A 57671-nucleotide genomic window follows, 5' to 3' on the forward strand; every position below is an offset into this window, starting at 1 on the left:
TATAAAACTCTAACTTTTAGGGGTCACTACACTATTCCGCTTTTTTATTTGTTATTTTATGATTTTCAACACTTTTTTAAATTCGTCCGTCCCCGCTTCACCAATCAGTTCATATAAAGCAGTTTCCACACACGTCGCAGTAACTCCAAGCCCCTTCATTTTCTCGAGGCCGATTTGTTTATTCGCTTCCGTCCGTGAAGTGACTGCATCTTCAACCACTTCGACTTCATAACCTTGCTTCACTAAATCTGCCGCTGTCAGATATACGCAAATATGCGTTTCAATTCCTGCAATTAATACTTGTTTGCGGCCCGAGCTTTCCAGCTGTTTCATAAATTCTTCATTGCCCGCCGCACTAAATGTCATTTTTGCGATGGGTTCCTGACCTTCTAGTAAACTGGATAAAGATTCAGTCGTCGGTCCCAGTCCTTCAGGGTACTGTTCCAACCAAAGTATTGGAACATTTAACACTTGTAATCCTTTGATCAGTTTCTCCAGATTATCATGCAACGTCTTACTATCTTTAACAATTTGCGCTAGCTTACCTTGTACGTCCACTAATACAAATAGCGTTTGCTCTTTTTTCAGCATCTCATTTCCCCCTTTTTAATAATTATTGCTATATAAACTGAAATAAATAACTTACACTCAAAGTAAAACGTAGGAACCGTTGATTTCCATTCCAGGCGGACGCTTTCCGCGGGGCGCGGGCGAGCCTCCTCGTCGCTGCGCTCCTGCGGGGTCTCGCCTATTCGCGCTATCCCCCGCAGGAGTCGCCGCCTTCCACTCCAATCAACTGAGTATCCATTTCTGCACAATCTCATGTAAAACTTTAATTAACATATACAGTATACCATATTTACAGATTTATTAGAAAAACAGCTCCTCTTCCAAATTAGAAGAGGAGCTATTAGTGTAATTAATTTTGTACCGTTGCTTTTTGTTTCGCTTTGGCTTTTGCTTCGATTCGTCGGGCGTGCAAGATTGGCTCTGTGTAGCCGCTTGGCTGTTCGGCACCTTTGAATACTAAATCGCAAGCTGCCTGGAAAGCAATAGAATCGTCATAGTTGGGAGCCATTGGCTGATAAAGTTCATCGCCAGCGTTTTGCTCGTCAACGACCTTCGCCATTCGTTCCAATGTTTCCTGGACTTGCTCTTTTGTCGTGATGCCGTGACGTAGCCAGTTTGCGATATGCTGGCTGGAAATACGCAATGTTGCGCGGTCTTCCATTAAACCTACGTCATTGATATCCGGAACCTTAGAACAGCCAACTCCTTGATCAATCCAGCGAACAACATAGCCAAGGATCCCCTGCGCATTGTTATCCAACTCTGATTGAATTTCTTCTGCAGGCCAGTCTGTGTTCGGCGCCAACGGGATCTCTAGGATTCCATCTCGGTAATCAATTGCGCTGTCGACATTGGCTTGAACTTCTTTTACATTGATCTCGTGATAGTGCAATGCATGCAATGTAGCAGCTGTTGGAGATGGCACCCACGCTGTGCTTGCACCTGCTTTTGGATGGGCGACCTTTTGCTCAAGCATTGCAGCCATCATATCCGGCATAGCCCACATTCCCTTACCGATTTGAGCATGTCCAGGAAGACCAGTCTTAATTCCGACAGCAACGTTGGATGCTTCATAGGAAGCTAACCACTTGGAAGCTTTCATATCATTTTTGCGGATAACAGGACCCGCTTCCATTGAAGTATGAATTTCATCACCTGTACGGTCAAGGAAACCTGTATTGATGAATGCAATCCGTTCTTTCACCGCATGGATTGCAGACTTCAAATTCAATGACATTCTGCGCTCTTCATCCATCAAACCGATTTTCAGCGTATTGCGCTCCAAGCTCAATAAATCTTCAATGCGGTCAAATAACTTATTGGCAAATGCCGCCTCTTCCGGGCTATGCATCTTCGGCTTAACGATATAAATTGAACCATGTCTGGAGTTTTTGAACTCTGCATCATCTTTCAGATTATGTGTTGCAATCAACGAAGTTACGACACCATCTAAAATTCCTTCAGGTACTTCGTTGCCGTTTTCATCTAAAATCGCATTATTTGTCATCAAATGACCTACGTTACGGACGAACATTAATGAACGGCCGTGTAGCGATAGCTCTTTGCCGTCTGGTGTTTTGTATGTGCGGTCAGGATTCATTCTTCGAGTGACCGTCTTGCTGCCTCGTTTGAACGATGCTTCCAGATCACCTTTCATCAAACCTAACCAGTTGCGGTAGACCCCCACTTTATCTTCAGCATCTACTGCTGCGATCGAGTCTTCACAGTCCATCAACGTAGAAAGTGCTGCTTCCAAAATCAAGTCTTTCACACCCGCCGCATCGTCTTTCCCAATTGGATGGTTTCGATCGATTGCAATTTCGATATGCAATCCGTTATTCGTCAACAAGACAGCGGAAGGTGCGTCTTCCGAACCGTTAAAGCCAGCCAGTTTAGAAGCATCTTTCAAGCCTGTTTTATTGCCATTCTGAAGTGTCACTTCAAGTTTTCCACTAACGATTGCATACGCTGTGGCGTCTGCATGTGTCCCTTCCGCAAGCGGTGCTGCTTGATCTAATAACTCTTTTGCAAAGTTGATAACTTTCTGTCCTCGGATCGGATTGTACTGTACGCCAGCTTCAGCTCCACCTTCATCACTGATGACATCCGTTCCGTACAATGCATCATATAGACTTCCCCATCTTGCGTTTGCCGCGTTCAACGCATAGCGGGCATTGTCGACAGGCACGACCAATTGGGAGCCTGCTTGAATAGCGATTTCATCATCGACATTGGAAGTTGTCACTTGGAAGTCCTCAACAATCGGTTCCAAATAGCCAATTTCCTTTAAAAATTCTTTATAGTTAGCAGAATCTGCTGTTTCTTTATTGTTTTGATGCCATTCATTGATCTTTTTTTGCAATTCGCTTCGTTTCTCTAACAGCGCTTTGTTTTCAGGAGCAAGTTCATGAATGAGCGAATCAAAGTTTGTCCAAAATTGTTCTTTTTGGATTTCTAAGCCTAATAGAACTTCCTCATTAACAAAGTTGTATAGTTCTTTTGCGACTTGCAGCTTGCCTACTTTTTCATAATTTGTCATAGAATAAAGCCACCCCTTAAGTTTTTTTGCGCTGCTCTGTTGTATAACATACAGCGATAAACACGATTCTTCCTCAATTGATCATAGGTGCCCCCACAGCCAATAATCAAGATTTCTTCGTATGAATGACGATTCATGTCCTAATTTGAAGTCGTGTTATTACTTATCATACCTAAACTCTATAAAACTTTCAACAGAATTGTGTAAATTTTCACACCTTCTTTTTTGAAAGAGAATTTGTTACTTTTGTACAGTTATATAACAGATGACAAAAAAAGAGTATTGCTTAATTATCTATTTACCAGCAAGTTGACACTCAACGAACCTTATGATAGTTTTAGAGACAATCATCATGAATTGAATAGTTTGAAAACAGGTGAAATGATCATTGCTTTCATTTCTTAAAAGGGAATCCTTTTCTTGGAGCGGTCCCGCCACTGTGAAGACGTGCTTACGTCCAGCCAGATACCTGCCTGTTTTCATAACGCTTAATCCTACGGTGAATAGGGAGGTGTTAGACACACGGCAAACGATGCACGCTTATTTAGGCATGCATTTTACACATGCGTGCATTTCTAACATTCTTTGTTAGGAATGCTTTTTTTATTGGATAAAATCATGAGGGGGAAATCAAATGGTAAAAAGCAGTATTGTCGGCTATCCTGTTATTGGCGAAAACCGGGAGTGGAAACGAGCGTTAGAAGCATTTTGGGCAGAAATAATTTCGGAAGAAGAACTTCTGCGGACAACAAAAGACATCCGTTTAGCCAACCTGAAGAAACAACAAGACGCAGGAGTAGACCGAATTGCAGTCGGCGATTTCACATTGTATGACCGGGTGCTCGATACATCCACAATGTTCGGAATCATCCCTTCACGCTATCATTGGAAAGGCGGTCAAGTGTCGATATCCACTTATTTTTCAATGGCACGCGGTAATGACGATGCTGTCGCTTCCGAAATGACGAAATGGTTCAACACGAACTATCACTACATTGTCCCCGAGTATGAAGGACAACGTTTTCAATTGACTGAGAACAAACCACTTACTGCATACCGCGAAGCAAAGAAAGAACTCGGTATCGAGGGGAAACCTGTTCTACTCGGCCCCTACACTTTATTGAAACTTTCTAAAGGGTATGAAGAAATAGACGTACCTTCTATCATTCTGCAATTGATTCCTCTTTATCAAAAGGTATTGCAAGAATTACAGGATGAAGGCGTTCAATGGGTGCAAATTGATGAACCAATTCTTTGCACTTCCATTTCTTCTGATGAAATGAAAACCGTAACTGAAATTTACTTGCAGTTAACAAAAAACATAAATAGCTTGAACGTTTTAGTGCAAACATACTTTGATTCAGTTGAGCACTATGAAGCAACACTTGCATTACCAGTAGCTGGAATTGGTCTTGATTTCGTGCATGGCGGTGTCAAAAACTTGGAAAACCTTAAGAAATACGGCTTCCCTGATGATAAAGTACTCGCTGCTGGTATTGTGGACGGTCGGAATATTTGGCGATCAGATTTGAACGTCAAGCTGTCATTACTAGGAAAGATTCAACAGCATGTAGAGTCCGGAAACGTTTGGATCCAGCCATCCAGCAGTCTGCTTCACGTACCCGTGACAATTCAGTCAGAGCAGAAATTAGATTCAACAATTAAGAATGCACTTTCATTTGCGGATGAAAAAATTAAAGAACTCAATGTACTGAAAGCTGCGTTGCAACAAGGTAAAGAAAGCGTCGCTTCAGATTTCAAACAAAATGAAGCCGCTCTTACTGCATTCAATCAACTCCCTGCCCGCAAACGCGAGGAGGTTCGACAAGCAAGTTCAGGCAGTACTTTGTCTGACAGCAAGCGGAATCTGCCGTTCGCAGAGCGGAAATTGAAGCAGCAAGAGAAGTTCCAATTACCTGTATTGCCTACAACCACAATCGGCAGTTTCCCCCAAACGCCTGAAGTACGTATAACACGTACAAAATGGAGAAAAGGCGAAATTACGGATCAGCAGTACAAAGACTTCGTAAAAGCGGAAATTAAGGAATGGATCCAAATCCAAGAAGAACTCGGACTTGATGTGCTCGTGCACGGGGAATTCGAACGGACGGATATGGTGGAATATTTCGGCGAAAAGCTGGATGGTTTTGTCTTTACGGAAAAAGCTTGGGTGCAATCCTATGGTTCCCGATGTGTGAAACCACCAATCATTTATGGAGATGTTGTATTTACGAAGCCGATGACGGTAGAAGAATCCGTATACGCTAAATCACTGACAGATCACGAAGTAAAAGGTATGCTGACCGGACCCGTGACGATTTTGAATTGGTCATTTGTTCGCGATGACTTGACCAGAGAAGAAGTGACCAATCAAATTGCTCTCGCACTGCGTAAAGAAATCGAGTCGCTTGAAGCAGCAGGTATCCATATGATCCAAGTAGATGAACCGGCACTTCGAGAGGGGCTCCCATTAAAGCAATCCGAATGGAATCATTATCTCGACTGGGCTGTGAATGCTTTCCGTGTTGCTACAGCTTCCGTTGAGGATACGACGCAAATTCATACACATATGTGCTACTGTGATTTCAATCATTTCATTGAAGCAATCAGTGCGCTGGATGCGGATGTTATTTCCATCGAAACGTCACGCAGTCATGGTGATTTGGTGGAATCTTTCAAAGAATATCATTATGACAAAGGAATTGGACTTGGCGTTTATGACATCCATAGCCCGCGCGTTCCGGCTGTTGAAGAAATGACGGAAATCATCAATAAAGGTTTGGAAGTGCTAGAACCTTCACAGTTCTGGATCAATCCCGACTGTGGTTTGAAAACAAGAAAACGCGAAGAAACAGTTGCCGCATTGAAACATATGGTCATCGCCACGGAACAAGCACGTGAGCGTTTAGGTGTTTCTGCAGTAAAATGATAAAAGAGCAGATCCGTTATTTCGGATCTGCCCTTTTCGTTTTATAATACCATTGCTGCAATTACACCAAAGATTAGTAGAGGGATATTAAAGTGAAGGAATGTCGGCACACATGTATCCCAAATGTGATGATGCTTACCGTCCGCATTCAGACCCGAAGTTGGACCAAGTGTACTGTCTGAAGCCGGTGAACCAGCATCTCCAAGCGCCCCTGCCGTACCAATCAAAGCCGCCGTTGCGAGTGGCGAAAAGCCGACTGCCATACAAATCGGAACGAATAATGCAGCTATAATCGGGATCGTACCGAATGAAGAACCAATCCCCATCGTAATCAATAAACCGACAAGCAGCATGATAAATGCGATCATCATTTTATTGTCACCTAATATACCTGTTGCCGAATCAACCAGACTTTCTACCGCACCTGTCTCTTTAAGAACCGTAGCATAACCTGAAGCAATCAACATGACGAACGCAATCATACCCATCATTCCGATTCCCTCGTTCACTACCCTTTCGCCGTCCTTAAATGGAATAACAGTCAAGACGAACATCAAGAAAATCCCGGCAAGTGCTCCAAGTATTAATGAATCGGTTATAAGCTGTATAACTAATGCTGCAATAATTGAAACGATCGTGAAGCCGTGGCGTATATTAAACTTCAATTCTGCATTTTCCACTTCTTCTTCTCTTAGAATATTCACTTTCTCCGCCTCAACGTCCGCATAATTACGAGGTTTTCGATAAGAAATGAATACTGCCACGAACAGCCCGAGGACCATTCCGATTCCCGGAATCAACATTGCCATATTGGCTTCTGACATCGTAATATCCATACCACTTGCAGCCATTTCATCAACGATTATTCCCTTAAAGATCAATCCAAATCCAGCTGGGATCATAATATAAGGTGCTTTTAGACCGAAAGTAAGCGCAGTTGCAATGCCGCGGCGGTCAATTTTCATCTTATCGAACAGATGCAGCATTGGCGGAATCAATATTGGAATAAACGCAATATGTATAGGTACTAAGTTTTGCGAGAAACAAGCTACACCCGCAATCGTCAACAATAAAATTATTCGCTTTCCTCTTAATACCCTAACTAAATTTTTTACTAAAAACCCTGCAATTCCAGACATTCCGATCATGACCGCAAACATACCTAACAAAATATAACTTAATGCCGTGTTTGCCTGACCACCCATTCCTGAAACTAGCATATTTGTTGCATCTGTTAAGGAAAGCCCTTCCATCAAACCGGCTACTCCAGCTGCTGCTAAAATAGCAAAAATAACATTGACCCGCAATAAACTCAGTACTGCCATTACAATGACAGATACGACCACAGTATTGAATAACATCTTCTCATCTCCCATGTCCCCATTATACAACAAACTGCAATTACTGTAAGCAAACGCTTACATCTGCCCGAAGATATTTATCCAGATATACTCCAGCGGGAACTTCCCGCTTGGAGTAAAATACTAGATAATTAAATTTCATATCCCTTTTTATTTCCTATTTAATTTGCGCTAACTTCAGTTGGCAAAGATTTATCTGCGAATGCCTTCCAATCCATTTCTAGTAACCAAGCTGCCGCTTTTTCAATATCTTTAGAGAAAATCCGGTCTTGCTTGATGCTCGGCACAATGTTTCTCGCTTCTTTATAGAAAGCTTTTGTGAAGTCCGCAAGTTTTTCAGCACCTCTATGTTCTGCAGCCTGCAATGCACAGATCAATTCAATAGCTAGCACTCTTCGCGCATTTTGAATAATTTGATAAGCATGTCGTGACCCGATTGTTCCCATGCTGACATGATCTTCTTGGTTGGCTGAAGATGGAATGGAATCCACACTCGCCGGGTGCGCCAACGTTTTATTTTCAGAAACAAGAGATGCAGCTGCATATTGCATGATCATTGCACCAGACTGCAATCCTGGTTCAGGGCTTAGGAATGGCGGCAAGTCGTTCAACTGCGGATTAACTAGACGCTCAATCCTACGCTCTGAAATATTCGCGAACTCCGCCATTGCCACTTTCAAGAAATCCATTGCAAAGGCAATTGGTTGCCCGTGGAAGTTTCCTCCTGAAATAACTTTGTCACCATCTTCAAAGATTAACGGATTATCTGTAGCTGCGTTCATTTCGATTTCCAGCTTTTCTTTGACGTAATCCAAAACTTGCCAAGAAGCTCCATGAACTTGTGGAATACAACGTAGCGAATAAGCATCTTGTACGCGTAATTCACCTTGTTTCGTTGTCAATTGGCTGCCTACGAACATACGGCGCATGCGTTCTGCTACTTCCGTTTGCTGGCGGTAACCACGTGCTTCATGTACATCGGCGTCGAATGCATCGACAATTCCACGCAAACCTTCCAACGTCATCGTAGAAATAGCTTCTGTCTGATACGCAAGCTGCTCTGCCTCAATATAATTGACAAGCCCCATTGCCGTCATCGCTTGTGTTCCATTAATTAACGCCAATCCTTCTTTCGCCTTCAACGTCACTGGCTCAATGCCCTCTTTTGACAACGCAATAGCTGATTCCATACGCTCTCCCTTATAGAACACTTCCCCTTCTCCCATCAACACAAGTGCCAAATGAGAAAGCGGCGCCAAGTCACCGCTTGCACCAAGTGAACCTTGTTGAGGAATAACCGGATGAATCTGTGCGTTAACTAGATCTAGTAAACGCTCTATGACTACCGGGCGAATTCCAGAGAAACCTTTTAGGAGTGCGTTTGCACGAAGAAGTGTCATTCCACGAGAAACCATCTCGGGGAACGGTTCGCCAATTCCACAAGCATGCGAATGAATCAAATTTAATTGAAGTTGTTCCGTATCTTCCGCTTCGATGAATACATCACTAAATTTACCGAATCCAGTAGTAATTCCGTACACCACTTTACTTTCCGCAACAATTTTCTCTACTGCTTCACGGCTCTTTTGAACCGCTTTCATACTTTCTTCAGAAGCTTTTACTTTCGCTCCATTCACCAATACTTCTTTCGCTTGTTCAATCGTTAACGTACGACCTGTCAATTCAATCATTTCCAATTCCTCCTCGTTGTCTTTAGTTCTAGTTGCGCTGATCCTGTGCAAAGAATTCATTCCTAAACAAGCAAAAGGAGACTATATTGACAGACGGGTGCCCTAAAAGGGGGGTCCCCGCATGTGTCAATATAGCCTCCTTATTGTCTAAATAACTATAGGCTTCATTCTTTTATTCAGATGTGATTGATACCTAAACCAATTGCCTCATGCTCGAAGCCACGAACCGGGGCACCGATTGTTCCATAGACAGCAACGGCAATCCATTCACCTTCCGCTGCATTTTCATACGGAGTCCCACGCACAATAGCAAATCGAAGTCCCGCTGTTCGCAGCATGCCGCCGAGCTCAACCTGCCCACGTGTCACGCCTTGCATAGCTTCGATTATCGCATGATAGAGCGCATGCATCTCTCGATAGATGTCTTGATTTACAATTCCTTGCCGTTTCGCAAGCGTTTCAATTGCCGCCACAATTTTTTGGAACTCCATTGAGCCCACTTTACCTTTTCCGAACTGCCAACCTAGTTGCTGCATGCCGTTTTCTATTCTACTATCTTCTGCTTCGCTATTTGAAAACGTATACATTACTGCCTGGCGTCCGATCTTCGTATCTACCTGATTCATGTTGTACCTTCTTTTTAGATGTACTTGATATTGAATATCAACTAATGACTAACTCTATTATTACAGAGGAAATCTCTTAGGTCAATACTTGAAAGAAAAATAAAGCGCTTACTGTGCAAATTTGGCGATCAATCGAATTGTTTAGTCAAGTTCGCCATTTCTATAGCCGACACTGCAGCATCCCAGCCTTTATTCCCTGCTTTCGTCCCTGCCCTTTCAATAGATTGCTCGATCGTGTCTGTCGTCAGCACACCAAAAATCACCGGGACTCCTGACTGCATACTCGCTTGTGCTACACCTTTGGCCGCTTCATTACAGACGTAGTCGAAGTGAGGTGTGGCTCCGCGGATGACAGTACCGAGTGTAATGACAGCATCATATTTTTGGGAATCTGCCATCTTCTTTGCGATCAACGGAATTTCAAATGCCCCGGGTACCCAAGCGATATCTACATCTGCTTCAGCTACGCCATGTCGTTTGAATGCGTCCTCAGCGCCCGATAACAACTTGCCTGTGATAAACTCATTAAATCGTCCTACGACAACGCCTATCTTTAATCCTGTACCTACTAAATGTCCTTCGAATAAATTCCCCATATCTATCTCTCCTTAAATTGTTAATAAGTGATCTAATTTTTCCGCTTTAGTTTTTAAGTATTTTTCGTTTTCTTCTTTCATCGGCAATTGAATCGGAACCCGTTCAACGATTTCCAATCCATAGCCTTTTAAGCCTGAAATTTTCTTCGGATTATTCGTCAACAAACGCATTTGTTTAACGCCAAGTTCATGTAAGATTTGAGCACCGATGCCGTAATCACGCAAATCTGCTGCAAAGCCCAGTTTTTCATTGGCTTCTACCGTGTCGAAACCTTGTTCTTGCAGTTCGTATGCTTTCAGCTTATTGATCAAGCCGATGCCTCTGCCTTCTTGACGCATATACAATAAAACTCCGCGACCTTGTTGTTCGATCTGCGAAAGCGCTGCATGCAATTGAGGTCCGCAATCGCATCGGCAGGAGCCAAATACATCGCCCGTCAAACACTCCGAATGAACACGTACTAACATGGGTTCTTCTGGCGTTACCTCACCTTTCACCAGCGCTACATGCTCTTTACCTGTTAACGTTTCGGTGTATCCAATCATACGAAACTCTCCGAAGTCAGTCGGCAGCTTGATCTCCGCTTCCCTAACAACCAGCCTCTCCTGCTGCAGGCGATAATGAATTAAATCTTGGATTGTAATTAATTTCAGATTCAATTCTTGCGCCATCAGACGCAATTCAGGCACTCGCGCCATCGTACCGTCATCATTCATGATTTCACAGATTACCCCTGCTGAAGAACTCCCTGCCAGTCGAGCTAAGTCAACCGCTGCTTCCGTATGACCAGTACGTTCCAAGACACCGCCGGATTTTGCGACTAACGGAAATACATGACCCGGACGTTTAAATTCACTAGCTACCGACCGCGAATCCATCATTTTGACAATCGTTTCGGCCCGTTCAAATGCACTGATTCCAGTGTGCGTGGAAAGATGATCCACACTGATCGTGAATGCCGTGCCATGCGAATCCGTATTGTGATCGGTCATCATCTGCAAATCAAGTTGTTGAGCTTTCTGCTCCGTAATCGGCACACAAATCAAACCGCGCCCTTTCGTCGCCATGAAATTAATAATCTCAGGCGTGATCTTATCAGCCAATGCGACGAAATCTCCTTCATTCTCCCGATCTTCATCATCGACGACGATCACTACTTTACCTTGTTTTAAATCTTCTAACGCTTCTTCAATTGTATGAAACATCTCTGTCCACTCCTTCACTTAAATCCGTGCTGTTGTAGAAAATCCTCTGTCAGTGGCTGTTCTTTCGCGTCTCGTCTCTTAAGCATGTTCTCTACGTACTTCGCCAGCATGTCGCATTCGAAATTAACAACATCCCCTAGGGACTTTTTCGCAATGACCGTCAGTTCTTGGGAATGCGGAATCAACGAAATCGTAATATCTGTTTCATTCACATCAAAAATTGTCAGTGACGTACCGTCTAATGCGATCGAGCCTTTTGGCAATAAATACGGACTATACTGTTCAGGCAAAGCCAGCCGAATATAAAGTGCATTATCGACAGTACGTTTTTCACGAATGATGGCGACACCATCGACATGTCCCGTGACGAAATGACCGCCAAATCGACCGTTAGCTGCAAGAGCACGTTCCAAATTCACTCGACTTCCCACCTTCAATTGTTGAAGTGAGGTAGAAGAGACGGTCTCAGGCATGACATCTGCAGAAAATTGTTCTTTCGAAAACTTTTTGACTGTCAGACAAACTCCATTGACTGCAATGCTGTCACCTAATTGGACATCGGCTAATACAGTAGAAGCTGCAATCGTCAATGTCATCGACTGCGCTCCCGGCTGTACACTTTTGACTGAACCGATTTCTTCAATAATCCCTGTAAACAACGGTCAATCCCTCTCTTTCGGTAGCGCTATAATTTTAATATCAGGGCCAATCATTTCCACACTTTCAAAAATCAACGGGAAGGCCTCTCCCATAATCTCCGGGTCTGTTCCACCAACAGGTGTCAGCGAGCCACTGCCGCCAAGTAACTTCGGCGCCATATAGCAAATAACACGCTGAACGGCACGCGCCCTGATGAATGAAGCATTGACCGCGGCACCACCTTCTACCAATAACGTCATGACACCGTCAGAGCCTAAGCGCAAGAGGATCTCTTCAATATCAAGCTGAATTTTCGGCATGCGTATGATTCGGACGTGCGGCTTTTGGAGCAACTGTTCACGCAAGTATTCTGCTTCATTCCCACAAAAAATCCATGTAGGTGCAGCATTGTTTTGAATGACTTGACTATCAATTGGTGTTCGTAACCAAGTATCTAAAATAACTCGAATAGGATGTTTTCCACCTCGGGGCAATCTGGTGGTGAGAAGGGGGTCATCATGAAGAATCGTTTGAACGCCGACTAAAATCGCATCTTGGGTATGACGAAGCAGATGGACATCGAGCCTTGCTTGCTCACTCGTCACCCATTTACTGTCTCCTGTAGATGTTGCAATCTTACCGTCTATCGTCATCGCTGTTTTCATTGTCACATGAGGTGTTTTCGTTCGAATAAAATGAAAAAATGGTGCATACAATTTCTGTGCTTGATCGGTACATACATCTTTCTCTACTTCCAAACCCGCAGCACGAAGTCGTTCCATGCCTTTGCCGGCAACCAACGGATTGGGATCGGAAATCGCCACGTAGACACGCTGGATACCAGCCCGAATAATCGCATCTGCGCAAGGCGAAGTTTTACCTGTATGAGAACAAGGCTCCAAAGTTACATACAAATCAGCGCCTTCCGCTTTTGTGCCGGCCATATCAAGCGCAACCCGCTCAGCATGTCGTTCCCCCGCCTGCAAATGAGCACCCATACCGACGATTCTGCCGTCTTTCACTATCACGGCGCCAACTGGCGGATTCGGAGAAGTTTGTCCAACAACGTTTCGAGCTAACTTCAACGCCATTCCCATATAATCTTGATTCACTGCACAACACTCCAACTTGCAAAATTCCTCTTGTGACAAAACAAAAAGCCCCGCAAAATATAAATGCGGGGCTTGTAACCATGACAAAATAAGCGTTATAAATGTAGATTTTAAAAACGCATTGTTCCTTCTCTCATCCAGACTTTAACTGTCGGCTTTGGAGTTTCACCAAATCCACCTTCTGCTTTTTAGCTAATCAATCACGCCTAGGCGTGATTGCGCCTGGATTTTGAAATGTACTCGCACATTTCAAAATCCATGACATCTGCCAGAGGCTTTATCTGGATTCAGCGGGCGTTTGAACACCCACTGAACAGAAAAGCCACCGTATTCATACCGCCACTTATGGAAGTGAGGGTTTCTGCTGAATTTAGATAAAAGCATCCGGGTCACGGACTAAGAGCTTGTAAGCTCATCACCGTCGGTAGGGACTTCCACCCTGCCCCGAAGGAAACTTATTCGATTACCTAAGAGTCTAGCACAACTAATAGTGAAATGACAATCACTGAATATTTATTCAGCTCTAAATACCCACTTATCCACCGTGAATTGATCGATCGCTTCGATATCCGTTTTATAACCAATACCAGCTTCATTTGGCACGGTAATATAACCATTTTCCGCTACTACCTCAGGCTTGATAATATCTTGATCCCAATAACGAGAAGAACCCGCCGTATCTCCAGGCAGTGTGAAATTCGGCAGCGTCGTTAAAGCGACATTGTGCGCTCGTCCGATGCCTGATTCCAGCATCCCACCGCACCACACATCAATCCCTTTAGCTGCGCAGTAGTCGTGGATCTTCTTAGCTTCCGTCAAACCGCCCACACGTCCGATTTTAATATTTATAATCCGACAGCTCCCAAGCTCCACAGCTTTCCTGGTATCTTCCAAGGAATGGATACTTTCATCCAAACAGATCGGTGTCGACATTTGTCTCTGAAGTTTTGCATGATCGATAATATCGTCAGACGCAAGCGGCTGCTCGATCATCATCAAATTAAACTGGTCCAATTCCTTTAAAACTTCTGCATCATCCAGCGTATAGGCAGAGTTCGCATCTGCCATCAATGGCACATCGGGAAATTCGTTGCGGATCGCTCGGATGACTTCCACGTCTTGCCCCGGTTTGATCTTCACCTTAATCCGCTTATAGCCTTCATCGATGAAACCTTTCACATTGGCAAGTAAGTCTTCCACACGTTCTTCAATGCCAATACTGATCCCGACTTCAATATAATCCCGTTCACCACCTAACGCTTCGGCAAGCGACATATCGTGACGTTTTGCATACAAATCCCAAACCGCACCTTCAATCGTCGACTTCGCCATGTTATTCTTTCGAATAGGTGCAAAAAATTCATTCACTTCATCCGGATGTTCGATTGTCTTACCAAGCACCGCCGGAATCAAGAAATCACGCAACATATGAATACATGTTTCCGTTGTCTCTTCGCTATACCATGGGTAAGTGAACGCCACGCTTTCTCCCCAACCTTCGTTGCCCAGTTCATCTTGCACTGTAGCCAACAGGAAGTCTCTTTGATGGATTGTTCCGAAACTCGTTGTGAAAGGATTCTTCATCGTCATACTCATCCTACGAATGGTTACACTTTCAATTTTCAATCGGCTCACTACTTTCATTTTGTAATGGAATCATGGAAAGCTTACAAAAACGATAGTATTGTACAGCTTCTTCCGTTCTGCGCACATCAATTAATGCAAACCCTGCGCTGCACAGTTGTTGAAATAGATTCCTTGTTTTCAAACGCCAATCAAGCGCCAACTGGGAGTCTTCAGTCTTCAGCAGCTGGGTATGTTTTGGAACGGGCACTTCTACCGCTTCTGCCGACAGCCAATCGTTTTCTTCAGGTAACTGCAGCTCAGGGTGATTTTCATTTGTCAGGCGAACCGTAAACGGACACATGTACTGAAGATTTATCGGTTGCCAACATTCATTCACTCGCGGACTAGTAATCCACCACGCCACTTGAAAACGGTCGGTCGGTAAGCCTTTATTCAGACCGTCCGCCATTTCACCGTAGCAATTGACGATATAGTCGTAACAGACTCCGTATAATTTTGATGTATTTAGGTAGGCATTGCGGCTTTCGAGTGGATCAAATGTCCAGACAATTAATTCATAACCCATCTCGCGCGCCAAACGTAGCTGTTCATCTTTCAACAACTTACCGATCCCCATTAATTGAAATTCTTGATCGACAGCTAACATATGGGAACATAAATACGACTGCCCTTCAGAGAATCCTGCAAAGCTGTAGGAAAAACCAATCATTCGCTCGCCGGCAAACGCGCCGACAATCAGGCCACCATTTTTCACCGCAGTAATCGTTTGATGAACAGGAATCGGCTCCATTCCCCAGATTTGCTTCTCAAGTTTTTGCACCGCATAAATTTCTTCAATTTCAGTCACTTTTCTAATTTGTACATTCGTCATCGGCGCACCTTCTATTTTTAGATTGAACTGCTAAATTCGTCTCCAACACGACGGTCTACACCACTCAATGTTAACATAAAAAAAGACCTCTCTTCACTTTAAGTGAAGGGAGGCTCTTTGCAATTAAAATGTCAATAAAATCATCATCATAAACAATAGGGTCATGTAATTCACAGAATACAAAAACATGACATGCGCCCATTTGTGGTTGTCCTTTGCATAAAAACCATAAATACTAGCCGCAATATAGCCAACATTCATCAACGTAGCGACGATGATAAAGCCCATTCCGAACATTGGCAACAAAAATGGAAAAGGCAGCAAACATAGTACATATATCAACATTTGACGTTTTGTGAAATCAAAACCGAACACAACCGGCAACATCGGCACGTTCGCCGCTTTATACTCATCATGCTTCTTCATAGCAATCGCAAACGTATGCGGCATTTGCCAAATAAACAAAATCGAAAATAAGACAATCGGCACAATATGATTCGCCGACATAATGGCAGCCCAGCCAATCAAAGGCGTTACCGCCCCCGAAACACTTCCAATTACCGTATTTAACGTGTATTTACGTTTAGACCACATCGTATAGGGTATGACATACGTAAACCACCCAATGAACGCGTAAAGAGCTGCTTCAAAAGTAGTAAATAAAAGCAATAATATGCCGATCCCAGATAACACCAAACCAATATTTAAAACTGTTTTCAAAGCAAAGTTTCCTGTAACAGTCGGCCGTTGCTGCGTTCTTTCCATGAAAGTGTCAATATCCGAATCAAACCAGTTATTCAACACGAGCGCACCTGCCATTAGAAAGGTGCTGCCGACCATCGTCAGCCAGAAAACGCCCCAATTCCCTGCAAGTGTCATTCCTGAGAAGTGAAGCGCCAACCAGAACCCTGCAAATACAGGCAAGACATTCGCGATGAGTACAGGACCTTTCACTAATGATTTAATATCTGAGAAGAAGGCAGATGCCGAGCGACTTTGTGTAGTCGTCGAAACAATATGGACTTCTTTCGTCATAAGATCCGTTCTCCTTTTCTACATACGTTCCTTTTTTATATAACTTTATTTATATTACTAACTATATCATTTTCTTAAAAGCAAAATCAAAAATTCACGATAATTCCTCATAAACTGTTACAAATCTTTGTCATTCAGCTTTCAGAAATGTTAAACCTAACTAATTTTCTTTAGTAATCTAAAAATTCTGATTCTTGCGTTTGGAAATGCAACATTTCCCTCTAGTATTCGACTCGAGGAAATCCTATACCCCTTGTAGGATAGAGCCTTGATTCGTCCATATTTAATTCCAGTTAAAAACTTTACTTTTTAATGAAGTTTATAAGTGTATTTTATTATAAAAAATACACTCAATCATCAGTTGTCTAAATTATTAAATTGATAATAATTTTACTATCCTGTAAACTATCTAAATGTCACCACGAAATAAAATGATAGTTTTTCCTTAATCTCTTCAACTTTCCTACGTTTTTTCTGGGTGATTGCAAATAAGAGATTCGAGTAAAAAAGATCATTTCGTGATGAAAAAAACCACAGACAGAAGGGATTTGATTTTTTGAGAAAGTTTACGTTTCTATTCTCAGTCTTCGCATTACTGCTTTTAACTGCTTGCGGTAATAGTGTAAGCAAAGATTCGATCAGTGTCATTAAACTTGCAGACGCAGGATGGGACAGCATTCGTGTCCACAATAGCATCACACAACTCATTTTGGAGGAAGGCTATGGATATGACACAGAAGTAACCAATGGGACTTCTACGGCCGTATTCCAAGCTTTACAGCAAGGCGATATCCAAATCTACACCGAAATTTGGACAGATAACATGGAAGATATCTACACTAGCGCTATTGACAAAGGAGATATAGTGAAACTTTCAACAAACTTTGACGACAATTCTCAAGGTCTATATGTACCGACTTACGTGATAAAGGGCGATCAAGAGCGCGGCATTGAACCTATGGCACCTGACCTGAAGACAGTGGAAGACCTGGCAAAATACCCTGAACTTTTCAAAGACCCCGAAAACCCAGAAATGGGCCGCATTATCGGCGCCCCTTCGAGCTGGGTCGTCAGCAAACATTTAGCCGAAAAAATGAAGACTTATGGCTTAGATAAGACGTTCACATACTTGGCTCCAGGATCTGATTCTTCAATTATCGCTGATTTGGTGAGCGCTTACAAAAAAGGCGAGCCGTGGGTAGGTTATTATTGGTCTCCAACTTGGGTAACTGCAACGTATGATTTAACACTTTTAGAAGATCATCCGTTTGACCAAGAAATTTGGGACAAAGAAAAAGGAACTGAATTCCCACCGAATGATGTTGTAGTCGGTATTCATAAAGATCTGCAAACCCAAGCACCTGAAGTTGTTGACTTTCTGAAAAACTATGAAACTAGTAACGACTTAACTGAAGAAATGCTAAATTATATGGGCGAGAATGAAGCAGATCCAGACGAAACCGCAAAATGGTTCATGAAAGAACATGAAGACATTTGGACTTCATGGGTACCTGACGATATTGCTGAGAAAGTAAAAGCAGCACTATAAAAAACTAAAAAGATTGCGGGGATGGACGCCATTCCGCTCCATCCCCTTCTTCACTACTTACTTAACTTAACTACAGAAAGAGAGGGACAAGCTAGTGTAATCTAGCTTAATGCCTATGACTGAATTCCCCAATGTACGAATACCGATAGGAGACTATGTTGAAAAGTTTATCGACTTTCTCGCAATGAACTTTGGTTGGCTTTTTGATTTTATCTTCATGATTGCTTCATCAACTATCCGCACGATCGAAACGACTCTGTTAGCCACACCATGGTGGGTAATCATGATTATCGTTTTCTTACTGGGATGGTACTTCAACAATATATACGGCGGTTTGCTGTTCGCCCTCTTCATTTTTTTAATCGGATCTTTTGATCTCTGGACAGAAACGATGACCACTGTTGCCATTATCGTGATTTCTGTTGTCCTATCCCTTGCGATCGGTATTCCGGTTGGCATATTGATGGCCTTCAGCCGAACATTTTCTATTATCATGCGGCCGATATTAGACGCCATGCAGACGATGCCTACCTTTGTATACTTGATCCCTGTAATTTTCTTCTTCCCTTTAGGAAACGTACCAGCAATTATTGCAACGATTATTTATGCATTGCCCCCTGTCATTCGACTAACAGAGCTTGGTATACGAAATGTCGATGATGAAGTAATAGAGTCGGCCGAGTCATTCGGATCCTCCCGTAATCAGATGCTCGTAAAAGTACAACTTCCTCAAGCATTGCCTACAATGATGGCAGGTATTAACCAAACGACTATGATGGCGTTGTCCATGGCGGTAGTCGGTTCAATGGTTGGCGCACACGGTCTCGGTGAACGGGTACTATACGCTATCAATCAAATCAATATTTCATTAGGATTTGAAGCAGGTATCAGTATCGTATTTTTAGCGATTATCATAGACCGCATCACAAATGGAGTGGCGGATCGCCTACAAAGTTCTAGGAGGAGATCAGCATGACAGTAAAACTCAAAGTAGAAAATGTCACCAAGATTTTTGGACCCCGCCCTAAAAAGGTTATTCCGTTAATTGAAAAAGGTGCTTCTAAACGAGAAATTCTCGACAAGACCGGACATACAGTCGGTGTCTATAATGCCAATATGGAAATTATGGAGGGCGAAACATTCGTCATCATGGGTTTATCGGGAAGCGGAAAATCCACGTTGATCCGTTGCTTTAATCTGCTGAACAAACCGACTTCAGGCGCAATTTACGTAGACGGGGAGAATATTGTCTCTTACAACAAGGAACAGTTGAAATTTTTCCGCCAAAAGAAAATTGCGATGGTTTTCCAGCACTTCGGTTTATTCAGCCACCGGACGGTTATGGAAAATATCGAATACGGTCTCGAAGTCCGCGGATTGTCCAAAAACGAACGACGTGAGATTGCTCAAAAGCATATTGATACAGTCGGACTAAAAGGTTATGAGAATCAATATCCCGATGAACTCTCAGGTGGAATGCGTCAGCGTGTCGGTATTGCACGGGCTTTGACGAACGATCCGGATATTCTATTGATGGATGAGCCGTTCAGTGCGTTAGATCCACTCATTCGAAGAGAGATGCAGCTGGAGCTCTTGGATATTCAGACACGCTTGCAAAAGACCATTATTTTCATTACACATGACGTCAATGAAGCCTTCCGTATCGGTGACCGTGTGGCTGTCATGAAAGATGGCAATGTCGAGCAAGTCGGAACACCGGAAGATTTATTGGAATCACCGGCGAATGATTATATTGTTGAGTTCACACGGGAAATCGATCGTTCCAAAGTTTTGCAAGCTGAAAATATTATGTCGAAGCCATTGAGCATCGTAAATAGTAAAGACGGGTTGCATGTCGCTATTAAAAATATGGAAGAGCATGGAATCTCCAGCGTTTTCATTACGAACCGCGAGCGGCAATTACTCGGATTGGTCACTATTGATCAAGCGATTGACGGCGTAAAAAACCGCAAGACCATTGATGAAGTTATGTCTACTGATGTGCGGACGGCTTACCCGGAAGAATATGTCCAAGATATTATTCCACGTGTGCTTGATTCTAAGTATCCACTTGTCGTTGTAGATGAGACAAATCGAATTAAAGGAATCATTCTGCGTGTACATGTACTCTCAAGTATTATTAGTAATTCATCTGAAGATCAGGACGTTGAAGCGATCACACCAGCGGAAACCGTTTGAACTGATGAATTTAAAAACTGAGAAGAAATGGCGATGGCCACTTCTTCCCAGTTTTTTCATGTCATTCATTCTTACCGGAGACCCCTGCGCTTTCGAAGGTCGCCATTTCATTGACCATGTAGACAGCAGATTGAATGATGCTAAAAGCTACCGCTGCACCTGTCCCTTCCCCAAGTCTCATGTCCAGTGAAACAATTGGTTCCTTCCCTAAGTATTCATAGGCTTTTTGATGGCCCGGCTCCATAGACTGATGGCCAAGTAACATATAGTTCACTGCACCTTTTCCAATACTCTCCGCAACGCATGCAGCCGCCGTAGAAATAAACCCATCCAACAAAATTGGTATCCGATTCGATGCGGCTGCCAGCATTGCACCCGCCATTGCAGCAATTTCCAAGCCGCCGACTTTGCGTAGTATGTCGTAGCCATCTTGTCGGTCCGGCTGATGAAATTCCAAAGCCTGTCGAACGACGTTGATTTTATGTACATGCTGTTCAGATGAAATTCCTGTTCCGAAGCCCACAAGCTCCGCAGGATCCATTCCCGTAATAGCCGCGACAATCGCACTGCTCGTAGTTGTATTACCGATACCAACTTCTCCTACTACTAGACAGTCTACTCCTTTATCAAACAGTACCAGTGCTTCCTCGTAGCCTATTTGTATCGCTCTCTCTACTTCTTCCTCTGTCATCGCCTCTGTACGTAAGAAATTTTGAGTACTTTGGCGAATTTTCCGGTTTTTCACTAGTCCCGTAAAATCATCACCGATCACACCGACATCCACCAATGAAAATTCGGCTTGCTGCTGTCTGCCAAATACATTGATCGCAGCTCCGCCTTGCGCCATATTGTCTACCATTTGACGTGTAACTTGCTGCGGGAATGCCGAAATCCCTTCCTCGACGATGCCGTGATCCGCAGCGAACACGATAATACCGAGCTTATAGATGACCGGTTTGCGATGCCCCTTCATTTCGGCCAGTTGCATGACAATTTCCTCTAATTTCCCTAAGCTTCCGACCGGCTTTGTCAGCATATCCAAGTAAGCCTTTGCTTCAACTCTTGCCTCTGTATCCAACATGGGGACATTGTAGTTATTCAATTTCATTCCTACTTTCTTGTTGTTCTTTAACTTCTCTTTACTAGTATATCATCCGTTGCGTGTATAGGCATATTTAGGAATGAAGGCTAGTTCCTTTAGGTTCAATTTACACCAATATGGGTATAGATAGGGTATAAAGAAAAGGAGACGATGTACATGATCAGCGAAAAATTAGCACAAGCTCTGAATGAACAAATGAATAATGAATTCGCCGCCGCGCAAACGTATTTATCCATGGCATCTTATTGTGAATACCGCAACTATAGCGGATTTGCTCACTATTATTTACAGCAAGTAGAAGAAGAGCGGTTCCATGCCATGAAAATTTATTCCTACTTAAATGACCGCGGTATTCATGCAGTCATTACGGAAATTCCCGCGCCTACTACTTCTTTCGAAAATCTTGTGCATACTTTTGAAGTTGCGTTAGAACAGGAGAAAAAAGTAACAAAATCATTTTATGCAATCATGGATTTGGCATGGGAAGAAAAAGAACACGCGACAATCTCATTCCTCAACTGGTTCTTGGATGAACAAGTCGAAGAAGAAGCGACATTCGATAAGCATATCGAGTATTTGAAACGAATTCGCGATGATAAGAATGCGCTGTTCATTTACGAAAAGGAACTGGCGACACGCTCGTTTGCAGACGAATAAAAATAGGCAAGCGCCGGTCGTCAGACCTTCGCTTGCCTATTTTCCTGCAGTGATACGCTCCAGACACCTTTGACAAACACAGCGTTTGTGCAATTCTTCCCTCGGAATTTGACCAAACACTTCATCAGGAAATTTTTTGTCTGTACACCAGCATTTTCCTCCGTCTTTCAAATTTCCATTACCGCATTGGTTATGCCCGTTGCAAATCGGACATACTGTCTTCCCCATTCCATTACCCTCTTCACATACGGTGTTTGTCCAACTCCGCAGTATTTTTCTTTTCCAGCTCTTCCACTCGCTCCTCCAATTCCTTATTGCGTTTCATGCTTTCCATCGAGTAAAGCCCTGCCAGTAAAGCGACCACAAATGTGGCATAATTAAACCACTCCATACAACCCGCCCCTTTTTCACTTTTCTTTCTTTAAATACATCTTGTAAACTTTCTTCAATGTCTCAGGCTTTAAATCCATATCATTTTCATACATATATTTCACAGCATAGCCGAGTGCGACAGTCATGGAACCAGCAACGCTAGCAGCCACGACCATTCCAGCGCCCGGTATGACTTTGACGATTTGACGAAATGCTGTTTTGCCGATATTCCCAACCACCGTTGCAATGATTAATTCCTTTGCGTGGTCTTTCGTAATCGGTTTTCCGTATAGAGTTGAAAGTTTCAACATCAAACCAACTTGTAAAGTGGTCAGCGGAACAAAGTCCGCTCCAGGAATAGGGACTGCACCGATTGCGGCTGCCGATGCTCCAGCCGCCAAAATCCACCTTTTTGCGATGGATGGCTTATCTGCCATATTGGCCGCCAGCAAGAGATCCTTATTCACTTCCTTCAGCTGCTGAAGAATTTCTTTCTGCAATAACTCCATATGTTCTCCAGTCTTGGAGGAAATCGGAATGACAGGATACGCAAACTCAGTATGCTCTAGTATGTAGTTCACTAAACTTGGAATATCATCTGCCGCATCAATTTTATTCAGCACTATAATGACTTTCTTATTAAAAGTGGCAATTTTATTCAGTGATTTCAATTCCGTATCCGACAGCACAGTGCCTGCTGCATTTAAGAAAAATAAAATTACGTCGGCTTCATTGTAAAATTTTAATGTTTCTTGAGAGTGTTCTTGGTAAATATCATCGAGTCCCGGCGTATCGACAAACAGGATATTGTCTCGGTAGTAATACTTTTTGACTTCTTTCGTCTCTCCCGGTTGCGCTCCCACTTCAGCTACACTTTTTTGCATAAGCCGATTTAAAGTAGAGGATTTTCCTGCGTTGACATCCCCAATCATCGCAATCAATATTTCTTTCTTTAACTGTTCATTAATATCATCCGATTCTTGTTGAAAAATCTGATCGAATGCGTCATTTGACATGAAATTAGAAGTATTCATTCCTTCACATCCATTCATTTATTTTCAATACTCAGTTTAGTCTGTTGTAAAAAAGAGCATCAGTCATTCTACCTCTTCTGACTGATGCCCTTTTAAGTTGTTTACCAAACAATCTTCCCTTAATAATAAGGCGAAATCAATATATACACAAGTACCCCGGTCAAGCTAACGTATAACCAAATCGGCATCGTCCATCGTGCAATTTTACGGTGACGCGCGTTTTCCATATTCCAAGCTCTGGCGACACTTGTCAAAGCAAGCGGAACAATTACAGCAGCTAAGACAATATGAGAAAACAAAATGAAATAATAGAAACCAGCCATGAAACCACTGCCGCCATACGGAGTCGATTCAGCTAAATAATGATAGGCCACATAAGTGACTAAGAACAATGCAGTCGTACTGAATGCAGCGTATATGAATCGTTTATGAACCGTAATATTTTTCTTCAAAATGGCGACCAAAGCGCACACTAAGAAAATAAAGGTAAAACTATTAAAGATGGCATTCAAAAGAGGCAAGATCGTAATGTCGAAAGCAGTAAAGTCTTCGGCTCCCGGCAGACCTGACAGCACACCGATTGCTCCAATCAAAATCACCGAAATGATAATGATGGCCGGTCGGTAATTGCGCTTTTTGAATGAACTGGAACTAGCTGTTTGATTGCTGTAATTCATCTATTGTCACTCCAATTCTATATTTATCAATTATGCCTCAGCATAATTGCGTCCGGATTTTTTCGAGCTTGCTCGAAAAGCTCCCTTAAAAACCCGTGACATCCCCCCGAAATTCAGCAGGCGTTTAAACACCCTCTGAACCGCAATAAAATCACATTCTTCATACCACATGCAGATTTAGAAGTATACTGCTGAAATCAGATAAGCTACCCTTCATATTAGCATAAGTAACCTATCGTAGACCTCAAATTTGTGTCGAATTTTGCAATTGATTCGATGTTTCTTGATGGAAGTCTTCAATGACTTGAATGAACTTATAGATCGTCGGAGTTAAATACGAATCGGCACGGCGGACGAAAACAGTTTTAATCTGACTATACTCCGATGGCAAGTGATAGCAATGAACGTGACCTTGTTCCACTAGATGAGCGACAGCCGATTTTGGAACGAATGTCACGCCGAGACCTGCTGCTACACTACCGAGAATAGTCTCCAGCGTACCAAATTCCATCATTTTCGTCGGTTTAAATTGTTCATCCTCCAGCCACTGTTCCAATCGGGCACGATAGCCGCATCCTTTACTGAAGCATAAAATCGGTTCATCTTTGATATCTTCTTTTGATTGAAACGGCTTGTCGGAAACAAGGACGAGTTCTTCCTCCAAAACGTCATGGACCGCTAAATCAGGGTGCGTCGTGCCTTCGGAGATGAAAGCACCGTCCAATTGGTGGTGAAGCACTTTATATTGCAATTGTTCAGTGACGCCCGTCAGTAAAGATAAATCTACTTGTTTGTATTTTTTATTGTATCTCGAAAGAATGACCGGAAGTTTGATAACCGTTTCTACAGAGCCGATTTCCAGTTTTCCGGACGGCTCTTTGTCGTTTTGTACAACTTTCCTCATCTCATTCGTCAATGATAGAATTTTCTCGCTGTAGATCAACAGTCTTTTCCCTTCGGGCGTTAAAATCATCCCTCTATTATGGCGATTGAATAACGGTGTCTTCAGTTCATTCTCCAACTTCTGAATGCGAGAAGTAATATTCGATTGAACGTAGCGCAGTTCTTTTGCCGCCTCCGTAATCGTGCCTTTTTCGGCTACCATTTGAAATATTTCCAAGTCTTTAAACTCCATCGTCATCCCCCTTTTCTTCTGTCTCTTTTATGATATCAATAATAATGATAGTAGTCATCATTATTATTCGTTTTACATGATGTCTATTTTCTAGTTTACTAGAGTAAGTACTTCGAGGGGAGTTTGGTCCAATGAAAAACAAAATTATATGGGGAGCGTTTCTATGTTTTATCGCCAGTGCATCATGGGGCGCGATGTTCCCTGTTGCCAATAGCGCATTTAAAGCAATTGATCCCTTTTATTTCACATTGATTCGCTACGTATCGGTAACAATTTTACTCGTCATTTTATTGTGGTGGAAAGAAGGAAAACAGGCTTTTCGCTTGGAGAAGAGGGGTTTATCGCTTTGGTTTTTCGGTACGATGGCATTTGTTGTCTACAACTTGTTCATCTTCTGGGGCGAAGATCTGATGGGTGAACCGGGAATCATGGTTGCTTCCATTTCAGAAGCCATGATGCCGATGATTTCCATTGTAATCGTTTGGTTCATCAGCAGGCAAAAGCCGCATGGTTTTACATTAACATGTGTATTTACTGCATTTATCGGTGTGATGCTCGTCATTACAAAAGGTGATTTACGAACATTTTTGACTGCGACGGATGATATAATTCCGTCCTTGCTCATCTTTTTAGCTGTGATCGGCTGGGTGGTCTATACGATGGGCGGCAATCAGTTCAGCGAGTGGTCGTCATTGCGTTATTCCACATTAAGCTGTCTGCTCGGTACTGCCACAGCTTGTGTCATCGTCTTTTTCGTCACGCTGACTGGTTATATTTCCGTTCCGACACTTGCAACTGTGCAAACAGTTAGTCCGCATATGCTGTTTATGATTGTTTTCCCCGGTATCATTGCATTGCTTGGCTGGAATGTCGGAGTTCGAATTTTGTCACCATTAAATGGTCTACTATTCATCAACTTTGTTCCAGTGACTACATTGGTCATTTCGTTTGTGCAAGGTTATCAGTTGACGGTGTTTGATTATATCGGTACGGTATTCATCATTCTTTCTCTTGTCGGCAATAACATTTTCTTGCGGTTGCAGCAAAAGCGCAAAGACGAAGTACGACAATACAAGAAACAATCTGCCGAGCCTAGTGTTTCGGCTTAAACATGAAAAGTAAACAGGCGATGCAAAACCAATTGGTTTTGCATCGCCTGTTTCGTTGTTTGTGTAATTCAAAATTTAAAACGGTGAACAATGCGATTTAGCGCGGCAGCTTGGTCTGTCAATCTGACCGCGTCACTCGCCAACTGCTGAATTCCTTCGACTTGCTCATCCATTCCAGCAACGGTTTCTGTAACACTATCTGTAAATTGTTCGGAAATGGTTGTGATCTGCTCGATAATTCTTTCAATCTGTTCGCCGTCTTGAATCATTTCTTCCGCATGACGGCTGTTGTTATTGACAGCAGATTTCGTATCGATCACCGCTTCATTCATTTGATGGATGGATTGGCCGGCAACTTTGACGATTTCCACGCCTTCTTGAATTGTGTCGGTATTCGATTCCACTTGCTGTACTGCAATTTTCACTTCATTGTTGGTTTGCTCCAGTGTTCGCACCACGTCATTCGCAAAATCATTCGTTTCTTCAGCTAGCTTACGGACTTCATTGGCAACAACGGAGAAACCACTTCCCGCTTCACCTGCCCGTGCTGCTTCGATGGAGGCATTCAGTGCCAATAAGTTGGTCTGTTCCGCGATTTTCGTAATCAGAGATACTTTTTGGATGACTTGATGGATATCTTCCGCCACTTGCATGATTTTCTGGGAAGATTTTTGCACGGCTTCATTTATTTGCTGCATCTTTTGCTCGGATTCTTCAATAGCTTGGCTACCCTCTTCTGCTGCTTGAGATGCATCTTCAGACTTTGCGAGCGTCTGCTGGATACGCGCTTCCATTTCACGGATGCCTTGCATCATCGTTTGGACCATGGCGTTTGCTGACTGTAATGAAGAAAGTTGTTGCTCCGTTCCGACCTGGAAGTTTTGCATGGTGTCCCCATATGCCGTGAAAACACTGGATAAGCGTTTCGCTTCAGATGCTTGATCTTGACTAATTTGGTCAACGATACCGGATGAACTATCCAGCTCTTTGACGATGTTTTTCGTGCCAATCACCATTTTATTAATTTCAAATCCAATTTGATTGAATTCCGATCTTGACCGTTCAGTGACTTCCGCCGTCAAATCCCCTGCCGAAATTTTTCTCGTGACTTGGCGCCAGGAACGGATGCCAATCATGACGGTTTTATAGAGTGCTATGATTGTAATAGCAGAAATAAGAAGCGATGCCACCGAAAAAATCAGCCCTTGGTTGAAAGGTAAATCAAGAAGATATACAATCAGTGCCATGATAAGGGCTGGCAGTAGAATAGCGCCCGTCATGCCGTAAAGAATATACTTTTGATGAACGATCCGACCGAGACGTAAACTATAGCGAGTGCCGTTTGATTTGATGATTGGGGCGGATGCGTCAATAAGACGTTCACCTGATTGTCGTTCATATATTTGCAGTAAAGGTTGGTCAGTATTCGCAGCTTTCAAGCCAACAGGATCAGAAAATAACGTTCCTTCCCATAATCGGTTTGTATGGATGTAGCTGCGCCCTGTCTCGTCGACGATGACAAAGTATTCATCTTCATTCAACTCATCATCCAGCAATCTATGAAGCTGTTTGTAATTTTTTTCAAATGAATGTTCATTTTCCACTAGAGGTTGAATGCGTTTTGTTACTTTTTCTACTTTGTTAAGCGCTTTTCTTGCAGATGATGATCTTAATAGCTTCTCCATTCACTTTCCCCCATCCGTGCGTATCTACTATATATTTACTATAGCATAAAGTGTGAGGAAAGTTATACGTATTTTGAATATTGTAGTTATTGAGCTGGCGAATTTGCAAAATGCAAATCTTCAATTACTATCTAATAATCCAGTCAGACAATAAAATTCCAATCTCCCAAATCTAGTTTAAGCCTCTTAATTTGATTTGCGCGATGGATTCTTTTACACTTGTTTACGCAAAAGATTTAGTCCTCAATAGGAGTGGTACTTAATGAAGAAATGGTGGTTACTTCCCGCGTTGGCGATAGTCTTGGCAGCGTGTGGAAACAACGAAGAATCGCAACCCAAAGAAGAAGAGGAGATTGCGAAGGATACGATAGAATCTGAAGAGGAGTCGGTAACATCTCCTGATAGCGAAATCGCGCCGGAAGATGAGCCGGAAAATCATTCAGCTTCGTCTGCTTCCGACTTATCAGGGTATGAAGAGTCTGCTGTATTAGGCGAGCATATGCCAATCGATAAGCTTACATCCCACGTGGAGACAGACAATCCCGGTAAACGAATTATCTTATTTGAAAATGAAAGTGGAGAAAAAGTCTATAAAAGTATTTTTATAAAACATGACCGCTTCTTGAAAATTATCGATTTGAAAGATGATCAGCTACTGTATAAAGACAAATTATAAGATTGAGAAAAAGCCCGCAGGCCATGGTCTGCGGGCTTCTCCTATTTAACGAAGATATCTTCTAGCTCCAGCGTATTCTGATTTGTATGGTTCAAGTGTCAACGGCACAATTTCGACAGTTCTTTTCGGATTCGGTGCGTGGATCATTTGACCATTGCCAATATACATACCGACATGATGCACGGTCCCTTTTCCTTTATTGTAAGCAAAAAACAATAAGTCACCCGGCTGCAAATCTTTTTTCAAGACTTTCATACCATTGACCGCTTGCACGGAAGCATCCCGCGGCAAGTTGATGCCGTGTTGGCGGTAGACAGAATAGGTAAAACCTGAGCAATCGAGGCCGAAACCTGAAGTACCTGCCCATAAGTAGGACAACCCGTCAAAGATTTTAGCAGTCTCTACGATTTGCTGAGCTGTCGGGTTCGGCAAACTTTCTTTTGCATTTACCAATTTCACAGTATTCTTATTAATATATTTCACCCCGTCCGTTGGGGTCTGCACAGCGATTCGATCGCCTGTCTCTCCGACAACTGGCAGGGTGGTGTTGAAACTGATCGTTCGGAATGGTTTTTTTCCATTTTCATCATGAGTCAGAATGGCTGTTTTTGTTTTCACCATAGCCGTTTTACATGTTGAATAATTTGGATAAACAGTTGCGAGATGGTTCTTCGGCAGCCAGCCAGGATAGCCCGCTGCATGTTTTGGTGAGCTTTGATCTACAACTGCGACTTGCGCCCAATCCCCTTTTTTCTGCAGTACTTTCACAGTTTGTCCATAAAGAACCTGTGTCTCCAACTTACCAACAAGCCATTGTTTTTGCGGCAGGGTCATGGAAGATACCCATTTACTAATGTCCGGTGTTTTACCGTTCGCATATGAATCTACCGGACGTTTCGTGCCAGGCTGTTTCCATAATGTTGAGACCGGGACAGTGACAACTTGCTGAGCTTTATTGTCACCGATATAACAAGCGGGCGTATTTTTAAAGCTTGGCTCCAAGATTCTGGCAAGGAACACCGCGAAGTGCCCGCGCGTTAAGGAATCATTCGGCTTAAATGTATTGTCTAAAAATCCAGTTGTAACGGATTGAGCAGATAACGTTTGAATCGCAGGCAGTGCCCAATAGGAAGCAGGTACATCACGGAATCGATAGCCGGATGTTCCTTTCAAGTCGAATGCTCTGACGAATACAGCCGCCATCTGTCCGCGTTTCAAGTTGCCATTCGGCAGGAATTCCTGATTTGCATTGCCCATAAAAATGCCCTCGTCCACCATTGTCGCAATCAGCTGATAGTGCGGATGGGATGACTTGACGTCTGAAAGTTCCACAGCTGGTCGATTTTCCATCGAAAGCTTCAATGCACGCTGAATCATAGCGGATGCTTCGAGTCGCGTAATCGGTTCATTGACACGGTACTTTTGGTTGGGCTTTTCTATAATAATCCCTTGTTCGACTAAGTATTTTATTTCGACGGAGGCAGAATGCTCATCTTTCACATCAGGAAAAATGGCTGCCAGTGATGACAGTGGCAGTACATACGCAGCGATCAAAACAGCCAACAGCAAGCTGTATAGTTTTTTCAAATCTAGGACACTTCCATTCTAGTTGTTTTTCATTAACTATACCTTAGCCTGATTTCATTGTATAGAAAAAATTCCAAAAAAGGGTTGTGTAGTAAGATGTAGAAAAACTAAATGTGCTGGGCAGTAAGTGGATTCATTTGAGGGGGATAAAGCTGTTCTATGAGCATTTGAAGCGACTTTATGATCGCGTTTAATGTGGTTATGATCACTTGGAGGAGGTGTATGAGCGGCGGCGGAATTTCATGAGCGTATTTAGGTAGTTTATGAGCACGAAGCAATAGTTGATGAAATAAAAACAAGGGCTATCAGGAAAACGTTCCAGATAGCCCTTCCATGTTGAATTGCAGCTCACCGACTACTTTAATTCAAGTGGTTTCTATACCAATATATTCTTTAAGATCCCAACAGCCTGATCGATTTCTGCTTTAGAAACCGTCAATGGCGGCAATAGTCGAATGACATTTGCTCCGGCTGGCACAAGTAGCAGTCCTTGCTTTTCAGCTTGTTGAATGACTGGCCCGATTACTTCATTGGAATGAATACCTATCAATAGACCGTTACCGCGCAGTGAATACTTCTCGGCTGGCAACACTGCTTGTAATTGTTTTTTAAAATAAGCTGATTTGTCTTGAACAGCTTGCAAAAACGCAGGATCAAAGACATGATCGACGACCGTTTGTGCGACCGCAATCGCTAATGGATTCCCTCCGAACGTCGTTCCATGCGAGCCAGGTCCGAACGTGTCGAACAAGTCTTTTCCTGCAAGGAGTGCGCCTATCGGGAAACCACCGCCAAGCCCTTTTGCAAGCGTGATGATATCCGGCTTCAGTGCTGTCTGCTCGTACGCATAACGAGTCCCCATACGGCCGATTCCTGTTTGGACTTCATCAATCACCAAAAAAATCCCATAGTGCTGACAAACTTCCATAATCGCTTGCGCAAATGCAGGCTCGACCGAATTGACTCCCCCTTCGCCTTGGACAACTTCAAGCATGATAGCTGCCACGTTTTCATTCGCTGCGTCCGTCAGTGCTTCTACGTCATTGAAAGGCAATGCTTCAAAACTTTCAAGCATTGGACCGAAACCTTGCTTGATTTTATCCTGTCCTGTCGCAGCCATTGCCCCGAACGTCCGTCCATGGAACGATTGTTTGAACGTCAGGATCTTATGCTTTCCTGTATGTTTCCTTGCAAGCTTAATGGCCGCCTCGTTCGCCTCAGCTCCGCTATTGCAAAATAGTGCATACGCGAGATCCGTATCTTTCGTCAACGATTCCGCTAACTTTTCCTGTTCCGGACTTTCGAATAGGTTCGAGATATGCCAGAGTTTTTCACTCTGTTCTTGTAACGCTTTGACAATCGCAGGATGAGCATGGCCTAAACTGACGACTGCGATGCCGCTCGTAAAGTCCAAATACTCTTTTCCTTGATCGTCTGTGACGACAGTGCCCTGTCCTTTGACAAGGTGCACCGCACGTCTCGCATAGTTATTAAACAAAGAAGTCACACGATTGCCCCCTCATTGGTAATGACCGTCCCTGTCAGCTGTTGACCGACAATCTGAACGGAAGGAATACCTGCTTCCAGACAGTCCATTGCTGCCTGAACCTTCGGGATCATTCCTCCATAGATATCTTCCGTCTCAATCCAGCGATGAATATGTTCCGGCATCACATTCGCCTGAGGTTGATTCTGAATTCGAATTCCCGGCGTATCCGTCACGAGCAGTAAGCTTTCCGCTTCAACCGCTAACGCAATCTGACTGGCTACAGTATCCGCATTGACATTCAACGGCTCCCCTGCAGCCGTCGCCCCGATACAGGAAATGACCGGAATTACATCTGCACTGAGTAATGAATCCAAAATATCCGTTTGTACGTGCTGAATTTCGCCTACATAGCCATACGTCTCGAAATCCAACAGATCACAAGTGAAAAGATTTGCATCAAAACCGCTCAGCCCAATCGCTTTAACGCCTTGCTCATTAAAACGATGAACAAGCGCCGGATTGACTTGACCGATTAAAATGGATTGGACGACACCAATCGCTTCTTCGGAAGTAACACGAAACCCATTAATTACGGAAGAAGTAATCTCACGAGCCGCCAGTTCCTCATTAATATTCGGTCCGCCGCCATGGACGATAAGTAATTGTATGCCAGCTTGCTGCAATTCTTTCACGCGATCAAAAAACGATTCACTCAATTCATCCAGCATACTGCCACCAAGTTTTATAACCTGTCGCTTATGTGCGATAGGTTGCATTGATTTGGACATAGTCATAAGTCAGATCGCACCCCCATGCGGTACCCTCACCAGTTCCCTGGTTCAGTTCCACGACAAATTTCACTTCATGCTGCTTCAAATAAATGAGCAGTTCATCTTCCGAAAAAGGAATCGGCTCGCCGTTCTCCACGACGAGTGTCGTACCGATATAGATTTTGATGTCGTCCGGATCAATCGTCGCGCCACTATACCCAACTGCAGCGATGATGCGGCCCCAGTTTGCGTCACAGCCGAATACCGCTGTCTTCACAAGCGGTGATCCTACAACTGACTTCGCGATTTTACGTGCCTCTTCATCAGAGACAGCGCCTGTCACTTTCGTTTCAATTAACTTCGTTGCACCCTCTCCGTCTTTCGCAATCATTTTCGCCAAGTCACGCGCTACCGCGTGCAATGCGTTTAAGAAAGATTGCCAATCAGGGTGTGAAGGAGTCAGTGCATTATTTCCTGCCATTCCATTTGCCATCACAAGAACCATATCATTTGTCGACGTATCCCCATCCACTGTGATGGAATTGAACGTCACGTCTGTAATGTCTTTTAGCGCCTGCTGCAGGTGTTCAGATTCAATATTCGCGTCCGTCGTAATGAAGCCGAGCATTGTCGCCATATTCGGTTCAATCATTCCTGAACCTTTCGCCACACCTGCAACGACCACTTCGCGATCATCGATAGCTGTTGCATATGCTGTATTTTTCGTCACCGTATCCGTCGTCAAAATAGCTTGTGAGAATTGAATCGAGCCTTCTAAACTATCTAATGGCTGCAGTTGCTCTATACCAGCCAACAACGGTTCCATTTTCATCTGTTCTCCGATCACACCTGTTGAAGCAATGCCGACTAAATTTTGATCGATCCCTAAATGTTCGGCTGTTTTTTGCTGCATCGTCAAAGCATCTTTCATGCCTTGCTTGCCTGTACAAGCATTCGCATTGCCCGAGTTGATGACAACCGCCTGCATTTTCTGCGTTTCATATACCACTTGCTTGGTTACGCTAAGCGGAGCTGCCTGGATCGCATTCGTAGTGAAGACACCCGCAACACTTGCCGGCACTTCGCTGACCAATAATGCCAGATCGTTTTTCTTATGTTTCAGTCCGCAATGAATGCCGACTGCTTTAAACCCTTTTGGTGAGATAATATTTTTACGCGAGATGCGCTTCATGCTTTCGATGGTTTCCATATACGTGCTCCCCTCAATTCCGGTATTTTCTGTGTGAGCTTCTTATCAAATAAATAATGGAATATTATCAATTCCAGTCGTTTCATCCAGACCATATAAAATGTTCATATTTTGGATCGCTTGGCCGGAAGCTCCTTTTACAAGATTATCGATGACAGCTACTATCGTCGCTCGATTTGTGCGCGGATCTACCTTGACATGTATATCACAATAATTGGAGCCGTATACTTGTTTCGTTCCGATCTTCTGGATATCTGTCAGGACTCGGACGAATGGACTCTCTTTATAGGTTTCTCTTAAACAGTCTAGTAGTTGTTTTTCAGTTACCTGTTTATTCACTTTTGCATAGCTTGTTGCCATAATTCCTCTCGTCATCGGCACGAGATGCGTTGTGAATGTGATCGGTTCAGGCTGATTCGCGAATAGATTCATCGCCTGCTCGATTTCAGGTATATGCTGATGCTGATGAAGTTTATAGATGGAGAAGTTTTCATTCGTTTCACTGAAATGCGTTACCGCACTCGGTTTATTACCAGCGCCGGAAACCCCGCTTTTTGCATCGATGACTAACTGGCTGCCATCGATCAATTCATTTTTTAATAGCGGCAACAATGAAAGTAACACCGCCGTTGGATAGCAACCCGGATTTGCAATAAACTCCGCCTCTTTGATTTGCTCTTTATTCCATTCGGGCAGCCCATACACACTTTTCTCCAAAAATTTCATTTCAGGGGCGTCTTTTTGATACCACTCTTCATATAAAGAAGGATCTTTTAATCTGAAGTCACCTGCTAAGTCGATTAGCTTCGGCCCTACCCCTACAAGAGGAGGAAGTAACGAAGTGGTCACTCCTGCCGGTGTACTGAAGAAAACTGTGTCAAGTTTCCGGATATGTTCCTGCTCTATCGCCTGCATCGGTTGGTCGTGAATCGTCACGAGATGCGGATATTTCTCAGAAAATACAGTCCCCACTTCGGAGGATGTGAATAAATCAATCTGCTCAATTTCCGGGTGGTTGTGCAGCAACCGAATCAATTCGAGGCCACCATACCCGGACGCTCCTATGATTCCTACCTTCAACGTCATCACCTCATTATTCATTACAGCTAAGTATACTTGTGCATAATTATAAAGTCAACTGTATTTTTATTTATTGACAGTCAATTCAAAAAAGGTGAATTTGCTACTGTAGAAAAGCTACATCTTCAATCGCACAATATGGTACTATTATGAAGAGTATTAGAAGCTACAGTGACGAATGAAAATTCAGGAGGTTATTATGGTAGATTTATTAAAATTGTCAGGAAAAAATATTGTCATTATGGGTGTCGCAAATGAACGCAGCATTGGTTGGGGAGTTGCGAAAGCATTATTTTCAGTCGGTGCGAATGTTATTTTCACTTATCGAAAAGATCGATCCCGTGAGAAATTGGAGAAGGCTTTAGAAAAGAATGATCTGCAGGCTACGCAAATCGTGCAATGTGATGTGAATAGTGATGAAAGCATGACACAAGCTTTCAAAACGATCGGAGAACAAGTAGGTGTCATTCACGGACTTGTGCATTCTGTCGCCTTTGCACACCAAGAAGATTTGCGTAATCCATTCGTTGAAACAACCCGTGATGGATATGCATTTGCGCAAGACTCCAGTTCATATTCATTGGTTGCAGCAGCACGTGAAGCACGCCAGTACATGACAGAAGGCGGCGCAATCATAACGATGAGTTATTTAGGAGCGGAACGTGTGCTTGAAGGATATAACGTAATGGGGGTTGCCAAAGCAGCCTTGGAAGCATCTGTACGCTATTTGGCGTCTGAACTTGGAGAACAGAATATTCGTGTCAATGCGATCTCTGCCGGTGCGGTCCGTACACTGTCTGCTAAAGGAGTTCCTTCCTTTAATACGATTCTCGGTCAAATCGAAGAACGCGCTCCACTGAAACGCAATGTCAAACCGGAAGAAGTTTCCGATATGACAATTGCGATGTTAAGCAACTTGTCTAGCGGTGTGACAGGCGAAGTGATTTATGTGGATGCCGGCTATCACATTATGGGGTAATAGATGCAGGATTCTCATTTTGAGAATCCTTTTTTTGCTTTCCATGAGTACAATTACGTGATTCAGAGAATTCTATTCTGTATACTTGACAGAACATTAGTACATATCATATAGTATTACGGCAGCAGATTGGAATTTAATATGCATACAGAAAATTAACAAAATACATGCGCTTCTCAGAGTTCTTCAGGAGGAATTATAAATGAATAGTTTTACCAGGTTTGACACGATAAAACTAGGGCTGACCATGTTCGCCCTTTTTTTTGGCGCAGGGAATATGATATTTCCTCCACTTCTTGGTCAACAAGCGGGAACGCAAATGTGGATCACGCTTGCTGGATTTCTGATCACTGGTGTAGGACTTCCCTATCTTGGCGTAATTGCTGTGACAATGAGTGGAAATCAGCTGAGTGACTTGGCAGGAAAAGCCTCTCCTATATTCGCAACATTCTTTCCATTTATCGTCTATTTGGCACTCGGACCGTTTTTCGGTGTACCGCGAACAGCAACTGTGTCTTTTGAAATTGCCGTGTCACCTTTTGTACCGTCTTCTCATCACGGGCTGGCATTGGCGCTATTTTCGATCGTCTTCTTCGCTGTGACGGTTTGGCTTTCAATGAAACCGAATAAAATGGTCGATCGTTTTGGCAGCCTTTTGACACCTGTGCTTCTTGCCATCGTAACGCTTATTGTTGTGATCGGTATTGTTAATCCATTGGATGCGGCAGGAGCGCCTCAAGGTGCTTTTGCAGAAGATTTCTTCATTAAAGGATTTATAGAAGGATACGGCACGATGGACGCGATGGCCGCGCTCGTTTTCTCTATTATCGTCATTAACGCGGTGAAAGCAAAAGGAATTACAGATAGGAAAGCCATTACCTCCATTACGATGAGAGCAGGTCTGATTGCGGTTGTCGGATTGAGTCTCGTATATGCTGGGCTCGCCTATCTAGGAACAACAAGCCGTGGCGTAGCAGCCGGTGCAACGAACGGTGGAGATATATTGGCAAAGCTCGCTTATGCATTAATGGGAAATAACGGACTATACCTGCTTGGAGCTGCGGTTACACTCGCTTGTTTGACGACGTCGGTAGGATTGGTATCCGCCAGTGCCACGTATCTTTCAAGAGTCGTTACAGCGATTCCTTATAAAGCATTTGTGGTCATTATTTGCGGGTTTTCCACGATCGTCGCGAATATTGGTCTGACGAAATTGCTTGCTGTGACGATTCCAGTGTTGATCGGTATCTATCCGTTAGCAATCGTACTGATTTCATTCCGCCTATTCCATAAGGTGTTCAGAGGTTACCATGAAGTATACATATTCGGTTTAGTCGCCGCTGGTGTAATCGGACTCTTTGATATGCTGATTGCTTTTGGCTTGGAGTTGAAACCTGTAGTCAAGGTACTCGGATACTTGCCCCTATATGAGCAAGGTGTCGGCTGGATCGTGCCAGTTTTAGTGTTCGGCTTGATTGGTTTTGTAATTGCTTTCGCGCAGGGCAAACCGAGAGTCACGCAGGATTAAGTGGTCTGTCTCTCCTCAGTTGCATAGAATATCGTTTCATGGGATAATGGACTAACTACAAATGAATGAGTGATCGCAATGAAAATTCTTAACCAAATCCAACAATTAAAAATGTTTCAAACCTCACCTACAACAGGTGAGGTTTTTTTGTTGCTTATAGGAAACACTAGTAGAGGGGGAAAAAAATAATGATCAATCTCAATCAAAGTCAAAATCATTCTGCTTCTGCTATTATGGCAATCTGGATTAGTTTGCTGAGCAATATCGTCTTAACCGTTTTAAAACTAATCGTCGGGTTTGTTTTTAGAAGCCCTGTGTTACTTGCCGACGGCTTCCATAACGCAGGAGACGTCGTCGCTTCAGCCGCTGCTCTAACTTCTATGCAGATTTCAAAACGCCCTGCTGATGAAGATCACCCATATGGTCACGGCAAGGCAGAAGTGATCGGGTCCGGTATTGTCGCGATCATTTTAGGACTAGCCGCCATTTATATCGCATTCGAAGCGGTAAAGGCGCTATTCGAAGAACCTGCAACGGCCAGCAAAATTGCTTTGTTGACGGCAGTGATCTCATTCATTTGGAAGTATGTACTGTACGTCTATACGATGCGTATCGGGAAAAAGGAAAATAGTAAAGGATTGATCGCAACGGCATACGATCATTTGGCAGATGTCTACGCTTCACTCGCCGCAGTCGTCGGGATTGGCCTGGCGTTAGTTGGAGATCTTTTTGACATTCCCTTCCTTTCTTATGGCGATCCATTTGCCGGTATCGTCGTGTCGGTTCTCGTTTTTCGGTTAGCAATGGAGATCGGTAAAGAGAGTATGGATATTCTTATGGAGAAAAGTGTCAGCGATGAACGTCTCGCTGCGTTTGAAACAGTTATTCTCTCTGTACCTGAAGTGAAGAGAATCGATCGTCTTCGCGCGAGAGAACATGGCCATTACGTGCTGGTCGATATTCGAATTGGTGTAGAGGGAAATTTGACGGTTCAAGAAGGTCATGTAATTTCGAGCAGGATCCGAAATATGATCATGGCGCAAAATGAAGATGTCGACGAAGTGTTAATTCATTTAAATCCGTGGTATCCCGAAAATGAATCCGGTATACTTACTAACGAGGAGTGAACGAAATGAACCCATTAACAATTGATGCATTGGAAATCTGTCTAAAGGAAACTGAAGAAACACTACGCAGCGCAGACTCCGCCTTTTTAAAGGAGCCGATATCCTATCTAAAATCTCACTTACCTGAATTTCTTTACGTAGAATCCCCTGACTTTGACGACTACAAAGTGGATTCACTCGTAATTGAAGTAGATGATATTTTTGGAACATATATGGTGCTTTTCGGTTTACAAGGGAAGAAAAAAGAAGGAGATGCGATTCGTTCTTATATCGAATCCATCCTTCAGCAACAACTCATTGGATTCAGTATCTCTTTTTCAGATAACGAAGGTCTGTGGGAAGTGAATATGCCGCTTGATCCAATTGAAGGTTTTGAAGAGTCCATGCCAATCGAGCAAGTGCTTCAACTTCTTCACCAAGCACTAGATGGTCTGCGCAACCAAATGAAAGCAGGTAAGTAAGTGAGGTCTCCAAAATTTATTTATACGTATATCCGCCATCGTGATGAGCAAGAACTATGTCAGATGGAAATGCGTGCTTTTTTCGGAAAAGACGTGCAGGACAATGTCATCCAGAGCGATATGGAAATCAATCCATCACGCAGTCCATTTATGCAAGCACGACTTGATATATGGATTCAGGCAGATAGTGCGGATTCATTGGCAAAACAAGCTTCTGAACTAGAAATTGGCCAATCATTCAAGACGGTTTGCCTCAATGATATGGAGCTGGCCGGTACCCCGAAGATCGGTCATGCCGAACGCCGTAAAGTCGAACGAAATGTCGGACTACAAATAAAGGGTGAGCCTGAGCTGGATGATCCCAAAGTATTGATTGGGATTATACAATTGGCGGATCAGTGGTATGCAGGAAAGCTGACCCGAAGTTCATCCGACTGGCATGCACATCAACAAAAGCCCCATATGTATTCGACTGCGCTCGGTACTCGATTGGCAAGAGCAGCTGTGAATATTGCTGTGCCACATCCTGAAGGTGTGCGGGTGATCGATCCATGCTGTGGAATCGGGACCGTGCTGGTGGAAGCTTTATCGATGGGGATTCCGATCGAGGGACGGGATATTAATCCGCTAGTCGTCTATGGTTCAAGAAAAAACATTGCGTATTTCGGCTTGGAAGGCACTGTGACAATCGGACCAATCTCAGAAGTGAAAGAAACGTATGACATTGCGATTATCGACATGCCTTATAATTTGTTTACGCATATTACAGCTGAGGGACAACTGGAGATTTTGAAGGAAGCCCGTCGTTTTGCCAAAAGCTGTTTGATCATTACGATTGAAAACATGGATGAGATGCTTACAGTAGCTGGGTTTCATGTGGCGGACCGGTGCCTTGCGCGGAAAGGGACATTTTCTCGAGAAGTGGTTTTGTGTACATAAAAAGAGGCTATGACAGAACGAAAACATAGTCCGTTCCCCTGCGCTCCAAAAGGCACGCTCTTGAATACTAAATGGGTGAGCCTGTAAATATGGCGTACAATAGAAAAAATGCATGAAGGCGAAATTTGTCCTTCATGCATTTTTGAAGTTATGTCCCAGCCACTTATCTCATATCAACAATTTTAAATTCTATAAGAACACTTAAATATTCCTTGTAATAGATTCATTTCACATTTCCTAATAGAATTTTAGGTAGGAGTATTCAATTTTTTTCATGGTAGCCAGCTCCGCTACCTCGCCTTTGTATATTAAATCAAACGTATACTGATCGTTGGTTGAATAAGTTTTGTCCCCATCTTTTTCACTTTACCTCTGTTCCTTTATAATTATATACAGCTTTCCAATGTTCACTTTCACCTTTAAATTGATATTCATTGGGTTTTTTTCTAAACAAGCTGTCAACATTATGATTGTGAATGCTGCGCAAATATCTTTTTCAACTTAATCCCCCCTGCTGTATACTTCGTTAAACCGGAAGAAATTCCTGCTTATTCCAATAATCCTCTCAACTTAATTTGCTATTTCAATGAAAGGTGTTTCCTTATCTTCCATTAATTGAATTGTGTACTTGTCATCACGAATGATCTCTTGTATCTCTGGAAGAGCTAAATATTCCCGTATCGCCTGTTCAATTTCTTCCGTAGTTTCTTTAGAAGTCAGTTGGTCCAAGTTTGATTTAATATATACATAGGCACGCCCGTTTTTCACTTTATACGATATACCTTCCAGTTGATACCTTGATTTCCCTGCCAATGCATCGTGTATATCCGATACAATATAGGCCCATCGGTTATCTTGCTGCCGATGTTCCAAATTGAAGGTTGTTACTTTTACATCCTTCACCTTTAACTTTTCTTTCTTTATTTCATTTTCAATATCTGCGATAATTTCCGTGCTCTCTAAAATATGATCCGGCATATCAATGGTGACGGTGTTCGAAATCCAGGATGTCTTCAAACCTGCCAATTCATGATCTGCTTCTTCGGCATAACCATACGCTGTAAACACTTCCTTCACAATCTCACGTACTTGATCATAAAGATCATTTGATTTTTGTGGACGTGGTGCATCCAATGCTTGAAGAATCTTCACTTCATAGCTGTCATAGCCATTTTCCGATAAAAAGCCCAGTATTTTCGGTTCAAGTTCTTTTGTAGCTTGCTTCAACGTAGAATCATTCAGTTCGAGTGCTATTTCAATGAGGTATGGAGATGGCAAGACCCCTACCGAACTCACCGCATACCCCTCCGCTTCCACTAATTTAAACAGTTGTTCTGTTAAATCGGACGTGTCCTCACCGCCTGAAATACTAGGCGTAATCGATATAGGCAAAACCTTCGCAGCAAGACCAGCCATAGTAGTTGAATAAAAAGGAGACAGGATGAAAAAAGCCATACATACCATGACTGCAACATAAAGGTACTGTTTTGTTTGGCATCTTTTGCTGCGAATTGTGCCATTCATAATTTTAGTTCGTAGTTGACTTTTGGATTCTTTCGTCATCTTTAGTTCTTGTTCCAGATCCTTAAATTCTTCATCCATGAAATCTTTCATAGGTAAACCCTCCTTTTATCAGTTCATTTTTCAATTCAGCCAAGGCTCGTTTCAACGTCATTTTGACCTTGCTTTCAGACCAGTTTAGAATGTCGGCTGTTTCTGCAGTAGAAAACTCTTTTAATTTCCTCAAAATAATTACATGCCGATAAGTCAGCTTTAATTGTTGAATCGTCCGGTAAAGTTGTTCCGTTTGATCATTCATCGCAACAATCTGTTCAGGCATAGGCTTGAAATCTTTTTCATGCATTGTTAAACCTAAATAATGTTGCAGCGGATGTTTTTTTCTGAAATAGTCTTGTGTGACATTAAAAGCAATAGCAAATAACCACGTTTTCGCTGTCGATTGCTGTTCAAATTTCGAATAATTCTTATGTGCTTTCAGGAACGTTTCCTGGGTCAAATCTTCTGCTTGTTGATAATCTCTCACCATTAAGAGTATGTAGCTTAAAATGGATTCTCCATATTCATCGAACCATTCAACCAAGTCGTCTTCTTTCAAAGATGTTCACCTCTTTCTATATACTTAGACGGAATCTGGAATGGAAGCGTCACGTTTTTATAATTTCATTTTTAATCAGTGAGTAAAAGTGATCGCTCAGCAACATATATCACGAATCAAGGAAAAAAGCATTAATCCGCTGTTGGATTAATGCTAATGAAGTGAATCTATTTAAGTTAGCTATAATCCATGCCACTAAACAAAAATAAAACTGCTTATTTGTATGGTAAAATTAATCTAAAGTTAACATGGAGGTGACTTTCATAAAAAGGTTGTTAGCAGCAATAGTTGCAGCTATTATTTTCGCTGTCATTTATTCATCTATTTCCTATGTTCCGCAGTCACAGCGTGAATATAATACGTATTACTTCGGATTCTTTGAAACAGCTTTTTTCGTCATATTATATGCTGGACCTGTTTTTCTTATGGTCGGGATCCCTTGTTCGATACTGATTGATAAATTATCTGAATTAGGAAATCTGCATTCAAAGAAAAACAAGTACATTAAAAGACTGATATTCTATTCAATTGCAGGTCTATTAGTTGGCACTGTCTTCCCTCTAATTTTGATGCCAGGAGATAATTCACTGTCTATCCTCTTTTGGTATAGTCTCATTGGATTTGCGGCATCCACTATCTATTACCATGTACTATTATTGATAACTAGTAATAACCTATTTAAAAGTAAATGATTTAAATTGAAAAGGTGAGTTATGAAAACGTTCGTCAAATTACTTATTGGATTCATGTCCGTGTTTACGCTAACTGGTTGTTTCGGTGAGGAGTATGATTTTACTCCACCCACTGTTCTTTTATCAGATCCTAACACCTTAGAAAGTGTCAAATTAATTGAGACGAATATTGATTGGAATTCTGATAAGGTATACAAAAAAGTAACGGAAGACTATGTAGCTTTTGCAAAAAGCCAAGAACCTTTGCATTTCAGTTCTAAGCAGAAAGTGGATATAGAATTTGATAGTCAGGATTTTGCTGTCGAAGAGCTAAGCGTAGCAGTGTGGGAAAATGATAAGCAGATAGAATTGGAATTACATGACGACCGAAGCTTTTATTTTCCAAAAGAAAAAGGCAAATATGTGCTCGAGGTACAGCTGATTTCTGATAAGGGTAACGCTCAATATGTAGGAAATATTATTATCGAATGAAAACGAAACGACAAATTTTCAGCAAAGCGGAAAGAGAGAAAGATCATGATAAAAAAAATTGATATAAAGAATGAAACAATTGCTGAAGAACTATTAAAACTTCAACTGCTTTCTTATAATGTAGAGGCAGAGTTAATTGACTTCTACGAGATACCTCCATTGAAAGATACCATCAAAACATTACAACAGTGCGATGAAATTTTTTATGGTCATTATGAACAGGACGGGGAGTTAAGTGGGGTAATTTCCATTAAGGTAGAAAAGAATGTCCTAGATATACACCGATTAATGGTGCACCCAAAGCACTTCAGAAAAGGCATTGCCAATATGTTATTGGCATTCGTTGAAGGCAGTGAGAAAGAAATTGATAAAATTATCGTATCAACAGGAACCAAAAACACGCCCGCAGTACGTTTCTATGAAATAAACGGATTCTCAAAAACAGGTGAAACTAGAATAACAGAACAACTTTCCTTAACTTCTTTTATTAAGATTCTTCACTGAGCATATACCTAGAGAACTGGTTGCATAGCCCAATAAAAGATTGATGAAATGAAGATGCCGCTAATTTTTTGAGAATTAGCGGTGTTTTTTAGTTTAGATGCTGAATGATCGGTCAATAATTAAGCACCCAATCAGGCGACTTATTCCTTTTTTATAAACAATCTTATCGTCAATATGAATGCCAGTATGATATAAACCACTATCCACATCGCATCCATCCAAAAATCCATTGCAATGCCATACAATGCATCATCTGTAAAATGGATAATGACTTGGGTTATGGGAGGAAACGGTAAAAGAATCCATTTAAATATAGACAGCTTCTCCGCAATTCCTTCCCCCGCCAATGACACGGCAATGACGAACATGGATGAGAGCCATGCAAACCGTTTTGAATCCTTCTTTATAATAGAGAAAAAGGATCCGAGCAATATACCGAATATTGCTGACACCAAATGTCCGTAAATGACAACACCCAATTGAAGCATTTGAATGTCTTCCTTAAATATAGAAAAGGTTAATGGATACACTATTGCACTCATACCCATCACAAACGCAAAGAGGAAGCAGACGAACCATTTACCATATAAGTACAAACGTTTGCTTTTCAGTTGAACAATCAACAAATCTTTTTCTCCATTTTCCTCTAATGAAAATACAGACATCGCCACCCACGTCATAATTAAATATAATGAAATACATGTAACTGCATAACTGCTCAAAATTGGAACACCGCTGTATGTATAAAAAATGATAATCCATGCTCCGAATAAGGTGATTGGTGGAATGAATGTCAACGAGCGGATATAACTTATCAGTTGATATTTAATGTAACCTGGCATTATCATGCTTTCTCCTTCACTTCCAGTATGGAGCAGTTCGTTTGGAGCAACTTCAGTAATAGTTCATCACTTTTTTCTTGATCCACAGTAATTAGTGCTGTATTGCCGTCAAATTGTATTCGGTTAGGCGGTATAAAACCTAAGTCCTTTTCATCAATAAACTGTACGCGGATCCACTTTTCCTTTTTAAAGTGTGGCTGATAGGAAGTCATTTTTCCGGAACTAATATGTAAAATATCTGTTGCCATTTGTGAAACTAATCCCTCGTCATGTGCTGTAAATAGGATTGGCATTTGCCCTCGAATCTCTTGCAATACAGAGATCAATGTTTGTTGTGATTTCAGATCCAATCCAGTTAGCGGCTCATCTAAAAGAAGGATTTCAGGGCGCATGAGCAATGCTTGAATAATCCCCACTTTCTGTTTCGTACCTTTTGAACAAGCCTCAAGGGGCATAGATAAAAAAGGACTTAAATCAAATAAATCAACATAGTTTGCAATCAGCTGTTCTTTCCCCTCTTCAGCTGCATGAAAGGAAGCTGTAAGAGACAAGTATTCTTTCACTTTAAAACGAATGCCTTCGGGAAAGTGTTCTGGTACATATCCAATTTTGTTCGTATTCCTAATCACTTTACCATCTGTTGGTTCGTAAATGCCTGCTAAAACTTTTAACAATGTACTCTTACCTGAACCATTGCTCCCCTGAACAAACAACACTGATTTCTTTTTACAAGTAAAGGATATATTCTCAAACAAACGATTCCCATCAAAATCCTTACTAACATTACGCGCTTCCAAAACAACCGACACTCATGCACACTTCCTTTCCGAATGTTACATACTAATGAGAATAAACCATTAAACTCACTGTACTTGATTAATAGAAATTCGCGTTGTTCATACGTTTACTATAAGATTAATTCCAATAGATCAAAACAGATACAAAAAAGCAATGCATAATGCAATGCTTTCTTGTATTTGTAACAGATTAGTAAAAATTGGATCACTGTTATTATTTCAATGATGTAGTGTAATCCGCAAGCAATCGTGCACCATATCCCGTTGCCGACTTCGTATAATAGCCTTTCGTCTTCTGCTTATCCATGACGCCCGCCATATCCACATGCAACCAGTTCTTCTTCGGTGCAAATTTACGCAAGAAGAGACCCGCTGTGATTGCACCCGCTTCAGACATCGAGCTGATATTATTACAATCCGCGTATGCGCTATCCAATGATTCTTCATAGACATCAACTAAAGGAAGCGGCCAGATGAAATCACCGTTTTGATCGCCAATTTTCTTCATTTTAAAGGCTAATTCCTCATCACCAAAGACACCGCCGACTTCCGTACCGAGTGCGCTGACTACGGCCCCTGTCAATGTCGCAATATCGACTGTATACTCTGCGCCTAATTCTTCTGCACGAATCAAGCCATCCGCCAGAATCAAGCGACCTTCCGCATCCGTATTGCCGACTTGTACGCTTATGCCGTTCTTATATTGAATGACTTCACCAGGCATTACCGCTTCCGGTCCAGGTGTGTTCTCCACCATCGGAATCAACGCAACGACATTTACTTTCGCATCAGAATACGCAAGAAGTGACATCGCACCGCATACTGCTGCCGATCCACCCATGTCCATTCGCATATCACTATCGTCTCGTCCACCTTTTAAGCTGATGCCGCCAGAATCGTATGTTACACCTTTTCCAACAAGCGCAACAAGTGGTTTTGAAGCATCGGTTTGTAGAGTCATTTCAACAAATGAAGGCTCATACTTACTACCACGGCAAACTGTAAGGACTCCATTCATTTGGCGCTCCTCGATTTCTTTCTTGCCGAGTACATCCACTTTTACCTTTGTACCTTTAAAATAGTCTTTCAGCACTTTCGGATACGTTTGCGGGTTGAGAACATCAGATAATTCATTCATCAGATCGCGGGAAAACTTCATCGCTTCTGCACGGACTACTCCTGCTTTCACTGCCGCTTGGTCCGCATCTTTTATTTCTAACACTGTAATAGGATTCGCTTTCTTTGATTGGTAGCGATCGAAGTGATACGCTCCGAGATGCCAGCCCTCCACAAATGCCGTTACCGCTTCGTCAGCAGACAACCATTTTTGTTCTAATTGCTCTGCGCTGATCGTTGCTGTTTGCACTTTTTGCGCAGATAAGTCTCGGGATACTTCACCCGCAATGTTGCGGATATCGTCGAGTGATTTCCATTGCTTGTCTTTTAAGGCAACGACTTGTTTTCCTTCGAGAACAAATGAAGAATGTCCTCCAGATTGATTGTTTACGAATTGTTTCACCAGTTGATTTTTCGTTAACTGTCCATCATTTGCGAATAAAATTTCTGCGTTAATTTGCATGTATTAGTAGCTCCCCTCATTATTTCGCTTCTCTAAATAGTTTATCATTTTTTATCGAAGAGCGCTAAGCTTAGCGTTGCAATGGGACCGAGCAGTAAAGACAGCAAGAACCAATTGAAGCCGCTTCGATTCTTTCCTTGCGCGAGTACCGCATTAATGAGTGCGAGCGTCCCCCACCCGACAAAATATCCTTCATTCATTTACTATCACTCCATTATTAGTTTGTTATACCATTGTATACGGTTTGAGTGATACGTTGGTTTCATGGACAGTTTGCCAAACAAAAAAGGAACATTCAAGATGCTCCTTTCAATCCAAACTGCTATTCTGTTAGCTATTAATAGCTGTCGGTGCAATGTCATCGTTGGAATTTTGGTAGTTTTGCTCCCCAACTTTTGCACGAATTTCCTCTTCTGACAGCGGTGGCGGAATTTCGTGATCTGCCAGTGCTCTCGTTTCCGGAGGTACTTCAACATTTTCCAATGCAGCATTACGCGCATCAATTTCACGTCCATATTGCTCGCGCTGTTCCACGGTAGATCTTTCGCCCTTCGGTAAATCAGCCATACATGTCACCTCAGTCTCCTGTTTTCCCTTATCTTTCCCCAAATTTGTTATACTAAACCTACTAAGTGAAGCGGAAGGAGTTCGACATTTTGACAACTATTTTAGTGGATGCGGACGGCTGCCCAGTCATTCAAGAAACCATTGCGCTTGCCAATGAATTCAAGTTGCCTTGCGTGTTGATTTGCGACACGGCCCATGAAATGCATCGAGAAGGCGCGGAGACAATTACCGTTTCAAAAGGCGCAGATGCCGTGGACTTTGTATTGGTGAACCGAATCAAAAAAGGCGATATTGTCATCACTCAGGATTATGGATTGGCTGCAATGGCGTTGGCGAAACAAGGTTTGCCAATCGATCAAAATGGCAGACTGTATACAAACGAAAACATCGACCAATTGCTTGCCGCGCGACACCAAGCGCAGAAAATCAGACGTGCTGGAGGAAGATTGCGGGGTCCGAGAAAACGGACGGCTGAGCAGACGGAAGGATTTGTGTCCAGCTTGCGGAAATTGTGCAGCTCGTTATAGAAGGAGTAAATTCTATGGATACAGGCAGGTGTTGAAGAAGTGTTAAAATTATTGATCATGCTTTTTTGTCTATTCATTGCACTGCGGCTTCTTTTTAAAAAAAGACAAATCATTTTAGGTTTATCCGTTAAACAAGTCTTCCTTTCAGTTGTTGCATACCTAGTTGCCGTATTAATTGGGACCGTTTGTATTTATTATATTGGGAACTGGATTGCAAAGAGCTTTGCAAGTCCCTTTCTTCAATATGCTGTATTCATATTGATCATTATTGTTACGTTTGCGTTCGTTCAACCCTTATTGCACAAAGCGGTTAACAGAATCACTGACGGCAAATTGTTCAATGATTAAAAAGCATCGGATAAAAAAGATCCCTTTTGATTTTTTCAAAAGGGATTCTTTTCTTGAAGAGAATACTTATTTTCATAAACCATCTCGCAGGTTTGTTCCTAAACTTTGATTCTCTGTTTTTTATCATTCGATTACGTATAGATCTTTTAGAAGTATTTCCTCAGTTCTATCTTTATAATGTATGGTTACTTTATCTTCATCTTTTATTTTTAGTTGTTTTCCATCATCAAGCAAAAGTGTATTGTTATCTACAAAAGTATATCGAACACTAATCCCTTCTTTCAAAAGTTTTGCCGAAGGAGAAAAATCGTCTCTCATTTCATAGACAAATATAGAATTTATATATCCTTCATCCGAATTTTCCATCGTTAAAAGATAGCGGTTTTCTTTAGATGGTTTGAAGGTAAGTGTAGTAGTCATATCTTGGCTATGAATGTTTGCCTCCACGTTGTCGGCATTTGCTAATCGCATGTCTACAAACGCAAAATAATAAATCGCAATCAATAGAAGAAAAACGGATACTAATGATGAGACAATAACCAAAACCTTTTTTCTGTTGTTGGTGCGTACTTTTTTGAAGTAATCAATATTTCTTTTTTCCTTTGTTCGCTCATTTTCATCTTTTCGGAAAAACTCTTCTTTCATCTCGTTTAGATAACTTCTGCATTCTTCACATTGCGCCATGTGTTTATTCATTTGATTGTTGGTCTTCTCACTAGTTAGCCCTTCGATATAAGCAGAGGCTAAATCCTTAAAAACATTATGTTCCATTGCTTTATTCACCCTTCCTTAATTCTAATTTTGCTCGGTAAAATGTTACTCTTGCCCAGTTTTCTGTTCTTTCAAATACGGTTCCTATCTCTTTAAAAGATAAGTCACCCAACAATCGAAGATATAGTATTTCTCTTTTTTCCTCACTAAGCCGCCGTGCTTTTTTAAAGAATTCCATTACATCTTCATGTCGTATATACTCTTCCTCCAGATCGTAAAATTTTGTTTCTTCAAGACTTAGTGATGTTACCAGCTGCTGTTTTTTATTATTGCGATTGGTTTCTTGTAACCAAACGTTTTTAGCAATCGAACAAAGCCATGTAGAGAATTTTGCTTTACCATTGCTATGATAGTTATTAATGGACTTTACTGCTTGATAAAATGTTTCTTGTGTTAATTCTTCTGCTGAATGAAAGTCATTCGTTAAAGTGAACAAATACTTGAAAATAAAATCTCCATATTCTAGATATATAGTATCTTTATCCACTGCCTACCTCCCTCGTCCAACTTGGAATGATTCGAATTCGAGTAACCTATCTCAATGAAAGGTATTTTGTTGATCTAATTTACCATTTCTTTATAGTAAATCAACATCTCAAATGGCTAATCACTTATATATCCAAAAATTTCAGGTTTCGTTACAACATTTTTAAATTTTCCATTCAAAACTTTGCATAAAAAAATAAACATCTTTTAAAAAGACGCAGATATGCATTTATTTAACTATACGAAAGGATCGATCACAAGACTTATTGAATAAAAGAACTAATTACTTAGGAGACCGAATAGGATAAGGTCTACTTTGCACATTCAAAAAAACACAAGTGGTTTCAATCCTCCACTTGTGTTTTTTGCGTGTTTATGAAAGTTTATAAGCTAATTCCTCGCTAACAATATAGGGCTTTGAACTAAGGTTGGATTTTTATGGAAGCATCCTTTAATTCTAATTCGACTTAATGCCAGCTCCACATAAAGGGATTATAATTACCTCATCTTAAGATTTCGAATACTTTAAGTACCCTGCATAATTAATAGCTGAAGTGATTTCTACATAGAATCCTTTCGCTGCAAGTTTTTTACGAGATTCAGCTATTGCTTCTTCGCCAAATGTAATAAATGTGCCTTCAGTTTCTCGGATTGCTTCTAATATTTGCTTCGACCTTGCTGGCACTGCAATGGCAATCCCCTCTGCTAAAGTTCCTTCAATACGAACGGGCTTTGCAATTAACTCTTGTTTTTCAAACGCTTTAGCCAGTGGTGCGCAATTTTCAGCTTGAATGGCTACAATCTTTGGCATACGTTCAATTTTTCCCGCCTCTAAAAGTTCCTTGAAACCATAATATACACCTAATACTAATGTTCAGTTGCCTACTGGAACAATCACTGTATCGGGTGCTTTTTTTAACTGCTTAAAAATCTCAAATGCATATGTTTTCGTTCCTTCGTAAAAATATGGATTATAGACATGCCTGGCATAAAAAACTTGTTCTTCTTCAACAGCTAATTGGGCCGCAACAGCCACATCTTCTCTTATCCTTTTAATAGCTTTAACCTTTGCTCCATGTGCCTTAATTTGCGCAAGTTTTTTGGGTGAAGTATCGGCACTCACATAAACATCACATTCAATTCCGGCTCTTGCACCATAAGCAGCAATTGCTGTTCCTGCATTCCCACTACTGTCTGCAATCATTTTTTTCACGCCTAGTTGTTTTGCCAGAGTTACTAATACTGCAGCGCCACGATCTTTAAATGAAAGTGTCGGCATCATAAATTCTTTTTTCACAAAAGTACTTGACTCTGCTTCATCTAATACAAGTAAAGGCGTTTGACCTTCACCTAGAGTAACAGATGACCATCCTGCCAAATCTTCTCCAGCGTTCACTGAAGACGCATATCGCCAAATCGATGGATGGCTTGTCCATGGATCTTTTATTGAACCTACTTCGGATTTTAACAGGTTCAGCAGTTCGCCACATTCACATTTCCAGCGAGTTTCTTAAATCGGATAAGTTTCATTACATACTGAACAAATATAATTAGTCATTTTCATCGTCTCCATTATTCGATATTCCCTATTGCTTCATATTCAATTTTGATACAAAGATGTAGAAGGAAATGAAGCAGCCCTCTCAATGGAATAAGCATGAATGTGTATCCATAAAAACTTGTCCCGCAGACCTAGAATTTTTTAAAGTCGTGGAACAAAGGCTTGAAGATAGACCTGAATTGAAAGTTGAGAGTAGGATTTATATGTGGTGCTCATTCTCCTAATTAAGAGAGCAGATCACGCTGAAGGAAGTGGGCAAAAAAATATGGGTGCTTTGGCGAGCCCGTAATGACACGGACTGACAAAACACCCTTCAATAGCTAGAAAAAACACATATTCCATTGTCCCGATGACCATGAAAGCAACCGGCCTCATTGAGTGGCTCGCCTAACCAATAAGCAGACATTTTTAGGGGGTAAAATGAGTATTATTGGTCGTGCCTTTGGCTAATGGACTTACCAATAATATACCCTATCCTTCCAACTCAAAACTTATTTTCAGTTACAAATTCATTTTCTAAGAAATTAGACGTTAAATGATCAATAAAAAAATTGGTATTTTAACTTGACGCGCCGGGTCGCAAGTGACACGATTTTCCACTATTGTTTTATTTTACGTTATCAACAAAATCATATACTTTTTCCAAAGAAAGCAAATGGTGATTGCAATCGTCAGTATCTCGACAGATATAATTCCCTTTTGTAGTATAGGTTCCAGCAATATTGCCTTTTGTTTTTGTCATAAACATACAAACAGGAGTCAGTCGGTTACATATTGCACAAATTTGCTTAGTTTTCGTTTCATCAAATGTACCGGTTAACCCAATCATGCCCTTCCGAGTAGGAACGACCATATATCTTTTTTTCGTTCCAAAATCGTCATAACTAAAAAAAGACATTCTATTATAGTTCAGACTTTCTTTCGGCAACTTCATTTTTTTCACTTTTGGGAAAAGCTTTTGCAACTTCTGCTCTGAAAGCTCCTTGAACGGAATGATGTAAGCTTCTATTTCTACTAGATATTGTTCGGCTGTTTCCTTATCTACAACATTTACTATTTGGTTAAGTAGGTTCCTTTGTGCGGCTGTTACCCCCGCAAACAAATCTACTGTTTTTTCGATTGACAGTGATTCTATCGCGCCAATGACTTGTTGATCATTCACTGTTGCGTGACCATTCACTAGTTGTAATACCTGTCGTTTTATAAAATTAAACTGATCGTTTCTTATAAATTGTTCGTTCTTCATTTCTGTCAGCTCCTCTGTTTTTATGATGATCAAACAAAGTGCAAAGCCTTTAAATCGGAAATGGAGAAACTACATTCAAGCGATTAGATAACCATTCGCCCCATGCAAAGAATCGCCTTTTGATCATCTGGCTTTGCATGAGTCTTTTTAGAAGCTGGCAATGCCATTTGAGTTGCCATCTTCACATCACCTCCCGAAATATCGCCCTCTTTCTAATAGGCGCTACGTCGTTTATCATACAACTTTCTGTCTTTCGAGACAATATTTTTTGTAAACGAATTGCATGTATATAAAACAAACAATAGACTAGTACTACACAAATAACCTATTGTTAACGGCTTTTTCCCCTCAATAATTAAAGTTCCCTATACTTGAGTTGGAACAGATTATTTTGTGTCATTGACGTGGTGCGAACAATATCACTGAAACACCAACCAAGCAGATACCTGCCCCTATAAAATCATATATATCAGGTGTTTTTTTATCAATTCCCCACCCCCATAATACGGATAGAAAGACAAAGACGCCTCCATATGCTGCATACACCCTACCAAAGGATGGGAATGTCTGGAATGTAACTACCACACCGTATAAAACTAATGCTATCCCTCCGAATAGCCCTAAAACAGCAGATTTATCCTCTCGCAACCATTGCCATATTAAATAACCTCCACCGATTTCAGCTAAGCCAGCTAAAAGGAAAATAATAACGACCTTAAACATCTTTAAAACCTCATCTCTTGAATTTCTGCAAACAATATAGCACGTTTATGCGACATGCATGCGATTGTTTATTAAACCATCACACGTGTCAATTTAATAAAGTGTATGTGGTACAATTCCAGTGCTTTGAACTTGACCTTTTCTTACCTTCCCACCCCATTTTCTGAAGCTCTTTTGCGATCAGCATGTTAAAAAAACCATGACCTACCAATACTATCGATGTATGTATTTCAGCGTATACTGCTAATAATTCTGATGCCTTTTCAGCTCGATCTTTTGCTTCTTTCAAGGACTCACAATCTCTTGAATAGCCCAAAAACCATAAACACCTTAAAATCAGGCTCCAAGTACTCGGACTTAGTTTGATACTCCCCACTGATGGATTGGGCAATTCTGTTTCACGAAACAAGGGGTCTGATACAGCTAATAAATTGGGTTTTAACAATCTTGCTGATTCTATAGACCTTTCTAAATCACTTGAAAAAACAATATTTGCCGATGCCATTCTATCAAGCGTATCTTCCGGATAAAAGTTTTCTTCAAAAACCCCTTGATTATCATACTTTCCAACCCAAATCTTAAACTCTTTACATTTCATTCGATTACTATCAGTACACGTAGATCTACCATGCCTAATTAATGAGATTTCCATAGTAACTCTCCTGCTATTCATTTTATGATAATATACCACTAAATGGCCATTTTACTGAATAGGCGGAGGTCCATAATCTGGAATTACGATCGTTTGTTAAAACCTATTTTGTAAGTACCATTTGATATTTCATAATTTGGTCCGATTCCAAAAGATAACAATTACAATTCACCTTTTACTTTTTCTCTTCCATTCTAGCGCCATTCGTTCCAAGTTCTGTACGAAGTTATTTTTACCGTCACTGTATCCTTCAATATCTTTTGGGAACTGTCGGGCAAGTCGCTCCTTTATATCCCCATATTCTTCCGCCGTTCCTTTATGTGAATTAAGATAATCGCGTACTGCAAGATGTCGCTCAATCTGAGTAAAATTATCGGCTTGTAATATATGTAGTTGATGTGTCCTGTTTTCTCCGCCTTTTCTAAAATACCTTCTTCCTTTCATACCCAATTCTCCAAGCGCCTCGTAACCTATTTCAAACATTTTTTCGTTATATTTATTGATATTCTCAATATCTTTGACTATTGGCATAATATCAATGATAGGCTTGGACTTTAAACCCGGAACCGCCGTGCTTCCAATGTGGTGAATCTCAATAATCTCTTCTTTTAATATCTCCTTAATCTTTTCCGCTTCCATTTTGAACAGTTTAACCCAGTTTTCATCATAGTTTGTTACAACAATATTCATAGCACGGTTCACCACGATATCTTACCTCCTTCAATTCCCTTGTTTGCACTCATTTTTATTCAGCTGCTTGGCTCGTTTTTGGAAAATACTGATTCAACTGTCGAACTTCATAAGAAGGATAGTAAATTATAATTTCGAACTACACCACGGACAGAATTCAATTCTTACACTTGAAGAGCCACCATCATGGATTACCAACCCGTATTCGATGTCTTTAGCATAAAAAATTATTATTTTATCAGGACATTCAAATGGATCGCTATGCACATCACATTTGAAATTTGCGTGGTATTCCATATCTTCACAACAGTGTTTTTTCATATATTTCTCCTCCTAAATTTAGCGTTCCATTTGTACGAGATGGACGCAATTATTCGCTGCTATAACGGATAGAGATTGTAATGCCATGCCCTATGAAGGAGAAGCTTTCAAGAGAAGTTATTATAGTATTAGCTGGTGCACCTCCCCAATAATGAACATTATTAAGCCGATCAGTGAAAGCATTATACCTACATAGAAAGGCCACGGATTGTCTTCTCTTTCCTTATCATATGTAAAAAGGGTTACTATGCAAAAGATAAGAGTAATGACAGGAATGAAGCCGTATTGAGGACCGAATGCAAATGCTATCCCACCAAAGATTAATCCAATAAGACCATAGGGATTTTGAGTTGGAATCCGGTCTAGATATTCCTTTTCATTCTCGGATAAACCATCCTTTTTGTCTCCCCATACATCTATATCTTTCATTTCATTGAGCAATTCTATTAACTTGTTAAACGATTTCATAAATCAAATCCACCTCATCATTTGATAGGTAATTCACTTTAAAAGTTTTGGCATTTTGAACTATGTGCGTCTAATTTGCGAGCCCTATACTGTCTTCTAGCCTTATTCGAAATCAGGTCAACTTCAGAAAGAGCACACTAAAATCCATTAGTGCACTCAACTATTGACTGTATGTGTGTATTTATCAAAGATTATAAGTAAACGCTATCTATCTGTATGCATGTGAATAATTATATCTTCTACTTGATTTTTTCTAGACATACGGCTCCCATTATTGCATCCGATAGTTAAAAATCTATCTAGCTAAATCTGTGAAAAACTCCCTCATATCTTCAGGTAATGCTTCAACTGCAAGAACTTTTAATCTTTCAGTTCCTGGCGAAGTCATAATTATATAAGTTTTTTTCTTATATTCAAATAAAGTAAACTGCCCTAGGCTATCTGCTGAATGCTTTTGAATATAATTGAAATCTTCCTCTGAAAAATAGTCTTCATAGCCATCCAATATAAGTTTTTGTGCCTGCTCAAAACTATCTGAAAAATGCAGTTTTTGATATAATTCAAGTGAATTTTTAGGTGTGAAAAAATAGATATAATATACTGATCCACTAACTATAAATAAGAACAAAACAAAGAAGACAATCCAATCTTTTTGCGTTTTTTTCCTTAAAGCTCTCAAGTTTCATCCCCTCTGCATTAATAATTCTTCCCTCTCATAATTGTAAATCCCCTCTTTTTAAACCCATGTTATCTTCTCTTTAAGTAAAATTATTCCTTTTATCAAGAATATTGTTAGTGAAATTAGGGAAGTTTTATACCTTGTTTTTTGAACGAAAAGAAATGTAAAACTTCTACTAAGATTTATTATTTTTTAACCGTTTATCTAGCATTAGCGATGATTCTTATTTCATTATCGTATCCTTTATTTGAATGTCTTTCTAGCATAACTTTCTACTATTTATCTTAAAATGCATCTACTCATTATCTTTTGTGTAAATCTTTTTTAGCGTTGTATTAATATTAACTAGAGCTATCAATATAAAGCCAAGCATTATGAAAGTTATAATTTCACCTGTAAAAAAAGACACGACACCAAATATCAAGGCATATAGCCCATACAAACTGTTATTCATATACAAAACCCCTCTTTTACGACAAACTTGTTCATTTGTTCAACGTTTATGCTGATTCCTATTTCAAAATTAATTCCAGTTCTAGAATAACCTCACCCTATATTAGCATATATTGTAAAATTATAAAAAGCTATTCACCCTTTATATTTATTGCTACCTGGCAGAACTTTAATTTTATTCCAAGCTTTAATTGCATCTTCTCGTTTTTTATTTTTGTTTTGAGGATCCGCAAAATAATCTCTGATGAATTGATTGTATTCGAATTGCGGGCCTATTTGTTTGTTATAGGATGGGTCTTTTTTTCTTTCTTCTTCCTCGTACCACGCTTCCACCACGTCCCGATATGTTTTTCCTGCATTGGCCTTAAAATAATTTTGAATATGCGTGGAGAAATGAAACTTCGGGATGACTGACTGGAAGAAGCCTCTAACTACCTGACTACAACGATGATTTTCTGCAATCACTGTATCTAAATTTAATTCTTCTAATTTTGTTTCTGTCGAGAAAGAACTTCTTTTCCTTGTTGGCTTTTCAATTTTTCCGGTATCGAGAAATATTGCTATTCTCTCTGTAAGTTCAGTTTTAGAACCTGAAGCACTTATCCCATTTTCTCTACAGAAAGATTGTAATTCCTCTTTTAGCCAATAAAAATCACGAAAATTATGTACATCTAAATCCCTTGTTAATTCAGGCCTCAATTATCCTACCTCCGATTTTAAATTCCGAATTAATGAATGCCAATATATTCTCTGTCTTAAAGATAGCCATTACCACCCATTCAGACTCCCCCTTTTTAACTACTATTACATTATAAACTTGTATTCTTCACCATGCCTTTTTCCTATTTATATATGAAAATCTTTAACCAAATTTAAATAGTGCTACAATATTAAAAATACATTCTATATTTCTGAGATAAGGAGACCTAATGAAACTAAAACACTTTTTATTGTGGACTGCTTTGATTTTCATCCTAGCTGCTTGTGATGGAAAGAAATCAGTCTCAAACGAACCCAATGCCCCAAAAGATGTAGAGGCAACTGAGAAAGA

58 protein-coding genes, 1 pseudogene and 1 riboswitch (1 of these 60 running past the window's edge) are annotated in these 57671 nt (G+C 41.3%); of the genes and pseudogenes, 17 read left to right on the forward strand and 42 right to left on the reverse strand.

All coding sequences use genetic code 11. The features are described from left to right. Nucleotides 1-51 precede the first annotated feature (51 nt). A complete protein-coding gene (locus tag H7J92_RS02355) occupies nt 52-591 on the reverse strand; it encodes a hydrolase (protein ID WP_078818142.1) in 540 nt (179 codons plus the stop codon). Between the two features lie 328 nt (nt 592-919). Further along, complete coding sequence (locus H7J92_RS02360; RefSeq protein ID WP_078818143.1) at nt 920-3109, reverse strand: malate synthase G; 2190 nt, start codon at nt 3107-3109, stop codon at nt 920-922. A gap of 357 nt (nt 3110-3466) precedes the next feature. Beyond that, nucleotides 3467-3600, forward strand: a riboswitch (cobalamin riboswitch). Between the two features lie 143 nt (nt 3601-3743). Here H7J92_RS02360 and metE point away from each other — a divergent pair. After that, nucleotides 3744-6038, forward strand: a complete 2295-nt coding sequence (gene metE / locus H7J92_RS02365; RefSeq protein WP_221835204.1) for a 5-methyltetrahydropteroyltriglutamate--homocysteine S-methyltransferase — start codon at nt 3744-3746, stop codon at nt 6036-6038. Between the two features lie 41 nt (nt 6039-6079). Here metE and H7J92_RS02370 read toward each other — a convergent pair whose 3' ends face one another. The 10 genes from H7J92_RS02370 to cyoE form a co-directional block, all read right to left on the reverse strand. Next, complete coding sequence (locus H7J92_RS02370) at nt 6080-7399, reverse strand: Na+/H+ antiporter family protein (RefSeq protein ID WP_245799515.1); 1320 nt, start codon at nt 7397-7399, stop codon at nt 6080-6082. A 161-nt stretch (nt 7400-7560) separates the two neighbouring features. After that, a complete protein-coding gene (gene hutH, locus H7J92_RS02375; protein WP_221835205.1) occupies nt 7561-9090 on the reverse strand; it encodes a histidine ammonia-lyase in 1530 nt (509 codons plus the stop codon). A 176-nt stretch (nt 9091-9266) separates the two neighbouring features. Beyond that, complete coding sequence (hutP, locus tag H7J92_RS02380) at nt 9267-9716, reverse strand: histidine utilization transcription antiterminator HutP (protein WP_078818147.1); 450 nt, start codon at nt 9714-9716, stop codon at nt 9267-9269. Nucleotides 9717-9844: 128 nt separating this feature from the next. Continuing rightward, nucleotides 9845-10312, reverse strand: coding sequence for a 6,7-dimethyl-8-ribityllumazine synthase (gene ribH, locus H7J92_RS02385; protein WP_078818148.1), 468 nt, complete (start codon nt 10310-10312; stop codon nt 9845-9847). A gap of 12 nt (nt 10313-10324) precedes the next feature. Then, nucleotides 10325-11518 carry a bifunctional 3,4-dihydroxy-2-butanone-4-phosphate synthase/GTP cyclohydrolase II gene (locus tag H7J92_RS02390; RefSeq protein WP_221835206.1) on the reverse strand — a complete coding sequence of 398 codons (1194 nt, stop codon included), beginning with the start codon at nt 11516-11518 and terminating at the stop codon, nt 10325-10327. 14 nt (nt 11519-11532) lie between these two features. Beyond that, nucleotides 11533-12177: a riboflavin synthase gene (gene ribE, locus H7J92_RS02395; RefSeq protein ID WP_221835208.1), complete on the reverse strand. Its 645-nt coding sequence runs from the start codon at nt 12175-12177 to the stop codon at nt 11533-11535. Between the two features lie 3 nt (nt 12178-12180). Then, nucleotides 12181-13269, reverse strand: coding sequence for a bifunctional diaminohydroxyphosphoribosylaminopyrimidine deaminase/5-amino-6-(5-phosphoribosylamino)uracil reductase RibD (gene ribD / locus H7J92_RS02400; protein ID WP_009497869.1), 1089 nt, complete (start codon nt 13267-13269; stop codon nt 12181-12183). Nucleotides 13270-13782: 513 nt separating this feature from the next. Further along, complete coding sequence (menC, locus tag H7J92_RS02405) at nt 13783-14895, reverse strand: o-succinylbenzoate synthase (protein ID WP_221835210.1); 1113 nt, start codon at nt 14893-14895, stop codon at nt 13783-13785. Continuing rightward, on the reverse strand, nt 14885-15727 hold the full coding sequence (locus tag H7J92_RS02410) for a GNAT family N-acetyltransferase (RefSeq protein ID WP_078818153.1): 843 nt from the start codon (nt 15725-15727) through the stop codon (nt 14885-14887). Before H7J92_RS02410 ends, menC begins: the two co-directional genes overlap by 11 nt. Nucleotides 15728-15850: 123 nt before the next feature. Then, nucleotides 15851-16762 (reverse strand): heme o synthase, encoded by a 912-nt coding sequence (gene cyoE / locus H7J92_RS02415; protein WP_221835211.1) that lies wholly within the window; start codon nt 16760-16762, stop codon nt 15851-15853. Nucleotides 16763-17318: 556 nt separating this feature from the next. On the opposite strand from cyoE, the gene H7J92_RS02420 reads away from it, so the two are divergent. The 3 genes from H7J92_RS02420 to H7J92_RS02430 all read left to right on the forward strand — a co-directional run bounded on the left by H7J92_RS02420 (nt 17319) and on the right by H7J92_RS02430 (nt 20510). Beyond that, nucleotides 17319-18311, forward strand: a complete 993-nt coding sequence (locus H7J92_RS02420; protein WP_078818154.1) for an ABC transporter substrate-binding protein — start codon at nt 17319-17321, stop codon at nt 18309-18311. Between the two features lie 115 nt (nt 18312-18426). Next, nucleotides 18427-19287: an ABC transporter permease gene (locus tag H7J92_RS02425; protein WP_040759673.1), complete on the forward strand. Its 861-nt coding sequence runs from the start codon at nt 18427-18429 to the stop codon at nt 19285-19287. Beyond that, nucleotides 19284-20510, forward strand: a complete 1227-nt coding sequence (locus H7J92_RS02430; RefSeq protein ID WP_221835213.1) for a quaternary amine ABC transporter ATP-binding protein — start codon at nt 19284-19286, stop codon at nt 20508-20510. Before H7J92_RS02425 ends, H7J92_RS02430 begins: the two co-directional genes overlap by 4 nt. A gap of 61 nt (nt 20511-20571) precedes the next feature. On the opposite strand, the gene cobT is transcribed toward H7J92_RS02430, so the two are convergent. Further along, nucleotides 20572-21618 (reverse strand): nicotinate-nucleotide--dimethylbenzimidazole phosphoribosyltransferase, encoded by a 1047-nt coding sequence (cobT, locus tag H7J92_RS02435; protein ID WP_221835215.1) that lies wholly within the window; start codon nt 21616-21618, stop codon nt 20572-20574. Nucleotides 21619-21768: 150 nt separating this feature from the next. Between cobT and H7J92_RS02440 the strand changes: the two genes are divergently transcribed. Beyond that, nucleotides 21769-22269, forward strand: a complete 501-nt coding sequence (locus tag H7J92_RS02440) for a ferritin (RefSeq protein WP_078818155.1) — start codon at nt 21769-21771, stop codon at nt 22267-22269. A 36-nt stretch (nt 22270-22305) separates the two neighbouring features. Here the strand turns inward: H7J92_RS02440 and H7J92_RS02445 are convergent, their stop codons facing one another. The 5 genes from H7J92_RS02445 to H7J92_RS02465 form a co-directional block, all read right to left on the reverse strand. Continuing rightward, nucleotides 22306-22497: a cysteine-rich CWC family protein gene (locus H7J92_RS02445; RefSeq protein ID WP_009497878.1), complete on the reverse strand. Its 192-nt coding sequence runs from the start codon at nt 22495-22497 to the stop codon at nt 22306-22308. A 13-nt stretch (nt 22498-22510) separates the two neighbouring features. Further along, a complete protein-coding gene (locus H7J92_RS02450; RefSeq protein WP_009497879.1) occupies nt 22511-22660 on the reverse strand; it encodes a hypothetical protein in 150 nt (49 codons plus the stop codon). A 16-nt stretch (nt 22661-22676) separates the two neighbouring features. Next, a complete protein-coding gene (locus H7J92_RS02455) occupies nt 22677-23675 on the reverse strand; it encodes a YcjF family protein (protein ID WP_040759352.1) in 999 nt (332 codons plus the stop codon). Nucleotides 23676-23794: 119 nt separating this feature from the next. Beyond that, a complete protein-coding gene (locus H7J92_RS02460) occupies nt 23795-24352 on the reverse strand; it encodes a DUF420 domain-containing protein (RefSeq protein ID WP_009497881.1) in 558 nt (185 codons plus the stop codon). Between the two features lie 244 nt (nt 24353-24596). Continuing rightward, complete coding sequence (locus H7J92_RS02465) at nt 24597-25487, reverse strand: LysR family transcriptional regulator (protein ID WP_009497882.1); 891 nt, start codon at nt 25485-25487, stop codon at nt 24597-24599. A 131-nt stretch (nt 25488-25618) separates the two neighbouring features. Here H7J92_RS02465 and H7J92_RS02470 point away from each other — a divergent pair, with 131 nt between their 5' ends. Next, nucleotides 25619-26596 (forward strand): DMT family transporter, encoded by a 978-nt coding sequence (locus tag H7J92_RS02470; protein WP_009497883.1) that lies wholly within the window; start codon nt 25619-25621, stop codon nt 26594-26596. A gap of 68 nt (nt 26597-26664) precedes the next feature. Here the strand turns inward: H7J92_RS02470 and H7J92_RS02475 are convergent, their stop codons facing one another. Next, nucleotides 26665-28281, reverse strand: a complete 1617-nt coding sequence (locus H7J92_RS02475; RefSeq protein ID WP_221835217.1) for a methyl-accepting chemotaxis protein — start codon at nt 28279-28281, stop codon at nt 26665-26667. Nucleotides 28282-28543: 262 nt separating this feature from the next. On the opposite strand from H7J92_RS02475, the gene H7J92_RS02480 reads away from it, so the two are divergent. Then, nucleotides 28544-28957, forward strand: coding sequence for a hypothetical protein (locus H7J92_RS02480; protein ID WP_221835219.1), 414 nt, complete (start codon nt 28544-28546; stop codon nt 28955-28957). Nucleotides 28958-29002: 45 nt separating this feature from the next. On the opposite strand, the gene H7J92_RS02485 is transcribed toward H7J92_RS02480, so the two are convergent. The 5 genes from H7J92_RS02485 to argC all read right to left on the reverse strand — a co-directional run bounded on the left by H7J92_RS02485 (nt 29003) and on the right by argC (nt 35093). Beyond that, nucleotides 29003-30544, reverse strand: coding sequence for an S-layer homology domain-containing protein (locus H7J92_RS02485; RefSeq protein WP_221835220.1), 1542 nt, complete (start codon nt 30542-30544; stop codon nt 29003-29005). A gap of 376 nt (nt 30545-30920) precedes the next feature. Continuing rightward, the gene (gene argD / locus H7J92_RS02490; RefSeq protein WP_221835221.1) at nt 30921-32051 is read right to left on the reverse strand and encodes an acetylornithine transaminase; all 1131 of its coding nucleotides are present in this window, start codon (nt 32049-32051) and stop codon (nt 30921-30923) included. Next, nucleotides 32048-32827: an acetylglutamate kinase gene (gene argB / locus H7J92_RS02495; protein ID WP_040759356.1), complete on the reverse strand. Its 780-nt coding sequence runs from the start codon at nt 32825-32827 to the stop codon at nt 32048-32050. The genes argD and argB overlap by 4 nt, the downstream gene beginning before the upstream one ends. Beyond that, the gene (argJ, locus tag H7J92_RS02500; RefSeq protein ID WP_009497889.1) at nt 32790-34013 is read right to left on the reverse strand and encodes a bifunctional glutamate N-acetyltransferase/amino-acid acetyltransferase ArgJ; all 1224 of its coding nucleotides are present in this window, start codon (nt 34011-34013) and stop codon (nt 32790-32792) included. The genes argB and argJ overlap by 38 nt, the downstream gene beginning before the upstream one ends. A gap of 45 nt (nt 34014-34058) precedes the next feature. After that, nucleotides 34059-35093 carry an N-acetyl-gamma-glutamyl-phosphate reductase gene (gene argC, locus H7J92_RS02505; protein WP_221835222.1) on the reverse strand — a complete coding sequence of 345 codons (1035 nt, stop codon included), beginning with the start codon at nt 35091-35093 and terminating at the stop codon, nt 34059-34061. Between the two features lie 199 nt (nt 35094-35292). Between argC and fabI the strand changes: the two genes are divergently transcribed. The 5 genes from fabI (at nt 35293) to H7J92_RS02530 (ending at nt 40127) form a co-directional block, all read left to right on the forward strand. Then, a complete protein-coding gene (gene fabI / locus H7J92_RS02510; protein WP_221835223.1) occupies nt 35293-36072 on the forward strand; it encodes an enoyl-ACP reductase FabI in 780 nt (259 codons plus the stop codon). 202 nt (nt 36073-36274) lie between these two features. Next, nucleotides 36275-37600, forward strand: a complete 1326-nt coding sequence (gene brnQ / locus H7J92_RS02515) for a branched-chain amino acid transport system II carrier protein (protein ID WP_009497892.1) — start codon at nt 36275-36277, stop codon at nt 37598-37600. A 188-nt stretch (nt 37601-37788) separates the two neighbouring features. Next, nucleotides 37789-38727 (forward strand): cation diffusion facilitator family transporter, encoded by a 939-nt coding sequence (locus tag H7J92_RS02520; protein ID WP_009497893.1) that lies wholly within the window; start codon nt 37789-37791, stop codon nt 38725-38727. A 5-nt stretch (nt 38728-38732) separates the two neighbouring features. After that, nucleotides 38733-39188 (forward strand): hypothetical protein, encoded by a 456-nt coding sequence (locus H7J92_RS02525; RefSeq protein ID WP_040759364.1) that lies wholly within the window; start codon nt 38733-38735, stop codon nt 39186-39188. Further along, nucleotides 39189-40127, forward strand: coding sequence for a TRM11 family SAM-dependent methyltransferase (locus tag H7J92_RS02530; protein WP_221835224.1), 939 nt, complete (start codon nt 39189-39191; stop codon nt 40125-40127). It abuts the gene before it with no gap. 570 nt (nt 40128-40697) lie between these two features. On the opposite strand, the gene H7J92_RS02535 is transcribed toward H7J92_RS02530, so the two are convergent. Continuing rightward, complete coding sequence (locus tag H7J92_RS02535; protein WP_221835225.1) at nt 40698-41741, reverse strand: DUF4030 domain-containing protein; 1044 nt, start codon at nt 41739-41741, stop codon at nt 40698-40700. After that, on the reverse strand, nt 41722-42243 hold the full coding sequence (locus H7J92_RS02540) for an RNA polymerase sigma factor (RefSeq protein WP_009497897.1): 522 nt from the start codon (nt 42241-42243) through the stop codon (nt 41722-41724). Before H7J92_RS02540 ends, H7J92_RS02535 begins: the two co-directional genes overlap by 20 nt. Nucleotides 42244-42956: 713 nt before the next feature. Here H7J92_RS02540 and H7J92_RS02545 point away from each other — a divergent pair. Together H7J92_RS02545 and H7J92_RS02550 are read left to right on the forward strand one after the other, a co-directional pair. Then, nucleotides 42957-43406, forward strand: coding sequence for a hypothetical protein (locus H7J92_RS02545; RefSeq protein ID WP_009497899.1), 450 nt, complete (start codon nt 42957-42959; stop codon nt 43404-43406). Nucleotides 43407-43451: 45 nt separating this feature from the next. Further along, a complete protein-coding gene (locus tag H7J92_RS02550) occupies nt 43452-43910 on the forward strand; it encodes a GNAT family N-acetyltransferase (protein WP_009497900.1) in 459 nt (152 codons plus the stop codon). Nucleotides 43911-44050: 140 nt separating this feature from the next. Here H7J92_RS02550 and H7J92_RS02555 read toward each other — a convergent pair whose 3' ends face one another. The 5 genes from H7J92_RS02555 to H7J92_RS02575 form a co-directional block, all read right to left on the reverse strand. After that, nucleotides 44051-44752: an ABC transporter permease gene (locus H7J92_RS02555; protein WP_221835226.1), complete on the reverse strand. Its 702-nt coding sequence runs from the start codon at nt 44750-44752 to the stop codon at nt 44051-44053. A 2-nt stretch (nt 44753-44754) separates the two neighbouring features. Further along, on the reverse strand, nt 44755-45561 hold the full coding sequence (locus tag H7J92_RS02560; protein ID WP_009497902.1) for an ATP-binding cassette domain-containing protein: 807 nt from the start codon (nt 45559-45561) through the stop codon (nt 44755-44757). Nucleotides 45562-45763: 202 nt separating this feature from the next. Then, entirely contained in the window at nt 45764-47128 is a 1365-nt protein-coding gene (locus H7J92_RS02565; protein ID WP_009497903.1) for a leucyl aminopeptidase family protein, read from the reverse strand. 44 nt (nt 47129-47172) lie between these two features. Continuing rightward, nucleotides 47173-47328 carry a hypothetical protein gene (locus tag H7J92_RS02570; RefSeq protein ID WP_009497904.1) on the reverse strand — a complete coding sequence of 52 codons (156 nt, stop codon included), beginning with the start codon at nt 47326-47328 and terminating at the stop codon, nt 47173-47175. A 130-nt stretch (nt 47329-47458) separates the two neighbouring features. Further along, on the reverse strand, nt 47459-47695 hold the full coding sequence (locus tag H7J92_RS02575; RefSeq protein WP_040759370.1) for a hypothetical protein: 237 nt from the start codon (nt 47693-47695) through the stop codon (nt 47459-47461). Between the two features lie 89 nt (nt 47696-47784). Here H7J92_RS02575 and H7J92_RS02580 point away from each other — a divergent pair, with 89 nt between their 5' ends. Beyond that, entirely contained in the window at nt 47785-48222 is a 438-nt protein-coding gene (locus tag H7J92_RS02580) for a YaiI/YqxD family protein (protein ID WP_040759371.1), read from the forward strand. Nucleotides 48223-48261: 39 nt separating this feature from the next. Then, nucleotides 48262-48570 (forward strand): FtsX-like permease family protein, encoded by a 309-nt coding sequence (locus H7J92_RS02585; RefSeq protein ID WP_040759373.1) that lies wholly within the window; start codon nt 48262-48264, stop codon nt 48568-48570. 123 nt (nt 48571-48693) lie between these two features. Here H7J92_RS02585 and H7J92_RS02590 read toward each other — a convergent pair whose 3' ends face one another. The 11 genes and pseudogenes from H7J92_RS02590 to H7J92_RS02635 form a co-directional block, all read right to left on the reverse strand. Further along, nucleotides 48694-49341: a zf-HC2 domain-containing protein gene (locus H7J92_RS02590; RefSeq protein ID WP_246602429.1), complete on the reverse strand. Its 648-nt coding sequence runs from the start codon at nt 49339-49341 to the stop codon at nt 48694-48696. 4 nt (nt 49342-49345) lie between these two features. Then, the gene (locus H7J92_RS02595; protein ID WP_221835229.1) at nt 49346-49828 is read right to left on the reverse strand and encodes an RNA polymerase sigma factor; all 483 of its coding nucleotides are present in this window, start codon (nt 49826-49828) and stop codon (nt 49346-49348) included. A gap of 507 nt (nt 49829-50335) precedes the next feature. Next, nucleotides 50336-51385 (reverse strand): annotated as a pseudogene (locus H7J92_RS02600) (threonine synthase). Between the two features lie 610 nt (nt 51386-51995). Continuing rightward, nucleotides 51996-52634 carry a FusB/FusC family EF-G-binding protein gene (locus H7J92_RS02605; protein WP_221835231.1) on the reverse strand — a complete coding sequence of 213 codons (639 nt, stop codon included), beginning with the start codon at nt 52632-52634 and terminating at the stop codon, nt 51996-51998. A gap of 396 nt (nt 52635-53030) precedes the next feature. Further along, nucleotides 53031-53357, reverse strand: coding sequence for a YnfA family protein (locus tag H7J92_RS02610; RefSeq protein WP_009497914.1), 327 nt, complete (start codon nt 53355-53357; stop codon nt 53031-53033). A gap of 88 nt (nt 53358-53445) precedes the next feature. Beyond that, nucleotides 53446-54009 carry a histidine phosphatase family protein gene (locus H7J92_RS02615; protein WP_221835233.1) on the reverse strand — a complete coding sequence of 188 codons (564 nt, stop codon included), beginning with the start codon at nt 54007-54009 and terminating at the stop codon, nt 53446-53448. 168 nt (nt 54010-54177) lie between these two features. Then, nucleotides 54178-54699: a GrpB family protein gene (locus H7J92_RS02620; RefSeq protein ID WP_078818241.1), complete on the reverse strand. Its 522-nt coding sequence runs from the start codon at nt 54697-54699 to the stop codon at nt 54178-54180. Nucleotides 54700-54825: 126 nt separating this feature from the next. Next, complete coding sequence (locus tag H7J92_RS18010; RefSeq protein ID WP_078818168.1) at nt 54826-55020, reverse strand: DUF6980 family protein; 195 nt, start codon at nt 55018-55020, stop codon at nt 54826-54828. A gap of 120 nt (nt 55021-55140) precedes the next feature. Then, a complete protein-coding gene (locus tag H7J92_RS02625; RefSeq protein ID WP_009497916.1) occupies nt 55141-55488 on the reverse strand; it encodes a hypothetical protein in 348 nt (115 codons plus the stop codon). 295 nt (nt 55489-55783) lie between these two features. Beyond that, a complete protein-coding gene (locus tag H7J92_RS02630; protein ID WP_245799518.1) occupies nt 55784-56167 on the reverse strand; it encodes a hypothetical protein in 384 nt (127 codons plus the stop codon). Between the two features lie 588 nt (nt 56168-56755). Further along, complete coding sequence (locus H7J92_RS02635) at nt 56756-57319, reverse strand: DUF6434 domain-containing protein (protein WP_078818169.1); 564 nt, start codon at nt 57317-57319, stop codon at nt 56756-56758. A gap of 230 nt (nt 57320-57549) precedes the next feature. Here H7J92_RS02635 and H7J92_RS02640 point away from each other — a divergent pair, with 230 nt between their 5' ends. Next, nucleotides 57550-57671: the 5' end (the start) of a vWA domain-containing protein gene (locus H7J92_RS02640; RefSeq protein ID WP_078818170.1), read on the forward strand. The gene runs 1279 nt beyond the window's last position; 122 of the gene's 1401 nt are visible here — the first part of the coding sequence; the start codon lies at nt 57550-57552; its stop codon lies beyond the right edge, outside the window.

Origin of the sequence: Sporosarcina aquimarina, assembly GCF_019748715.1 — a bacterium.
GTDB classification, from domain to species: domain Bacteria; phylum Bacillota; class Bacilli; order Bacillales_A; family Planococcaceae; genus Sporosarcina; species Sporosarcina newyorkensis.

Excerpts from the sequence above, each read along its gene's own strand:
- H7J92_RS02570 (WP_009497904.1), bottom strand. The coding sequence starts at position 47,328 with ATGAATGAAGGATATTTTGTCGGGTGGGGGACGCTCGCACTCATTAAT.
- H7J92_RS02465 (WP_009497882.1), bottom strand. The coding sequence starts at position 25,487 with ATGGAGTTTAAAGACTTGGAAATATTTCAAATGGTAGCCGAAAAAGGC.
- H7J92_RS02565 (WP_009497903.1), bottom strand. The coding sequence starts at position 47,128 with ATGCAAATTAACGCAGAAATTTTATTCGCAAATGATGGACAGTTAACG.
- argB (WP_040759356.1), bottom strand. The coding sequence starts at position 32,827 with ATGACTATGTCCAAATCAATGCAACCTATCGCACATAAGCGACAGGTT.
- hutP (WP_078818147.1), bottom strand. The coding sequence starts at position 9,716 with ATGAATCAGGTAGATACGAAGATCGGACGCCAGGCAGTAATGTATACG.
- metE (WP_221835204.1), top strand. The coding sequence starts at position 3,744 with ATGGTAAAAAGCAGTATTGTCGGCTATCCTGTTATTGGCGAAAACCGG.
- H7J92_RS02430 (WP_221835213.1), top strand. The coding sequence starts at position 19,284 with ATGACAGTAAAACTCAAAGTAGAAAATGTCACCAAGATTTTTGGACCC.
- H7J92_RS02550 (WP_009497900.1), top strand. The coding sequence starts at position 43,452 with ATGATAAAAAAAATTGATATAAAGAATGAAACAATTGCTGAAGAACTA.
- argJ (WP_009497889.1), bottom strand. The coding sequence starts at position 34,013 with ATGGAAACCATCGAAAGCATGAAGCGCATCTCGCGTAAAAATATTATC.
- H7J92_RS02605 (WP_221835231.1), bottom strand. The coding sequence starts at position 52,634 with ATGAAGAACGAACAATTTATAAGAAACGATCAGTTTAATTTTATAAAA.
- H7J92_RS02410 (WP_078818153.1), bottom strand. The coding sequence starts at position 15,727 with ATGACGAATGTACAAATTAGAAAAGTGACTGAAATTGAAGAAATTTAT.
- H7J92_RS02470 (WP_009497883.1), top strand. The coding sequence starts at position 25,619 with ATGAAAAACAAAATTATATGGGGAGCGTTTCTATGTTTTATCGCCAGT.
- cobT (WP_221835215.1), bottom strand. The coding sequence starts at position 21,618 with ATGAAATTGAATAACTACAATGTCCCCATGTTGGATACAGAGGCAAGA.
- H7J92_RS02590 (WP_246602429.1), bottom strand. The coding sequence starts at position 49,341 with ATGGAACATAATGTTTTTAAGGATTTAGCCTCTGCTTATATCGAAGGG.
- H7J92_RS02390 (WP_221835206.1), bottom strand. The coding sequence starts at position 11,518 with ATGTTTCATACAATTGAAGAAGCGTTAGAAGATTTAAAACAAGGTAAA.
- cyoE (WP_221835211.1), bottom strand. The coding sequence starts at position 16,762 with ATGACGAAAGAAGTCCATATTGTTTCGACGACTACACAAAGTCGCTCG.
- H7J92_RS02480 (WP_221835219.1), top strand. The coding sequence starts at position 28,544 with ATGAAGAAATGGTGGTTACTTCCCGCGTTGGCGATAGTCTTGGCAGCG.
- H7J92_RS02425 (WP_040759673.1), top strand. The coding sequence starts at position 18,427 with ATGACTGAATTCCCCAATGTACGAATACCGATAGGAGACTATGTTGAA.
- H7J92_RS02450 (WP_009497879.1), bottom strand. The coding sequence starts at position 22,660 with ATGGAGTGGTTTAATTATGCCACATTTGTGGTCGCTTTACTGGCAGGG.
- H7J92_RS02460 (WP_009497881.1), bottom strand. The coding sequence starts at position 24,352 with ATGAATTACAGCAATCAAACAGCTAGTTCCAGTTCATTCAAAAAGCGC.
- H7J92_RS02575 (WP_040759370.1), bottom strand. The coding sequence starts at position 47,695 with ATGGCTGATTTACCGAAGGGCGAAAGATCTACCGTGGAACAGCGCGAG.
- H7J92_RS02525 (WP_040759364.1), top strand. The coding sequence starts at position 38,733 with ATGAACCCATTAACAATTGATGCATTGGAAATCTGTCTAAAGGAAACT.
- H7J92_RS02610 (WP_009497914.1), bottom strand. The coding sequence starts at position 53,357 with ATGTTTAAGGTCGTTATTATTTTCCTTTTAGCTGGCTTAGCTGAAATC.
- H7J92_RS18010 (WP_078818168.1), bottom strand. The coding sequence starts at position 55,020 with ATGAAAAAACACTGTTGTGAAGATATGGAATACCACGCAAATTTCAAA.
- ribH (WP_078818148.1), bottom strand. The coding sequence starts at position 10,312 with ATGGGGAATTTATTCGAAGGACATTTAGTAGGTACAGGATTAAAGATA.
- H7J92_RS02445 (WP_009497878.1), bottom strand. The coding sequence starts at position 22,497 with ATGGGGAAGACAGTATGTCCGATTTGCAACGGGCATAACCAATGCGGT.
- H7J92_RS02555 (WP_221835226.1), bottom strand. The coding sequence starts at position 44,752 with ATGCCAGGTTACATTAAATATCAACTGATAAGTTATATCCGCTCGTTG.
- H7J92_RS02370 (WP_245799515.1), bottom strand. The coding sequence starts at position 7,399 with ATGTTATTCAATACTGTGGTCGTATCTGTCATTGTAATGGCAGTACTG.
- H7J92_RS02535 (WP_221835225.1), bottom strand. The coding sequence starts at position 41,741 with ATGAAAGATTTCATGGATGAAGAATTTAAGGATCTGGAACAAGAACTA.
- H7J92_RS02620 (WP_078818241.1), bottom strand. The coding sequence starts at position 54,699 with ATGAATATTGTTGTAACAAACTATGATGAAAACTGGGTTAAACTGTTC.
- H7J92_RS02520 (WP_009497893.1), top strand. The coding sequence starts at position 37,789 with ATGATCAATCTCAATCAAAGTCAAAATCATTCTGCTTCTGCTATTATG.
- H7J92_RS02475 (WP_221835217.1), bottom strand. The coding sequence starts at position 28,281 with ATGGAGAAGCTATTAAGATCATCATCTGCAAGAAAAGCGCTTAACAAA.
- H7J92_RS02455 (WP_040759352.1), bottom strand. The coding sequence starts at position 23,675 with ATGAATACTTCTAATTTCATGTCAAATGACGCATTCGATCAGATTTTT.
- brnQ (WP_009497892.1), top strand. The coding sequence starts at position 36,275 with ATGAATAGTTTTACCAGGTTTGACACGATAAAACTAGGGCTGACCATG.
- fabI (WP_221835223.1), top strand. The coding sequence starts at position 35,293 with ATGGTAGATTTATTAAAATTGTCAGGAAAAAATATTGTCATTATGGGT.
- H7J92_RS02615 (WP_221835233.1), bottom strand. The coding sequence starts at position 54,009 with ATGGAAATCTCATTAATTAGGCATGGTAGATCTACGTGTACTGATAGT.
- H7J92_RS02625 (WP_009497916.1), bottom strand. The coding sequence starts at position 55,488 with ATGAAATCGTTTAACAAGTTAATAGAATTGCTCAATGAAATGAAAGAT.
- H7J92_RS02355 (WP_078818142.1), bottom strand. The coding sequence starts at position 591 with ATGCTGAAAAAAGAGCAAACGCTATTTGTATTAGTGGACGTACAAGGT.
- H7J92_RS02440 (WP_078818155.1), top strand. The coding sequence starts at position 21,769 with ATGATCAGCGAAAAATTAGCACAAGCTCTGAATGAACAAATGAATAAT.
- H7J92_RS02545 (WP_009497899.1), top strand. The coding sequence starts at position 42,957 with ATGAAAACGTTCGTCAAATTACTTATTGGATTCATGTCCGTGTTTACG.
- H7J92_RS02360 (WP_078818143.1), bottom strand. The coding sequence starts at position 3,109 with ATGACAAATTATGAAAAAGTAGGCAAGCTGCAAGTCGCAAAAGAACTA.
- hutH (WP_221835205.1), bottom strand. The coding sequence starts at position 9,090 with ATGATTGAATTGACAGGTCGTACGTTAACGATTGAACAAGCGAAAGAA.